A 56,368-nucleotide genomic window follows, 5' to 3' on the forward strand; every position below is an offset into this window, starting at 1 on the left:
CATGAACCTGTCGACCAGCGATCTGACGGTCGCCTGGACGACTCCGCTGGTCGGCCTGCTGCTGGGTGTGGTCGTCACCGTCCTCGCCGCCTGGCTGCCGGCCCGCCGCGCGGGCAAGGTCTCGCCGATGGCCGCCCTGCGTGACGCCGGCGCCCCCGCGGACGCCAAGGCGGGGCGCGTACGGGCCCTGGTGGGCACGCTCCTGACCGGTGGCGGCGCTTACGCGCTCTACCTCGCCGCCGCGGCCGACAAGGCCAAGGAGGGCTCCCTGTGGCTCGCCCTCGGTGTGGTGCTCTCCCTGATCGGCTTCGTCGTGATCGGCCCGCTCCTCGCGGGTGGCGTGGTGCGCGTCCTGGGTGCGGTCGTCCTCAGGGTGTTCGGCCCCGTCGGCCGCATGGCCGAGCGCAACGCCCTGCGCAACCCGCGCCGTACGGGAGCCACGGGCGCCGCGCTGATGATCGGCCTCGCGCTGGTCGCCTGCCTGTCGGTCGTCGGCTCCTCCATGGTCGCCTCGGCCACGGACGAGCTCGACAAGACGGTCGGCACGGACTTCATCGTCCAGTCCGACAGCGGCCAGATGGTCACGCCGGCGGCCGTGAAGGCCATCCGGGACACGCCCGGCCTCGAGCAGGTCACCGAGTACAAGAGCACGGAGGCCGACTACACGACCCCCGACGGCAGGACGCTCAAGGACACCGACATCACGGCGGCCGACCCGACGTACGCGACCGTCCTGCGCACCAAGACGGTCGCCGGGAAACTCGCCGACGCCTACCGGCCCGACTCGATGTCCGTGCACGACAAGTTCGCCAAGGCGCACGCCATCCACCTCGGGTCGAAGATCAAGGTCGCCTTCAAGGACGGCGCGACCGCGAACCTGACGGTGCGGGCCATCACGAGCAGCGAGGGACTCATCGACGCGGGCTCGAAGTACATCTCCACCGCCACCCTCGCGACATACGTGCCGGCCGACAAGATGCCGCTCGACCAGCTGGTCTTCGCCAACGCCAAGGACGGGCAGCAGGACACCGCGTACAAGTCGCTGAAGTCGGCGCTGCACGACTATCCGCAGTACACCGTGCGCGACCAGACCGACTACAAGGAAGCCTTCAAGGACCAGATCGGGCAGCTCCTGAACATGATCTACGGCCTGCTGGCCCTCGCGATCATCGTCGCGATCCTCGGTGTCGTGAACACCCTGGCGCTCTCGGTGGTCGAGCGGACCCGGGAGATCGGCCTCATGCGGGCGATCGGCCTCTCGCGGCGCCAGCTGCGGCGGATGATCCGCATGGAGTCGGTGGTGATCGCGCTCTTCGGCGCACTGCTGGGCCTGGGGCTGGGCATGGGCTGGGGCGCGACCGCCCAGAAGCTCCTCGCCCTGCAGGGTCTGAAGGTCCTGGACATTCCCTGGCCGACGATCATCGCGGTCTTCGTCGGATCGGCCTTCGTGGGCCTGTTCGCCGCCCTGATCCCGGCGTTCCGGGCGGGCCGGATGAACGTCCTGAAGGCGATCGCGACCGAGTAGCCGCCCTGAGAACGGGGGGACCGGGGGAACGCCCGGCGCCGAGAAGTCACGGGGGACTTCTCGGCGCCGGGTTTTTCGGTGTCCTTCTTCGGTGTCCCTTTTTGGTGTCCCTTTTTGGTGTCCACGGGCCCCCGCGGGTGTTTCGCCGTCCACAGGGCACCCGCGGGTGAGGCGGGGTTGTCCACAGGCTCCGGCGGCCGGGCCGACGCCGTCGTAGGCTGGAGAGCCCCCGGCCCTTCGTTGTGTCGGGCCCTTCGCGTTGCCCACCCCCCAGAAACCCCCCGGACGAAAGCCGCCCAGAATGAGCCTGCACGGTCTGCTCGACGCCGTCGTCAAGGACCCCGCCCTCGCGGAAGCGATCACGGCGGCCCAGGACGGCAACCGCATGCACGTCGACCTGGTCGGCCCCCCGGCGGCCCGCCCCTTCGCGATCGCCGCCCTCGCACGCGAGGCCGGCCGTCCCGTCCTCGCGGTGACGGCCACGGGCCGTGAGGCGGAAGACCTGGCCGCGGCCCTGCGCTCCCTGCTCCCCTCGGAGGGGGTCGTGGAGTACCCGTCCTGGGAGACCCTCCCGCACGAGCGCCTCAGCCCCCGCTCCGACACCGTCGGCCGCCGTCTGGCCGTCCTGCGGCGCCTGTCCCACCCCCGCCCCGACGACCCCGAGACCGGCCCGGTCTCCGTGGTCGTCGCACCCGTACGGTCCGTGCTCCAGCCGCAGGTCAAGGGCCTCGGCGACCTGGAACCGGTGGCCCTGCGGACCGGACAGACCGCCGACCTGAACGCGATCGTGGAGGCCCTGGCCGCCGCCGCGTACGCGCGCGTGGAGCTCGTCGAGAAGCGGGGCGAGTTCGCCGTCCGAGGAGGCATCCTCGACGTCTTCCCGCCCACCGAGGAACACCCCCTGCGCGTCGAGTTCTGGGGCGACGACGTCGAGGAGATCCGCTACTTCAAGGTCGCCGACCAGCGCTCCCTGGAGGTCGCCGAGCACGGCCTGTGGGCCCCGCCCTGCCGCGAACTGCTCCTGACGGACGACGTACGCGCACGTGCGCGTGCCCTCGCCGAAGAGCACCCGGAGCTCGGTGAACTGCTCGGCAGGATCGCCGAGGGGATCGCCGTGGAGGGCATGGAGTCCCTGGCTCCCGTCCTCGTCGACGACATGGAGCTCCTGCTCGACGTCCTGCCCAAGGGCTCCATGGCCGTGGTGTGCGATCCGGAGCGGGTCCGCACGCGTGCGTCCGACCTCGTGGCCACCTCGCAGGAGTTCCTCCAGGCATCCTGGGCGGCCACCGCGGGCGGCGGCGAGGCGCCCATCGACGTCGGCGCGGCCTCCCTGTGGTCCATCGCCGACGTCCGCGACCGCGCGCGCGAGCTGGACATGATGTGGTGGTCGGTGTCGCCGTTCGCGGCCGATCTCGAGCTTGAGGCGGACACCCTCAAGCTCGGCATGCACGCCCCCGAGACCTACCGCGGCGACACCGCCAAGGCGCTCGCCGACACCAAGGGCTGGCTCGCCGACGGCTGGCGCGCGGTCTTCGTGACCGAGGCGCACGGCCCCGCGGCCCGTACCGTCGAGGTGCTGGGCGGCGAGGGCATCGCGGCCCGCCTCGACGCGGAGCTCGCGTCCCTGAGCCCGTCCGTCGTGCACGTGGCGTGCGGCTCCATCGAGTACGGCTTCGTCGACCCGGCGCTGAGACTCGCCGTCCTGACCGAGACCGACCTGACCGGGCAGAAGGCGGCCGGCAAGGACGGCGCCCGGATGCCCGCGCGGCGCCGCAAGACGATCGACCCGCTCACCCTGGAGGCGGGCGACTACATCGTCCACGAACAGCACGGTGTGGGCCGCTACATCGAGATGGTCCAGCGGACCGTGCAGGGCGCCACGCGCGAGTACCTCGTCGTCGAGTACGCCCCCGCCAAGCGCGGCCAGCCCGGCGACCGGCTCTACATCCCCACCGACCAGCTGGAGCAGATCACCAAGTACGTCGGCGGCGAGGCGCCTACGCTGCACCGGCTCGGCGGCGCCGACTGGACCAAGACCAAGGCGCGCGCGAAGAAGGCCGTCAAGGAGATCGCCGCCGACCTGATCAAGCTGTACAGCGCGCGGATGGCGGCCCCCGGGCACACCTTCGGGCCGGACACCCCGTGGCAGCGTGAGCTGGAGGACGCCTTCCCGTACGCGGAGACGCCCGACCAGCTCACCACCATCGCCGAGGTCAAGGAGGACATGGAGAAGTCGATCCCCATGGACCGCCTGGTCTGCGGCGACGTCGGCTACGGCAAGACCGAGATCGCGGTCAGGGCCGCCTTCAAGGCCGTACAGGACGGCAAGCAGGTGGCCGTCCTCGTGCCGACGACCCTGCTGGTGCAGCAGCACTTCGGGACGTTCTCCGAGCGGTACTCCCAGTTCCCGGTGGTCGTGAAGGCGCTGAGCCGCTTCCAGACCGACACCGAGGCGAAGGCCGTCCTGGAGGGGCTGCGCGAGGGCTCGGTGGACGTCGTCATCGGCACCCACCGGCTGTTCTCCTCGGAGACCAAGTTCAAGGACCTCGGTCTGGTCATCGTCGACGAGGAGCAGCGCTTCGGCGTCGAGCACAAGGAGCAGCTGAAGAAGCTGCGCGCCAACGTCGACGTGCTGACCATGTCCGCGACCCCGATCCCGCGCACCCTGGAGATGGCGGTCACCGGCATCCGTGAGATGTCGACGATCACCACGCCCCCCGAGGAGCGCCACCCGGTGCTCACCTTCGTCGGGCCGTACGAGGAGAGGCAGATCGGCGCGGCCATCCGCCGTGAACTGCTGCGCGAGGGCCAGGTCTTCTACATCCACAACCGGGTCGAGTCGATCGACCGGGCGGCTTCGCGCCTGCGCGAGATCGTCCCCGAGGCGCGCATCGCGACCGCGCACGGCCAGATGTCGGAGCAGGCCCTGGAACAGGTCGTCGTCGACTTCTGGGAGAAGAAGTTCGATGTGCTCGTGTCGACCACGATCGTCGAGTCGGGCATCGACATCTCCAACGCGAACACGCTGATCGTGGAGCGCGGCGACAACTTCGGCCTGTCCCAGCTGCACCAGCTGCGCGGCCGGGTGGGCCGTGGCCGCGAGCGGGGCTACGCGTACTTCCTGTACCCGCCGGAGAAGCCGCTGACGGAGACGGCGCACGAGCGCCTGGCGACGATCGCCCAGCACACGGAGATGGGCGCGGGCATGTACGTCGCGATGAAGGACCTGGAGATCCGCGGCGCGGGCAACCTCCTCGGCGGCGAGCAGTCCGGGCACATCGCGGGCGTCGGCTTCGACCTGTACGTCCGCATGGTCGGCGAGGCCGTCGCGGACTACCGGGCCTCCCTGGAGGGCGGGGTCGAGGAGGAGCCGCCGCTGGAGGTCAAGATCGAGCTCCCGGTCGACGCCCACGTCCCGCACGACTACGCGCCGGGCGAGCGGCTGCGGCTGCAGGCCTACCGCGCGATCGCCTCGGTGAACACCGAGGAGGACGTCAAGGCCGTACGCGAGGAACTCGTCGACCGCTACGGCAAGTTGCCCGAGCCGGTGGAGAACCTGCTGCTGGTGGCGGGCCTTCGGATGCTCGCCCGCGCGTGTGGCGTCGGCGAGATCGTCCTTCAGGGCACCAACATCCGCTTCGCACCGGTGGAGTTGCGGGAGTCGCAGGAGCTGCGGCTCAAGCGGCTCTACCCGGGCACCGTCATCAAGCCGGCCGCGCACCAGGTGCTGGTGCCACGCCCGAAGACGGCGAAGGTGGGCGGAAAGCCGCTGGTCGGGCGGGAGTTGCTCGGCTGGGTGGGGGAGTTCCTGACGTCGATCCTGGGGTCGTGACGGCAGCACATCGCGACCGAGTGGCCTCGATGGTGTGATCCGCCGCCAGGCCACCGTTCACGCGCGCGCCCGCCGGTGAGTAGTGCCAAGTCCCGTCTGCTCAGGGGCCTGTCTGCTCAGGAGCCCGTTTCAGGAGCCCGTGAGTTCAGGGCGTGCGGAACAACGTGGTCGCGAGGGTACGGAACACCTCCTCGGGGTCCTGGTCGCCGACCGGGCCGTCCAGGTTGTGGCTGAGGAGCAGCGTGGCGAAGCCGTGGGCGAGGGACCAGGCGGCTACTCCCGCGAGGCGGCTGTCGATGCCGTAGTCGTCGGCGCGTACTGCTGAGACCGAGGTGCGCAGGGCGTCGGTGGCCAGGGCGCGGGCCGTGGTGAGTTCCAGGTCGTCGGCGCGCAGCAGTTCGGGCGCGAACATCACCTGGAAGTGGGCCGCGTGCTCGCGAGCGAAGCGTACGTAGCGCACGCCCGCGTCCTTGAGGTCCGGGGCGTCGTTGACGGCGGCGGCGAGCAGCGCGAAGCCTTCGGCGGCGATCGCCGTGAGCAGCCCGGTGCGGTCCCGGAAGTGGTGGGCCGGGGCGGCGTGCGAGACCCCGGCCCGGCGGGCCAGGTCGCGCAGGCTCAGCCCGGCGGGGCCGTCGGCGGCGATGACGTCGAGGGCGGCGGTGAGGATCGCGCGGCGCAGGTCGCCGTGGTGGTAGGGGCGGTTCGGCTGGTCTGTCTCCGCGGGTGCCATGGTCAGAGGATACGCCCAATCTAGGCATTGACAAGTTCGGGCTGCCGGGGCAATCTAGTCAGTGTCAAGTTGTGGGGTGGGTGCGTAGTCCGGGGGACTTCGCTGACGACGGGGGTGTGGCATGTCGAAGCACGACGGCAGGACCGCGGTCGAGACCGGCGGGGCGGGTGACGCAGTGGAGCTGACCCGCGTGCGCCAGCTCTGGCATCTGCTGGAACCCCTGCACGCGGTGCTCTACTACGCGCCGGAGGTCTCCGAGGAGGTGGCGGCGCTCGGGTACGGCACGAAGGAGCGCTGGCCGAGCTACTTCCCGTTGCGTGCCGCGCCGATGGGGCGGGTGGGCGCCGAGCGGGTGACGTCCGCGTTCTACAGCTTCAGTCCCCGCATGGTCGCCGAGCACATCGACTCCGCCTGGGCGACCGCCGAGCCCGGTGCGGTTCTGGCGGCGAGGCTGCGGGGGATCGACCGGGTCTACCGCGCGATGTTCGGTGACCGCGTCGACAGCCCCCAGCTGGTGGAGGCCGCCGCTCTCGCCCGGCGCGCCGCCGAGGCGGTGAACACGGCGGGCCGCCCGCTCGCCGCGGCCAATGCCGAGCTGGAGTGGCCCGAGGCTCCGCACCTCCAGCTGTGGCAGGCGGCGACAGTCCTGCGTGAGCACCGCGGTGACGGCCACATAGCGGCTCTGCTCGTGGCCGGCCTCGACCCGGTCGAGTCGCTGGTCTCCTTCGCCGCGATCGGCGCCGCGTCCGTGGAGCGCTTCGAGAGCCGAGGCTGGAGTGCCGGGGAATGGGAGTCCGCGCGCGAGCGCCTGACGGCCCGTGGGCTGGTCGACGAGAAGGGCGAGGCCACGGACGCCGGCCGCGACCTCCGCCACCAAGTGGAACACCACACCGACCAACTCGCGGCCGGACCGTGGCAGTTGCTCGGTGCGGCCGACGTGACCCGGCTCGCGGACCTGCTCGGCGACTTCTGGGTCGCGGTGCTGTCCTCCGGGCTGCTCCCGTCGGAGACGACCCTGGGCATCGGCAAGGCCTGACCGTGATAGTCAGGACGGATGCTCGGACGACTTCCCCTCACGGAGCAACTGGACGCGTTCCGTTCCACGCTCGGCCGCAACGAGATCCTGACCGAGGTGATGGCCAGGACGGCGAAGCTTGACCTGCCGGGCTGGTACGTGACGGGGGGCTGCCTGTTCCAGACCGTGTGGAACGTGGTCACCGGCAGACCCCCGGCCCAGGGCATCAGGGACTACGACGTCTTCTACTTCGACGACACCGATCTCTCCTGGGAGGCCGAGGACGCCGTGATCAGGGCGGGCCGGGAGGTGTTCGACGGCCTGCGGGCCGAGGTGGAGATCCGCAACGAGGCCCGGGTGCACCTCTGGTACGAGCGGAAGTTCAAGGTGCCCTGCCCGCCGCACGACTCCACCGAGTCCGCCATCGACCGCTTCGCCGCGACCACGTGCTGTCTGGGCGTGCGGCTGGAACCCGACGGGCGGTGGCGCGTCTACGCTCCCCGTGGGCTGTCCGACGTGTTCAACCTCGTGGTCCGGCCCAATCCGGTGCTCGCTCCGAGAGAGGTCTACGAGGCCAAGACCGTGCGCTGGAAGGAGGAATGGCCAGAGCTCACGGTGCTGCCGTGGCCGGCAGGCCCACCGGCGTGACCTTTACGGAACGCGAAGCCGCCCGCGCGGGGCGGAGCCGCGCGAACGGCCTCTCGTTCAGCGTGTGGTGGGGGAGCCCGCTCGGACCGCGCCCGGCGGGCCTGTGTCCTCCGTGCGGGTTTCGGCCCTACGGCTGGTCGGGCCTGTCGCGATCCATGCCGAGCGACCCCTCGATCTTCTGCTGCGCGTCGTCGACCTGGCCCTCGTACTTGTTGCCGGTCCTGTCGTTGACCTTGCGTTCCGCCATGTCGGACATGTCCTTGCCCTTGTCCTGCATCTGGCGGTTGCTCTTGAACCTGTCGAAGATGCCCATCCAGAGCTCCTTCCGGAGGTGACTCAGCAACGACGATACGGCGTATATGTCTGCAATGCCCACTTGGGAGGGCTGCGGTCTGGACCTCCTGAATGCCGCGGTGCGCCCGCTCGCTACGGTGTGCGCGACGTCGTACGAGGGAAGGCGCTCCCTGCGGGGGCGGACCGGGTTGCAAGGGGAGGGGCGCACGTGATGCGTCTGAGGGGCGGGGCCGCGGCCGCCGTCGTGCTGGTGTTCGCCGTGGCCGGGTGCAAGGCCGAGACGACCACAGGGGCCGGTGGGCCTGAGGAGACCGGAGGTGCCGCCGGTTCGGGGGCGGCCCTCACCGCCGCCGAGTCGCTCACCGTGAAGGGGCGGGCGCCCAAGACGGGTTACGAGCGGGACAGGTTCGGCACCGCGTGGGCGGACACCGACTCGAACGACTGCGACACCCGCGACGACATACTCAAACGCGACCTGGAGGACGTGAAGTTCACCGGCGGGGACTGCAAGGTGTCCTACGGCGTGCTCGAGTCGGACCCGTACTCGGGCAAGGAGGTGACCTATCGGCGAGGTCGCAGCCAGGTCGACATAGACCACGTGGTCGCGCTCTCCGACGCCTGGCAGAAGGGGGCCAAGTACTGGAACGCGAGCAAGCGGATAGCGCTCGCCAACGATCCCCTCAACCTCCTGGCCGTCGACGCGAGCACCAACCGTTCCAAGGGGGACGGTGACACGGCGACCTGGCTGCCACCGAACAAGGCGTACCGGTGCACGTATGTGTCCGCCCAGGTAGCCGTGAAGAAGAAGTACGACCTGTGGGTCACGGCCGCCGAGAAGTCCGCGATGGAGAAGGTCCTCTCGGGCTGCCCCGGCCAGAAACTCCCGGGGGGCGGCAACCCGACGGCGGCGCCGCCGCGGTTCCACGCGGACTGAGGAGCCTCGGGACGCGCGGTCGTGGGCTGTCGGCGGGCGGGAAACACGCTTTCCGGTGGGCGGTTCCGCGCCTACGGTGAGCGTATGGAGCTGAAGGTGTCCAGTCTCGCCGAGCGTCCCGAGATGCGGGAGCGTCTCCTCGACATGGCCGACAGCTGGCCGGAGTTCGTGACCGAGGACCTTGTGGGCAACGCCCACTACGGACGGATCTCCGGCGAACTCCCCGAGTACGTGCTGTTCGCCGAGGACGAGCGGGGCGAGGTCGTCGCGCACGCCCACAGCGTCCCCTTCGCCCTCCACACCGAGGACCGCGGTGAACTGCCCGCCCGGGGCTGGGACGAGGTACTGGTGTGGGCCTTCAGCGACCTGCGGCGTGGCGCACAGCCCGACACGGTCAGCGCGATCTCGGTCGTCGTCGATCCGCGCCTCCAGGGCCACGGCCTGTCCGCCCGGATGCTCTCGGCGATGCGAGACCAAGCCCGCGCCCACGGCTTCAGCGAGGTCGTCGCCCCCGTCCGCCCCAGCGCCAAGCACCTGGAACCGCACACCCCGATCGAGGAGTACGCCTACCGTGTACGCCCCGACGGCCTGCCGCACGACCCCTGGCTGCGCGTGCACGTCCGGGCCGGTGCCGAGGTGCACGCCGTGGCACCGGCCTCCATGACGGTGTCCGGCTCGCTGGAGCAGTGGCGCCGCTGGACCGGACTGCCCTTCGACACCCAGGGCGACATCGAGGTGCCCGGGGCGCTGGTGCCGGTGCGGTGCGAACCGGAGCGGGGGTACGCGGTGTACGTCGAGCCCAACGTGTGGATGCGGCACGCCCTTTGAGCGTGCCGCGTCCGTGCCGGTGGTTCAGCCACCCAGGGCGTCGAGGTCCAGAATGTCGCCGGCCGGCTTCTGCGTCGGGACCGGTTCGTCGAAGTCGCTGAAGGTGACGGACCCCTGGTCCGCGCCGGCCGTGCTGTCGATCCGCAGCAGATACGGCTTGCCCTCGGTGGCGACGTACAGCGTGTAGCGCTCCTTGCCGTCCTTCTCGTGCAGGGTGATCGCAGGCGCCCCGTCGACGGTGGCCGTCTTGCCGCGGCTCGCGTCGGAGTTGGTGTCCTCCGCGCCGTCGAGCACCGAGCCGAGGTCGCAGAAGCCCTCGAACTCCTTGGCGTCCGCACCCGTCGCCTTCGACTTGGTCCACTTTCCGGCCAGCATGGCCACGGCCGCGTCGGTGTCCGCCTTCGACTCGCCGTCGCTCTGCTCGCGGAGGAACGCCTCGTCGAACTTCATGTACACGATGTCTCCGGTCTTGATCAGGTCGGCCTTGCCCTTGCCGCCCATGCCGATGCTGCCGGCGCACTCGCCCTTCTTGTTCAGGAGGACGTCGAGGCTGATGGTGGCGCCGCTCTCGTCGTCGGGGATGTCGCCCTTCATCCGCAGCGAGGAGGCGCCGGTCGTGGCCTTCGTGGCCCGGTCGGCTATTTCGCCGCCGGTCAGCCCGGCGAAGGGTTCCTTCTTTGCGGCCGGCTTGCCCGAAGCGGCGGATGCGCTGGACGCGCTCGAGCTGCTGTCCGCCTTGTCCTGGCCCGACTGGCAGCCGGTGAGTCCTGCGGTGGCCGCGGCGGCGATGCAGAGCGCGGCGAGTGCGGTACGACGCATGGTGATTCCTTGGTGGGGATGCGGTGAGGTGATGAGGTGCGGGCGCGCTGTGTGTGGGGCGCGCCCCAGTGGTGAGCGAAAGGAGACCGAAGGGCGCGGGCCGCTTCAGCCGGTCTTCTTCCAGTCCTTGCAGCCGGTCGTCTTGAAGTAGGCGTCCGTAGCGCTGATCTTGACGACGGCCGTGCCGTTGACGTTGTCGTTCGCGAGGATCGAGTCGATGCCCTGCTCGGCGTCCTTGGTGCGCTCCCAGTAGCAGGAGTCGTCGGCGTTGCCGGTGGACTTGTAGGTGCCGGGGGCGATGTCCGCGCCGACTCCGAACATGCCGCCGTCGCCGGACATCCGGGAGGCGGGGGAGCCCTTCGGCTTCTCGTCGACGGCCTCCCAGTCGTTGCAGTCGCTCGACTTGAAGAGCTTGTCGGTGGCCTTGACGGTGACGTAACTGGTGCCGGTGACATTGTCGTTGGCCAGCAGCGAATCCGTCTCGCCCGAGGCGTCCTTGGCCCGCTCCCAGTAGCACATGCCGTCGCTGTTGCCGGTGGTGCGATACGTGCCGGGCTTGATGTCCGAACCGACCTGGAAGTCGCCGTCCCCCGAGACTGCGGCCTTCTTCTCGGCGACCCCGGCCTCGCGCTTCGCGGATGCCGAAGAGCCCTTGCCGGTGCCGCCGGAGGTGCCGCCGTCCCCCTGGTTCCCGGCGTTCGCCGACACGACTCCGATGACGAGGACTCCCACGACGGCGCCCAGCGCGACCTTGCCCTTCATGCCCATGGCTGTGTCCCCCCTACCGACGCGGCGACCCCTGCCACTCGGCGGTCGCTCGTTCGCTGGGTCAATAAGAGCAGAGACTGTGAACCGAGTCAACATGGTTCACGTGACTCATGGTGTACACGGCCGTGAAGGGGTGGATCTTGCTTTGCTCGGTATGCTCGGCGTCACATGCGGGCCGAGGGCTGGTTCCGTACGACGAGGGGAGCAGGCGGGTGCAGGACAACGCGACTGAGGTGACCGCCGCCGGTATCGCACGGCTGGCCGGTGTGGGCCGCGCGGCCGTCAGCAACTGGCGCCGTCGGCACGCCGACTTCCCGAAGCCTGTCGGCGGCACCGAGACCAGCCCGTCCTTCGCGCTCGCCGAGGTCGAGTCCTGGCTGCGCAAGCAGGGGAAACTCGCCGAGGTTCCCCTGCGGGAACGCGTCTGGCAGCAGCTCTCCGGACATCCCGACGGCCCGGTCACCGCCCTCACCCACGCGGGCTGCGTCCTGCTGCTGATCCACGACCGCCCGCCGGTCTGGCTGGAGGTGAGCGCCGGTTCCGACGAGCGCCTCGCGGAGATGCTGCCGGGGGCGCTGCGGGAGGTGTTCACACCACGGTTCGGGCCGGAGTCGGCGACGAGCGCTCAGTCGGCGATGAGTGCCCAGGCGACGAACAGCCGGACGGCCGAGAGCACCCCGTCCGCTGTGAACACCCCGGGGCCGGTTCACACACCCACCGCCGACCAGTCCTTTGCTGTGAACGCCGCGAACACTCCCGCGCCCCCCACGCCCCCCACAGCCCCCATGAACCCCCCGCCCCCCGTCGCACCCCACCCCGCCGTTCACACCCCCACCGCGCCGGAACTCCGCCCCTCCGCCCCCCTCCTGCGCGGCGTCGCCGAGCTCGCCGCCGAGCTGGGCGCCCGCCAGACCTTCGAGTTCCTGCTCGGCCGGCACCTCGACGCCAACCCGCGCCAATACACGCTCACACCCGCCGACCTGGCCGTTCTCATGGCCGACCTCGCGGGCCCCGCCCGTACCGTCCTCGACCCGGCCTGCGGCACCGGCGCCCTCCTGCGGGCCGCAGCCACCCGCCCCGACCAGAGGCTCTACGCGCAGGACAGCGCCCCCGAACTCGCCACGCTCACCACGCTGCGGCTCGCCCTGCACACCTGGTCCACCGTGCGCGGCGCCACCGGCGACACCCTGCGCGCCGACGCCCACCCGCAGCTGCACGCCGACGCGGTCCTGTGCCACCCGCCCTTCAACGAGCGCAACTGGGGCCACGACGAACTCGCCTACGACCCCCGCTGGGAATACGGCTTCCCGGCCCGCGCCGAGTCCGAGCTCGCCTGGGTCCAGCACGCCCTCGCCCGTCTCAAGGACGGCGGCGCCGGCGTCCTGCTCATGCCGCCCGCGGCAGCGTCCCGCCGCTCCGGCCGCCGTATCCGCGCCGACCTGTTGCGCCGCGGTGCCCTGCGCGCCGTGATCGCCCTGCCGGTCGGGGCGGCACCGCCGTACAACATCCCGCTGCACCTGTGGGTGCTGCGCCGCCCGGAAAGGGCGCCCGCGCAGCCGGAGGTGCTCCTCGTCGACGTGGGGCAGTTCCACGGCGAGGGGCGCGGCGGGCCGGACTGGCGGCCCGTACGCGAAGCCGTCCTCGACGCCTGGCACGCCTTCGGACGACCCGGCCGATTCACCGAACGGCCCGGTCTGGCCCGCGCGCTGCCCGTCATCGAACTCCTCGACGACGACGTGGACCTCGCCCCAGCCCGCCACCTGCCGCCCCCCGCGGCCGCCGACGGGGCCGAACAGCTCACGGCCGTGCGCGAGTTGCTGGGGGAGACCCTGCGCCTGACCGCGGACCTCCCCCCGCCGCGTACCGACACCGGACACGCCGCGCGGTGGCCGCTCACCACCATCGGCGAACTCGCGCGCGGGGGTGCCCTGATGCTGCGCACGGGGGGAAACGGCGGACACGCGCGTGTGCCCGTGCTCACCGACCACGACGTCCTCTCCGGGGCCGCCCCCTCCGGGACGCTTCCCGAGAGCGACGAGGAGGCCGTGCTGACCGAGCCGGGCGACGTCGTCGTGCCGGTGCTCGGCGGCGGCTCGGTGGCGCGCGTGATCGACGCGGCGACCGGGGGTGCCGCACTGGGACGCAACCTGGTGCTGCTGCGCCCCGATCCGGCGGCGCTCGACCCCTGGTTCCTCGCCGGTTTCCTGCGCGGCACCGCCAACAACCGCCAGGCCAGCAGCTACGCCTCCACCGCGACCCGGCTGGACGTGCGCAGGCTCCAGTTGCCCCGGCTCCCGCTCGACGAACAACGACGCTACGGCGAACGCTTCCGTGTGCTCGACGAGTTCGAGCGGGCGCTCAGACACGCCGGCCGGCTCGGCGACCAGCTTGTGCGCGGGATGTACGACGGGCTCACCGACGGAACGGTCGCCCCCGACTGACCCTCGCGCCCCACCGACGGCCTCCCCGACCGATCAGGTCGACAACGGTTCGGTACAACCCGTGACCTGTTGTCGGTGTCGACCTATACGCTCGAACCCCACATCGAATCCCGGTTCAGGAGCGTTATGTACGGCCACGGCGCGGTGCCGCCCGCCCGCAGCTCGGGCACCGTCATCGCCATGCGCGTGCTGTTCGCCGCCGCCGGCTTCCTCTCGTGCGGCCTGCTCGCCTGCGCTCCGCTGTTCCGGATCGCCTTTGTGCGCGGACGGTCGGTGGACTGGGTGCTGGCCTGGGCGAGCCTGCCGCTGTCCATCGCGTGCTTCGCGGTGGTCGGCGCGCTGCCGGAGACCGACCCCAGGACCGACGTCGCCATGTCGGTGGTCCTGCTCTTCGGCTTCTTCAGCAGCGTGTACTTCCTGGTGCTGGACATCCGGGCGCACCAGCAGCGGCAGTTCGCCGGTTACCCGCCGCCCCACGGCCCGACCGTCCACACCGGCTACGGCTATCCGCAGCCCACGCCGCAGCCCACGCCGCAGCCGACGCCGCCGTACGCCTCCACGCTCCTGCCGCAACCGCAACCGCAGCCCTCAACTCCTCCGGTCCCCGCCCCCGGTGTCGTCCCGCCCCCGCCGCCGCAGCGCCCCGCGCCCGCCCGCATCGACCAGGTGCGCGCCGAACTCGACGAGCTCAGCGACTACCTGCGCAAGCACGACGGCACCGCCGAGGGCGGCAGGTGACCGTGGCGACAGGACGTGTCGTCGCCGGCCGCTACGAACTGTCCACGCTCATCGGGCAGGGCGGCATGGGCCAGGTGTGGACGGCCTACGACCGGCGGCTCGACCGGCGCGTGGCGGTGAAGCTGCTGCGCCCCGACAAGGTGGCCGGACAGGAGGCGGACGAGCTGCGCCGCCGGTTCGTGCGCGAGTGCCGGGTAACCGCGCAGGTCGATCACCCCGGGCTCGTCACCGTGCACGACGCGGGCAGCGAGGGCGAGGAGCTGTTCCTCGTCATGCAGTACGTCGACGGCGCCGACCTCTCCGACCATCTCGCCGAGCACGACCCTTACCCCTGGCAGTGGGCCGTCGCGGTCGCCGCGCAACTGTGCGCCGTCCTGAGCGCCGTGCACGCCGTGCCGATCGTCCACCGCGACCTCAAGCCGCGCAACGTGATGGTGAAGCAGGACGGCACCGTCACCGTCCTCGACCTCGGTGTCGCCTCCGTCATGGACACCGACACCACCCGCCTCACCCACACCGGTTCGCCGATCGGCTCGCCCGCCTATATGGCGCCCGAGCAGGCCATGGGCGGCGCGGTCGGCCCGTACACCGACCTGTACGCACTGGGCGTACTGCTGCACGAACTGCTCAGCGGGGACGTCCCGTTCGCCGGCTCCACGGCACTCGGCGTGCTGCACCGGCACCTGTACGAGCCCCCGCTGCCCGTGCGCCGCACCCGCCCCGAGGTCCCCGAGGCGCTCGAGGCGCTGGTCCTGCGGCTGCTCGCCAAGGACCCGCAGCACCGCCCGGCCTCCGCGCAGGACGTCTACGAGGACCTGGCGCTGCTCCTGCCCGCGCGCGGGATGCCCACCGGAGCGCCCCTCGATCCCACCCGCCCCTTCCTGCGCCCGCACGCCCCCTGGCCGGACCGCGCGCGCACGCCCGCGCCCCAGCCCGCCCCGGTCACGCCGGCCCCCGAGAAGGCCGAGAAGCCGGACGTCGCGCACGCGGTCGACGAGGTCAAACGACTCCTCGGCGAGGGCCGCATCACCCAGGCCGTCGACATCCTGGGCGCCATCCTGCCCGCGGCCGCCGAACAGCACGGCGCGAACTCCCCGGTCGTACGCACCCTGCGCAAGCAGTACGCCGCCACCCTCATGGACGACGGCCAGTACCGGCGCGCCCTGCCCGAGCTGCGCCGCCTCGCCGACGAACGGGCGACCGAGGCCGGCCACGCCGATCCGCAGTCCCTGCGCTTCCGCTACGACGCGGCCCAGTGCCTGGAACAACTCGGCGAACCCGCGGCGGCACTGGCCGAGTACCGCGCGCTGCTGCCGTACTACGAGAACCAGTACGTGGCCGGTGACCCCCAACTCGCCCACGACGTCCGCCGCCGCATCGGCCACCTCCTGCTGGCCCTCGGCGACCGTGCCGCCGCCCACGACACCCTCGTGCGACTGCTGCACGACGTGGAGCGGCTCCACGGCCCGGGTCACCCGCTCGCGGTGGAGGTCCGCCGGACGCTCGAGTGGCTGGGACAGGTGCGCGGTTAGAAGGCACCACCCGCTTGGCCTTACGCTTCGTTCCAGTCAAGCAAGCCATGTACAGCACAACCAACAGCACAACCAGGGGTGGGGTCGTCCGTGTCGTCCAGGTCCAGTCATCGTCAGTCGAAGAAGCGCAGATACATCACCTGGGGCGTCGCCGGGGCCGCCGTGGTCGCCGGCGCGGGCCTCGCCGCGCAGAGCTCGATGGCCGCCACCACCTGGCCCGCGCAGAAGACGTACACCGGCCGCGCCTTCGACACCTGCGCCGCCCCCTCCCTGTCCGCGATGAAGGCCTGGCACGGCGGCCTCTACGGCGCCGCCGCCGTCTACGTCGGCGGCAAGAACCGCGGCTGCTCCCAGCCCAACCTCACCGCCTCCTGGGTCAAGTCGGTCAGCGCGGCCGGCTGGAAGCTCATCCCGCTCTATGTCGGCGCCCAGCCGCCCTGTCAGAGCGGTTCCAACCCCGAGAAGCTCACCGCCTCCACCGCCGCCTCCCTGGGCGCGACCGACGGCGCCGACGCGGTCGCCAAGTCCGCCGCGCTCGGCATGAAGGCCGGCAGTCCGATCTACCTGGACATGGAGGCGTACGACATCACGAACAAGGCGTGCAACGACGCCGTGCTCACCTATGTGCGCGCCTTCGACAAGACCCTGCGCGCGAAGACGTACCGCGCGGGCTTCTACGGCTTCACCAGCTCCAGCGCCAAGGCGATCGCCAACGCGACGAACAAGACCGACCTGCCGGGCAACCTCTGGTACGCGCTGTGGGACAAGCAGAACACCACGACGACGGACTGGCCGTTCGGCAAGACCCAGTACACCGATCACAGCCGCGGCCACCAGTACCTGGTCAACAGCAAGGAGACGCGGAACGGCTACACGATCACCGTGGACCGCGACGCCTGGGACGGCCCGGTGGCCATCACCGGCTGACCCCGGCACCCGCGCGTGCGTGCGGTGAGAGCGCGGCGGTGCCCGAAGTCGCGGTGAATCGTTGGTCGAATGGGTTGGCCAGAGCCGGTCCCCTGCCTACCATCGATCACCGCAAGACCTTGTGCACCGTCGCACAATCTCCTCGGGAGGCCTCCTTGCACCGCCGTCGTCGCACCGCGCTCGTCCTCTCCGCCGCCCTCGCCGCCGCGGCACCCCTGCTCACCGCCTGCGGGAGCGACGCGCATCCCGGCGCGGCGGCCGTCGTCGGCGGGCAGCGGATCACCGTCTCCCAACTGGAGAACCGGGTGACCGAGGTGCGTGACGCGCAGCGGGCGGCTGTCACGGACGAGACGCAGTACAAGCAGGCCATCGCCAAGACCGGCACCCTCACCCGCGACGTCCTGCACGGCATGGTCCTCGACCGGGTACTGCACCGGGCGGCCGCCGACGCGGGCGTGTCCGTGACCCGCAAGCAGGTCCAGGAGCTACGGTCGGGCCTGGAGGAGCAGGCGGGCGGGGCCAAGGGCCTGGAGACGACCTGGCTCCAGCAGTACGGCATCGCGCCCGAACGCCTCGACGAGAACCTCCGCCTCCAGCTGGAGGCCCAGAAGCTCGCCGGGAAGCTCGGCACCGACACCAGTGACCCCGCCTTCTGGAACGCCCTGAGCAAGGCGTCCAGGCAACTCGACGTCGACCTCAACCCGCGCTACGGCACCTGGGACGTCGCGAAGAGCACCCGCGTCGACGCGAAGACCCCGTGGGTACGCGAGGTCACGTCGACGGGGAGCGAGCAGAGCGCGTAGCGGGACGGAGCAGAGCGCGTAGCAGGGACGGAAACGCGCGGGGCGGATGATCGTACGATCACTCCGCCACCTCTGGCCTGTGGACAACCTGATCGCCCCGTCGGCACGGTGCGTTAGCTTCGAACTGTGAACGCAACCGGCTTCGAGCCCGCCCCCGACCAGGACCCCGACACGGCGTCCGCCCCCGGCCGCATCGTCCTGCTCACCACCAGCCACCGCGTCGCCCCCGGCCTGCTGTCCTGGCCCGCCTGGCAGGCGCTGCACGCCGCCGACCGTGTTCTGTGCGCGGACGGCGCCCGCCCCCAGCTGCCGTATCTGCGGGAGGCGGGAACAGCGGTCGACGAGACGTCCCCGACCGCGGAGGAACTGGTCGCGGCGTGCGCGGGCGGGCGCACGGTGGTCGTCGTGGCCACGGGCGAGGGCGAGCCGGCCCTCACGGACGGTCTGGCCCGCCTCGCCGGATCAGGACGCCTGCAGATGCCCGACCTGGAGCTGCTGCCCGCCTCCTACGACCTGCCCGGCGCCCGGCTCCTCGACCTCGTCCAGGTCATGGACCGCATCCGCGCCGAGTGCCCGTGGTCCTCCCAGCAGACCCACAAGGGCCTCGCGAAGTACGGCATCGAGGAGGCGTACGAACTCGTCGAAGCCATCGAGGAGGGCGACCGCGACGAACTCCGTGAGGAACTCGGGGACGTCCTGCTCCAGGTGATCTTCCACTCGCGGATCGCCGAGGAGGACCCGGACACCCCCTTCTCCATCGACGACGTCGCCGGCGGCATCGTCGCCAAGCTCATCCACCGCCACCCCCACGTGTTCGGCGACGAGACGGCCACCACCCCCGAGGAGGTCAAGGCCCACTGGCTGCGCACCAAGGCGATAGAGAAACAGCGCACCTCGGTCACCGAAGGCATCCCCCTCGGCCAGCCCGGCCTCGCCCTCGCCGCCAAGCTGGCGTCACGGGTGCGGACGGCGGGCCTGGAAGTACCCCTGCCCCAGAGCGAGGGCATTGGCTACGAACTGCTGGCCCTGGCCGCACGCGCCGAGGCGGAGGGCGTCGACCCGGAGACGGCCCTGAGAGCGGCGGCGCGGGCTTACCGGGATGCGATCCGGGAGATCGAGGGCTGAGGCACGCCGGTCGGGTGGGGGAGGGGCCCGGGATGGTGGGGGGAGGGAGGGCCCCCGGCACGTCCCGGAGACATGGTGCCGAAAGGCAAGCCCCACCCCTCCGGATACCGTCAAGGAGTGACCGACCAGCCCCCCGCCACCCCCGCCACCGAACTCTCCGCCACCGAGCCCCCCACGCCCCCCGCTCCCGACCTCTTCACCTGGGAGTTCGCCACCGACCCCTACCCCGCCTACGCCTGGCTCCGCGAGCACGCCCCCGTGCACAGGACCCGGTTGCCCAGTGGGGTGGAGGCCTGGCTGGTCACCCGCTACGTCGACGCCAAGCAGGCCCTGGCCGACCAGCGGCTGAGCAAGAACCCCGCGCACCACGACGAGCCCGCGCACGCCAAGGGCAAGACCGGTATCCCGGGGGAGCGCAAGGCGGAGCTGATGACGCATCTGCTGAACATCGACCCGCCGGACCACACCAGGCTCCGACGGCTCGTCAGCAAGGCGTTCACGCCGAGGAGGGTCGCCGAGTTCGCGCCCCGTGTGCAGGAGTTGACCGACCGTCTCATCGACGGGTTCGCGGCCACCGGCACCGCCGACCTCATCCACGAGTTCGCCTTCCCGCTCCCCATCTACGCGATCTGCGACCTGCTCGGCGTCCCCCGGGAGGACCAGGACGACTTCCGGGACTGGGCGGGCATGATGATCCGACACGGCGGGGGGCCGCGGGGCGGGGTCGCGCGGTCCGTGAAGAAGATGCGCGGCTATCTCGCCGAACTCATCCACCGCAAGCGGGAAGCGCTGTCCGATGAGCCCGCCCCCGGCGAGGACCTCATCTCCGGGCTCATCCGCGCCTCCGACCACGGTGAGCACCTCACCGAGAACGAGGCCGCGGCCATGGCCTTCATCCTGCTGTTCGCGGGTTTCGAGACCACCGTCAATCTGATCGGAAACGGTACGTACGCCCTCCTCACGCACCCCGAGCAGCGGAACCGGCTCCAGGAGTCCCTGGCCCGGCAGGAAAAGGGTCTCCTGGAGACCGGCGTGGAGGAACTCCTGCGCTTCGACGGCCCGGTGGAACTGGCCACCTGGCGGTTCGCCACCGAAGCCCTGCGGATCGGCGGGCAGGACATCGCGGCCGGGGACCCGGTGCTGGTCGTCCTCGCCGCCGCGGACCGGGATCCGGAGCGGTTCGCCGACCCCGATGTGCTCGACCTGTCCCGCCGTGACAATCAGCACCTCGGATACGGCCACGGCATCCACTACTGCCTCGGTGCCCCGCTCGCCCGCCTGGAGGGCCAGACCGCGCTCGCCACTCTCCTCACCCGCCTGCCGGACCTCCAACTCGCGGGGGATTCGGTCGATTTGCGCTGGCGTGGGGGGCTCATCATGCGTGGACTGCGCACTTTGCCCGTGGAGTTCACGCCCGTCCGGTAATCGACCGAGGGGTCCGGCCTATCCCCGTGCGAGGCCGGATAAACATGACGCGCCCTCAAGTATGTGATCTTCACGTGATCTACGCGGCATTAACTTGTGACAAGTGATCGAACCCCTATACGTTCACGGACCAGCGCGGTGCCCCGTACCACCCGCCGCGCTGGTACTTGCTGTCTCGCGAAAGGCCCCTCCATGCTCTCCGGGAACGGTCGTCACCGTCGCCCCCGTCAGGCTCCGGCTCTCCTTGTGGCAGCCGGTGTGACGGGATCCGCCATCGCGATCCCACTGCTCGGAGCGACCGGAGCGAGCGCCGCCACCGGCACCACCTGGGACCACGTCGCGGAGTGCGAGAGCGGCGGCTCCTGGAGCGCGAACGACGGCAACGGCTACTACGGCGGCCTCCAGATGTCCCAGGAGAACTGGGAGAAGTACGGCGGACTCGAGTACGCCGAGACCGCGGACCTGGCCAGCCGCAACCAGCAGATAGCCGTGGCCGAGAAGCTCCTCGCGGACCAGGGCATCGCCGCGTGGCCGACCTGCGGTCTGCTCAGCGGTCTCAGCAAGGACTCGAGCTCGGCCGACGTCGACACGGGCCTGGGGAGCGGTACACCCTCCGCTTCGGCGTCCGGCTCGTCGGAATCGTCTGGTTCGTCCGGTTCCTCCAATTCGTCGGGCTCCGAGGAGTCTTCCGGTCTGCTCGACGCGCTGGACGGTTCGTCCGCGACGCCCTCGCCGTCGGCCACCCCCTCCGGCAAGGGTGCCGGTTCCGCCAAGCCGGACAAAAAGAACTCTTCGGAATCCAGCGACTCCGCCACGAAGGACGCGCAAGCCTCCGACAGCTCGCCCGTGGTGAGCCCGGAAGGGGACGAAGTGGACAAGTCGTGGCAGGAGGGCAGCTCTTCGGCCCTCGTGGACGTCGGCGCCCTCGGTTCCGGCAAGCACCGCGGCGACAGCGCCGAGGAGGTTGCGACGAAGAGCACAGCCTCCTCCGCGGGCGGCCGGCACGCCGCCGCCACCTACGTCGTCCAGGAGGGCGACTCCCTCGCCTCCATCGCCGACTCCCTTGGCCTCGACGGCGGATGGCGTGCCCTCTATGCCGAGAACAAGGACCGCATCGGGGTCGACCCCAGCAACATCACCGCCGGTCAGACGCTCGACACAGGGGCTGAATAGGGCTGAAAAGCCCAGAAAAACAGCGGGAGTTCACGTCACACTTCGCACCGAATGTCCACTTTGGTGAAAGTGTGGGATGAGTCTCAGAAGCCCTGATCGTCTTTGAAATTCCGCCGAGCGCATGTCTACGGTCGTGACCGCTCGGCAACCCGAGCCCCGTCTGTCGCAACGCCGAATCCTGCCAGCGGCCGTACGGGAACAGTCGTCGCGTCAAGCGCCGTAGGCAGGAGCGGGGGACCCAAGGTAAGTGCCGGGCCCAGCAGTTCACGCTGGACCGGCTTGGGGTTAAGCCGCGCACCGCAGGGTGCGCGACCGGGCAACTCAACCGGCCCGAACCCGACAGCTCACCTCGCAGGCGTCGGTGAGGGGATCCACCATGCTGTTTTCCGGCAAGGGCAAGCACCGCCGTCCGTCCAAGGCCACCCGCGCCGCCGCGCTCGCCGGCGTCACCGGTGTCGCCATCGCCGCCCCGCTGATGGCGGCCGGCAACGCCTCCGCCGCGACCGCCTCCGAGTGGGACACCGTCGCCCAGTGCGAGTCCGGCGGCAACTGGTCCATCAACACCGGTAACGGCTACTACGGCGGCCTGCAGTTCTCGGCCTCCACCTGGGCCGCGTACGGCGGCACGCAGTACGCCGCGCAGGCCAACCAGGCCAGCAAGTCGCAGCAGATCGCCGTCGCCGAGAAGGTCCTCGCCTCCCAGGGCAAGGGTGCCTGGCCGGTCTGCGGCACGGGCCTGTCCAGCGCCGGCTACAACGGCGGCAGCTCGTCCTCCTCCAGCTCGAACTCCAGCTCCTCGAACTCGGGCACCAGCAGCCGCTCGACCGACGAGCAGAGCGCCTCGCGTTCCACCGACCGTCCGGCGGCCAAGAAGACCGTCACCACCCCGACCGGCAAGAAGGTCAAGAAGGGTGACGGCGAGTACAAGGTCGTCAAGGGTGACACCCTCAGCTCGATCGCCGAGAAGCACAAGGTCAAGGGCGGCTGGCAGAAGCTGTTCAAGCTGAACAAGGACATCATCGACGACGCCGACTTCATCTTCCCGGGCCAGCAGCTGCACCTGAAGTAACCCCCAGCTGAACCACAGGGCCCTCACAGCCGTGTCCTTCAGGATGAAGGCCACGTGAGGGTCACCCCCCGTCCCCACGGGCTCCCCGCTCCGGTGCGTGTTCCCCCGTACGCACCAGGGCGGGGTTTTTCATGCGCCGGTGCGGGGACGTCTTTGTTCAGTTCAGAAACAATTTACTCTCGGTTCTGTCCATGGGTCGGTACATACGGTGGCCGATCCCCCGGAGCCGGTTAGGCTCGGTCTCGCAGAACCCACCGCGGTCCCGGCGGACCGTGTCACACCCCAAGAAGGAGATGCTCGTGCCGTCCATCGACGTCGTCGTAGCCCGGGAAATCCTGGACTCCCGAGGCAACCCCACGGTCGAGGTCGAGGTCGGCCTCGACGACGGCAGCACGGGTCGTGCCGCCGTCCCCTCCGGCGCCTCCACGGGCGCCTTCGAGGCCATCGAGCTCCGCGACGGTGACCCGAACCGCTACCAGGGCAAGGGTGTCGAGAAGGCCGTTCTGGCCGTCATCGAGCAGATCGGCCCGGAGCTGGTCGGCTACGACGCCACCGAGCAGCGCCTGATCGACCAGGCGATGTTCGACCTGGACGCCACCGACAACAAGGGCTCGCTCGGCGCCAACGCCATCCTCGGCGTCTCCCTCGCCGTCGCCCACGCCGCCTCCGAGGCCAGCGACCTCCCGCTCTTCCGCTACCTGGGCGGCCCGAACGCGCACCTGCTGCCGGTGCCGATGATGAACATCCTGAACGGCGGCTCGCACGCCGACTCCAACGTGGACATCCAGGAGTTCATGATCGCCCCGATCGGCGCGGAGTCCTTCTCCGAGGCGCTGCGCTGGGGCACCGAGGTCTACCACACCCTCAAGAAGGTCCTGAAGAGCAAGGGCCTGTCCACCGGCCTCGGCGACGAGGGCGGCTTCGCGCCGAACCTCGAGTCCAACCGCGCCGCCCTGGACCTCATCCTCGAGGCGATCAAGGAAGCCGGTTACATCCCCGGCGAGCAGGTCGCCCTGGCGCTCGACGTCGCCGCCTCCGAGTTCTACAAGGACGGCAAGTACCAGTTCGAGGGCAAGGACCGCTCGGCCGCCGAGATGACGGAGTACTACGAGGAGCTCGTGGCGGCCTACCCGCTCGTCTCCATCGAGGACCCGCTGTTCGAGGACGACTGGGCCGGCTGGAAGGTCCTCACCGACAAGCTGGGCGACAAGGTCCAGATCGTCGGCGACGACCTGTTCGTCACCAACCCGGAGCGTCTGGCCCGCGGTATCGAGGAGGGCGCCGCCAACGCGCTGCTCGTCAAGGTGAACCAGATCGGCTCGCTCACCGAGACTCTCGACGCCGTCGAGCTCGCCCAGCGCAGCGGCTTCAAGTGCATGATGTCCCACCGCTCCGGCGAGACCGAGGACGTCACCATCGCCGACCTGGCCGTCGCCACCAACTGCGGCCAGATCAAGACCGGCGCCCCGGCCCGCTCCGAGCGCGTCGCCAAGTACAACCAGCTCCTGCGCATCGAGGAGATCCTCGACGACGCCGCGGTGTACGCCGGCCGCAGCGCGTTCCCGCGCTTCAAGGGCTGAGCAGCGACAAGGGCTGACCCCACCAGGGTCAATCCTGAGCCAGTCGTACGTACGTCCCCGTACCGGTCCCGTACCGTGTGCGGGGACGTACGCACGTAGAAGGGGAGGCGGCGAGCCGATGGCCGTGAAGGACCGGGACCGTTTCTCCACCACGACCAGGATCAGGCTGCTCGGTGAGCAGACCGCGGCCCGGGTCTACCGCTCCCAGACCAAACGGCAGGCCCGCCGCTCCCGGCTGACCGGCCGGGCCGCACTGCTCGCCCTCGTGCTGTGCACGCTGGTGGTGGCGCTGGCGTACCCGATAAGGCAGTACGTCTCCCAGCGCGCCGAGATCGCCGATCTCCAGCGGGAGAAGGCGCGGGCCGCCGAGCGGGTCGAGAAGCTGCGCGACCTCAAGGCGCGTTGGCAGGACGACGCGTACGCGGAGCAGCAGATCCGGCAGCGGCTGCACTACGTGATGCCGGGCGAGACGGGCTTCATCGTCGTCGACCCCGACGCGGCGAGGAAGTCCCGCCTCGACCTGCGCGCGGCCGACCGCCCCTGGTACGCGAACGTCTGGGACGGGGTCGACAAGTCCGACGCCTCCGACCAGTGAACCGACCTCAAGACCTCAAGACCCAGAGAAAGACAGGCATGGAAACGCCTCCGCCCTCCACCCCGCGCACCGAGCCCACCGACGCGGACGTCGAGGCCTTCAAGCAGCAGCTCGGGCGGCCGCCGCGCGGGCTGCGGGCGATCGCGCACCGGTGCCCGTGCGGGCAGCCGGACGTCGTGGAGACCGCGCCCCGGCTGCCGGACGGCACGCCCTTCCCGACGACGTACTACCTGACGTGCCCGCGCGCCGCCTCCGCGATCGGCACGCTGGAGGCGAACGGCGTCATGAAGGAGATGACGGAGCGGCTGCAGACCGACCCGGAGCTCGCGGCCGCGTACCGGGCCGCGCACGAGGACTACCTCGCGCGCCGGGACGCCATCGAGGTCCTGGAGGGCTTCCCGAGCGCGGGCGGCATGCCGGACCGGGTGAAGTGCCTGCACGTCCTGGTCGGCCACTCGCTGGCCGCCGGACCGGGCGTCAACCCGCTGGGCGACGAGGCGATCGCGATGCTGCCGGAGTGGTGGCGCAAGGGCGCGTGCGTGACCCTTCCCGAGCAGAAGGAGGGTGACCGGTGACCCGCGTCGCCGCCGTCGACTGCGGTACGAACTCCATCCGGCTCCTCGTCGCGGACTGTGACCCGCAGACCGGTGAGCTGGTCGAGCTGGACCGGCGTATGACTATCGTGCGGCTCGGGCAGGGGGTCGACCGGACCGGGCGGCTCGCGCCCGAGGCGCTGGAGCGGACCTTCGCGGCGTGCCGGGAGTACGCGGCGGTCGTCAAGGAGCACGGGGCCGAGCGGCTGCGGTTCGTCGCCACCTCCGCCTCCCGGGACGCGGAGAACCGGGACGAGTTCGTGCGGGGGGTCCTGGACATCCTCGGGGTCGAGCCCGAGGTCATCTCCGGGGACCAGGAGGCCGAGTTCTCCTTCACCGGGGCGACCAGGGAACTCACCGGCAGCGACCACCTCGCCAAGCCCTACCTCGTGGTAGACATCGGCGGCGGTTCGACGGAGTTCGTCGTGGGCGAGGACCATGTGCGCGCCGCACGCTCCGTGGACGTGGGCTGTGTGCGGATGACCGAACGGCACCTGGTGCGGGACGGGGTCGTCAGCGACCCGCCGACCGACGCCCAGATCGCCGCGATGAGGGCGGACATCGAGGCCGCTCTCGACCTCGCCGAAGAGACCGTGCCGCTGCGCGAGGCGCGCACGCTGGTGGGGCTCGCCGGGTCCGTCACCACCGTGTCGGCGATCGCGCAGGAGCTGCCGGAGTACGACTCCGAGGCCATCCACCACTCCCGGGTATCCCGCGAGCAGGTCCGCGAGATCACCGGCCGGCTGCTGCGCTCCACCCACGCCGAGCGCGCGGCCGTGCCCTCCATGCATCCGGGGCGCGTGGACGTCATCGGCGCCGGGGCCCTGGTTCTTCTCACGATCATGGAGCGGATCGATGCCGAGGAGGTCGTCGTGAGCGAGCACGACATCCTCGACGGCATCGCGTGGTCTCTTGCATAGGCCCTGCCGGGCACCTCTGCTGAGCAGGCAGAACAACGTATGAGCGCGTCCGGGGGGCCCTTCGGGGCCCCTCTTTGACGTGTCGCCGAGAAAGTTCGTGAAGTTCTTCACAAGGAATTTGGTCCTACCGGACGACGAATGTGGTCCGGTTGACCCTTCCGGGGGCTCAACACCCCTGTGAACACGTTCAAAACGCTGAGTTGCGGACCTCGGGCGAGGGGTGGGGAAGATCCCCGCGAGGGCCCCTCACGGGGCACCTTTCGGCGCAGAGAGGCAGCTCACGCGGCATTGACAACGGGTCGCCGTACACCGTGGTTCCCGTTCCGCGCCATGACTTGGATCACGCGAGTCGCGGAGGATAGCACACCCTCCGAGGAAGCTTGTGAAGGGGCGCACGAGCGACCCCCCTGGGGCAGGTGGATACTCGATGCCATGAGCACCACGGAGCGTCCCAGGATCCTCGTAGTAGGCGGTGGGTACGTAGGCCTGTACGCAGCTCGGCGCATTCTCAAGAAGATGCGCTACGGCGAGGCGACTGTCACGGTCGTCGACCCCCGGTCGTACATGACCTACCAGCCCTTCCTCCCCGAAACCGCCGCCGGCAACATCTCCCCGCGCCACGTCGTCGTCCCGCTGCGACGCGTGCTGCCGAAGGCGGAGGTGCTCACCGGCCGGGTCACCACCATCGACCAGGACCGCAAGGTCGCCACGATCGCCCCGCTGGTCGGCGAGGCGTACGAGCTGCCCTTCGACTACCTGGTGATCGCGCTCGGCGCGGTCTCCCGCACCTTCCCGATCCCCGGCCTCGCCGAGCAGGGCATCGGTATGAAGGGCATCGAGGAGGCCATCGGCCTGCGCAACCACGTGCTGGAGCAGCTCGACAAGGCCGACTCCACGACCGACGAGGAGATCCGCCGCAAGGCGCTCACCTTCGTCTTCATCGGCGGTGGCTTCGCAGGCGCGGAGACCATCGGCGAGGTCGAGGACATGGCCCGCGACGCGGCCAAGTACTACACCAACGTCTCGCGCGAGGACATGCGGTTCATCCTCGTCGACGCCGCCGACAAGATCCTTCCCGAGGTCGGCCCCAAGCTGGGCACCTACGGCAAGGAGCACCTGGAGAGCCGGGGCGTGGAGATCTACCTCTCCACCTCGATGGACTCCTGCGTCGACGGCCACGTGGTCCTCAAGAACGGCCTCGAGGTCGACTCCAGCACGATCGTGTGGACCGCCGGCGTCAAGCCCAACCCGGTCCTCGCCCGCTACGGCCTCCCGCTGGGCCCGCGCGGTCACGTGGACACCGCCCCGACCCTCCAGGTCCAGGGCACCGACTACATCTGGGCCGCCGGCGACAACGCCCAGGTCCCGGACGTCGCCGCCCGCAAGGCAGGCGTCGAGAACGCCTGGTGCCCGCCGAACGCCCAGCACGCGCTGCGGCAGGCGCGGGTCCTCGGCGACAACGTGATCTCCGGGATGCGGGGCTTCCCGCAGAAGGAGTACAGCCACTCCAACAAGGGTGCTGTCGCGGGTCTCGGCCTGCACAAGGGCGTCGCGATGATCGTCATGGGCAAGATGAAGATCAAGCTCAAGGGCCGTCTCGCCTGGTACATGCACCGCGGCTACCACGGTCTGGCCATGCCGACCTGGAACCGCAAGATCCGTGTCTTCGCCGACTGGACCCTCGGCATGTTCCTCAAGCGCGAGGTCGTCTCCCTCGGCGCCATGGAGAACCCCCGCGAGGAGTTCTACGAGGCCGCGCGCCCCGTGCCGGCCGCCGAGCCGAAGAAGACCGAGGCCAAGGCCTCCTGACCCGCTCCGGTCATCTGACCCGCTGCGGTCATCTGACCGGTTCCGGTCGCTGATCCACCCGAAGGACCTCCCGCCATCCGTGGTGCGGGAGGTCCTTCGGCGTTCCCGCACCCGGCGGGTGTACATGGTTGCTACATGTGTTTTGCCCGTACATGACCCGCCAAAGGGAGTGCTCCCCGGCATGCCGCTGTTTACCAAGGTGGACAATTCCGGGATCCTCGTCACGGAGGTGTGCGTCATGGCAGATGCCGCGCTGCGGCTCAGGGACCTCTTCGCACAGGTGCTGGGAGTGCCGCTACCGGTGCGGATCCGCGCCTGGGACGGCTCGGAGGCCGGGCCGCCGGACGCGCCCGCGCTGGTCGTGCGCAACCGGCGTGCCGTGCGCCGGCTGCTGTTCAAGCCGGGCGAACTGGGCCTGGCCCGCGCCTGGGTCGCGGGAGACCTGGACATCGACGGCGACCTCTACACCGCCCTCGACCTGATCGCGGGGTTCGTCTGGGAGCGCGGGGAGGACGACAGGACCCTGTTCCAGGCCCTGCGCGAACCCGAGGTGCGCTCCGCCGTACGCCGGCTCGTCGCCCTCGCCGGGCCGCCGCTGCCGCCCGCGCCGCCGCCCGAGGAGATCCGCCGGGTCCGCGGCCATCTGCACACCAGGCGCAGCGACAAGCGGGCCATCAGCCACCACTACGACGTCGGCAACGGCTTCTACGAGATCGTCCTCGGTCCGTCGATGGTGTACTCGTGCGCCTACTGGGAGGCGCCCGAACCCGAGGGCACCCTGGAGAACGCCCAGCGCGACAAGCTCGACCTCGTCTGCCGCAAGCTCGGCCTGGGAGCCGGGCAGCGACTCCTCGACGTCGGCTGCGGCTGGGGCTCGATGGCCATCCACGCCGCCCGCGAGTACGGCGTGAGCGTCGTCGGCATCACCCTCTCCCAGGAACAGGCGGCCTACGCCCGCAAGCGCGTCGCCGACGAGGGGCTCACCGACCGTGTGGAGATCCGGGTGCAGGACTACCGGGACGTCACCGACGGGCCGTACGACGCCGTCTCCTCCATCGGCATGGCCGAACACGTCGGCGCCGAAAGGTACTTGGAGTACGCCGAGAACCTGTTCAGGCTCCTGAGGCCCGGCGCGCGGCTGCTCAACCACCAGATCGCCCGGCGCCCGCAGCACGACGAGTCGTCGTACAGCCTCGACGGGTTCATCGACGCCTACGTCTTCCCCGACGGCGAACTCGCCCCCCTCGGCACCACCGTGACCATGCTGGAGCGGGCGGGTTTCGAGGTGCGGGATGTCGAGTCGATCCGCGAGCACTACGCCCTCACCCTGCGCCGCTGGGTCACCAACCTGGAGGCGCGGTGGCAGCGCGCGGCGCGGATCGCCGGCCCCGGGCGGGCTCGCGTGTGGCTGCTGTACATGGCCGCCTGCGCCCTCGCCTTCGAACGCAACCGCATCGGCGTCAACCAGGTCCTCGCGGTAAGGCCCCCCGAGTCCGGAGCCTCCGGACTGCCGCTGCGCAGCCGCACCTGGAACTGAGTCCCCGGGCAGCCGCCGGAGGGCGCCGTCCAGCTGGTAGCGATGCCGGAGCGGCGTCCCCGGCCGCCTGTTCCGGCTGCGCTGTCGGCAGTTTCCGGGGGAGCCGCCGGAAGGCGCCGTCCCCGCCGGTGGGGGTGGCGGAGCGGCGGCCGGCCCCGGTCGGCCGAACCGCTGCTCAGGCCGCCGGGTCGGTTCACCGAGTCGTCCCGGGGAACAGGTCCTCGTCGTCGGGGCAACCGTGTCCGGCACCTCCGGAACGCCGTCGAGATCCCGCACCTGGAACTGAGCCCCGGCCGGCCCGCCGTGTCGTTCGGGGTCCGGTCCGGGCGTAGGGGCGGCGGGTGTGGGGGTGGGGCCCGCCGTCCCTCCAACGCCGTGGCGGGCCCCACCTCGCTTACGGTTACTCGGCCTTGATGGCGGTCAGCATGTTCATGCGGGCCGCCCGGCGGGCCGGCCACAGTGCGGCGAGGATGCCGACCGTCGCCGCGAGCAGCAGGAACACCGCCATCCGGGCCCAGGGCAGGACGAGTTCGTACGTCGCCATCTTCGTGCCGAGGAGCTCACCGGCGGCCCAGCCGAAGAAGACGCCCAGCGAGATGCCGAGGACTCCGCCGAACAGGGAGATGACCAGGGACTCCAGACGGACCATCCGCTTGATGCCCTTGCGGTCCAGGCCGATCGCGCGGAGCATGCCGATCTCCTGGGAGCGCTCGAAGACCGACATGGCCAGGGTGTTGATGACCCCCAGCACCGCGACGATCACCGCCATGGCCAGGAGGCCGTAGAGCATGTTCAGCATCAGCGTGAACATCTGCGCGATGGAGTCGGACAGGTCCTTCTTGTCCTGGACCTTGATGGCCGGGTTGGTGCCGAGGGCCTTCTCCAGCTCGGCCTTGGCCGCGTCGGAGGCGCCGTCGGACGTCTTCAGCATGACCTGCATGTCGGACCGGTCGCTCAGGTGCGGATCAAGGGTCGCGGTGTCGAGCATGATGCCGTTGAGCAGGTCGTTGCCCTCGTAGACCCCGGCGACCGTGAGCCGCTGCGCCTTGCCGTCCTCGAAGTGCGCGGTAAAGGCCGAACCGGCCTTCCAGCCATGCGACTTGGCGGTGTCCTGGTCCACGACGACCCGCGTGCCGCCGACCTCGAAGGTGCCGCTGTCGACCTTCAGGTCCGTCAGCTTCCCGATCGCCGGGCCGTTGACCCCGGTCAGGTACTCGGTCTCGCCGCCGATGCGGGAGAGCGCGTTGCGCAGCGGGCTGACGGCGGTGACGTCGTCGACCTTCGCCAGTTTCTTCTCGACGTCCGGCGAGAGCTCGTTGCCGTTCGCCATGGAGACGACGTAGTCCGCCTTGATGGCCGCCGACGCCATCTTGTCGATCGACTTCTGGAGGCTGCCCGCCATCACCGTCATGCCGGTGATCAGGGTGAGGCCGATCATCAGCGCGGACGCCGTGGCGGCCGTACGGCGCGGGTTGCGCACCGAGTTCTGGCGGGCCAGCTTCCCCGAGATGCCGAAGACGCGCAGGACCGGCGCCGCCGCCGCGATCAGCGGGCGGGACAGGAGGGGGGTGAGGATGAAGACACCGAGGATCAGCAGGACCGCGCCCATACCCATGGGGGCCTGGCCGTCCGAGCCGTCCATGGTCGTGGCCGCCAGGACGACGGCGACACCCGCCCCGCTGAACAGCGCGCCCAGCGTGTTGCGCAGCACCAGCGACTTGGTCGTCGCCTTCGCGTGCACGCTGCTCATCGCCGCGACCGGCGGGATCTTCGCCGCCCTGCGGCCCGGCAGCCAGGCCGCCAGCATGGTGATCAGGACACCGACCGCGAGGGCCACGCCGACCGTGCCCGGCGTGATGATCAGCGGTCCGGCCGGGACGGTCGCGCCGAGGGTGCCCATGAGGGACCTGAGCCCGGCACCGATGCCGATCCCGGCCACGAGACCCGTCACGGCGGCGACAAGACCGACCACGAACGCCTCGGCCAGCACCGACCGCGTGACCTGCCTGCGGGACGCGCCGACCGCCCGCAGCAGCGCCAGCTCCTTGGTGCGCTGGGCGACCAGCATGGTGAACGTGTTGGCGATGATGAAGGTGCCGACGAACAGCGCGATGCCGGCGAAGACCAGCAGGCCCTGCTTGAGACCGCTCATCGAGGAGGAGATCAGCCTGGCCTGGGAGTCGGCGAGTTCCTTGCCGGTCGTGGTCTCCACCCGGTCTGCTGGAAGCGCCTTGTCGAGAGCCGCCCGCAGCGCGGTCTGGGAGGTGCCGGCGGCCGCCTTCACGTCGATCTCGTCGTACGTTCCCGGCTTGCCGAACAGCTTCTGGGCGGTGGCCGTGTCGAAGAGGGCGAGGCTGCCGCCGGCGGCGACGTTGCCGTCGTCGGTGGTGAAGATGCCGGTGACGACGGGCTTCAGGACCGGTCCGTCGACCGAGAGGCGCACGGTGTCGCCGACCTTGTAGCCGGCCCGCTTCGCGGTCTCGGAGTCGATGGCGACCTGCTGCGCGCCGTGCGGCGCGGCGCCCTGGGCGAGCGGGTACCGGGGGTCCTTGTCGCCGTAGTAGTTGCCGCCCTGCGACTGGAAGCCGCCCCCGATGAGCTTGCCGTCCTTGTCGGCGATGGCGGTGAAGCCGTTGACGACGCCGATGGCGTTCGCGGCGCCCGGGACCTTGGCGCTCTGCTCGAGGAGGGCCTGGGTCAGCTCGTGGCTCTTGCCGATCGTGTTGCCCTTGTCCTCCTCGGACTCGGCGGTGACGGCTACGTCGACCTGGCCGAAGCCCTTGGCCGAACTCTTCTGGTAGGCCTCGGAGATGGTGTTGGTGAAGACCAGCGTGCCGGACACGAAGGCCACGCCGAGCATCACGGCGAGCACGGTCATGAGCAGTCTGGCCTTGTGCGCGAGTACGTTGCGCAGGGCGGTGCGGAACATCAGGAGGTGCGGCCCTTCGCGTCGAACTGCTTCATGAAGTCGAGGACGTTCTCGGCGGTGGGCTTGTACATCTCGTCCATGATCCGGCCGTCCGCGAGGAACACCACCCGGTCCGCGTACGCCGCGGCCACCGGGTCGTGGGTCACCATGACGACGGTCTGCCCCAGCTCCCGTACGGAGTTGCGCAGGAAGCCGAGGACCTCGGCGCCGGAGCGCGAGTCGAGGTTTCCGGTCGGCTCGTCACCGAAGATGATGTCGGGCCTGGACGCCAGCGCCCGGGCCACGGCGACGCGCTGCTGCTGGCCGCCGGAGAGCTGGGCGGGGCGGTGGCTGAGCCGGTCCCGCAGCCCGACCATCCGGATGACCGAGTCCAGCCACTCCTTGTCCGGCTTGCGGCCCGCGATGTCCATCGGGAGCGTCATGTTCTCCAGGGCCGTCAGGGTCGGCAGCAGGTTGAACGCCTGGAAGATGAAGCCGATCTTGTCCCGGCGCAGCTTGGTCAGCTGCTTGTCCTTGAGGGAGCCCAGCTCGGTCTCGCCGATGCGCACCGAGCCCGAGGAGAAGGTGTCGAGGCCGGCCACGCAGTGCATCAGCGTGGACTTGCCGGAGCCGGAGGGGCCCATGATCGCGGTGAACTCGGCCTGTTGGAACTCGACGGTGACCCGGTCCAGGGCGACCACCTGGGTCTCGCCCTGTCCGTAGATCTTCGACAGATCCGTGGCGCGTGCGGCCACGGTGGTGGCCCGGCCGGCGACGGGTGTGGTGGTGGTCACGGGATGGAACTCCTAGCGGGACGACGTCGTTGAGGGACGTCTTCCATCGTGGTGGCCGGAGCCCGTCGTGTAGTCAGCCGCAGTTCTGGTTCCGAAGGCAGACTTCGGAGGGACCGTGCCGCTCGGTGTCATACCTGGGGATGACGGCGGCCCCTGATCCGGGGGGTGCGCGGAGAACAGGTGGAGCGTCCTCGTTCGGACGGTGAAATTCCGTCATTCCGCATGCGTGGTCGAGGCTCGCACGTAACGCTATTGGCAAGTGCGGATGGCGTGTTCCGCGGTCTGATGCACCCTCAGACGTCAATAAAATAAGACAACATCGGTCCGCCCGCCCGCTGTTCGGGGGATGCATCCCGATAGGCTCGGGACCTCGACGCGGAGCCCATGGCCTGCCCGGATGGTGGAATGCAGACACGGCGAGCTTAAACCTCGCTGCCCCTTCGCGGGCGTGCCGGTTCAAGTCCGGCTCCGGGCACTTTTCCGCCCACGCGATGATTTCTCACGCGTGGGCCGGCGTTCCGTCGTCATCCCTCGTAGACGGTCAGTACGGCGCCGTCGATCTCGATCCGGCGGCCGGCGCGCATGCCGTCGCGGCGCAGTGTTCTCAGACAGGTGTGGAACAGGGGCAGCTCGTCCGCGTCCAGGACGGCGGCGGCCAGTTCCACGAGTTCGGTCACTGACTGATCGGTCAGTACCTCGGGCAGCTCGCCGGAGAGCAGAACGACTGATTCTCCGGCGGGCCCGCGGACCACGGCCGTGGCCGGCCCGCCATGCACGAACAACACATTCCCCCCTGGGAGCCCGGGGTCGTGCGGCTCTCGCTCCTCGGGCAGGACGAGAGACTAGCGGGGGAGTCCGGTGCTGTCGGGCACAGTCGAATTCTTTTTCCGGACTCCACGGAAGAGTGAACATCCGCGATCGCAGACCGGCGGGACCGGCTTCCGGACGGTCACTTCTTCGGGTGGCGCGGGGTCGGGGCGGAGGGGGAGAGCCTCGGGGACGGCCGGTCGGGGGTGGCGGCTGCTCGCGTGGTGCGAGATCGGGTTCCGCGCTGTGGCCGCCGCTGTGATGCAGGGTGGGACCGCCGCGAGGAGTGCGTCCTCGGGGTGGACCGGTGCTGGGGCGATCGCCTGCACGGCACGGGCTTGACGGCGGAAGGGGCATCACCGGGGCGGACCGGTCTCTGGGCTGCTGCTTGTGTGGTGTGGGGTTCGGGGTCGGACGGCTGCACGCGCCACGCGGGGGTGGGTCCTTCAGGGGCGCTCGTGCGCTGTGGGTTCGGCCCCGGAAGGGCGCATCCTCGGGGTCGGCCGCCCCCGGAGGACGCTTCGTGGAACGGGTGGGGTGCGGGGTGGCCGTGGGTGCCGCGCGGAGGCGGGGCGCGTGCGGGTGCTTGCCTGGTGCGGGTTCGGTCTGGCGGGCGGCCTCTGGGTGGTCGCTTGCCTCACGGGGCGGGTCTCGTCACGTGGGGGCGCTCGCCCGGCGCGGGGTCGGTCTGGCGGGGGGACCTCGGGGTGGTGGCTTGCCTCACGGGGCGGGTCTCGTCACGTGCGGGTGCTTGCCTGGTGCGGGGTCGGTCTGGCGGGGGGACCTCGGGGTGGTGGCTTGCCTCACGGGGCGGGTCTCGTCACGTGGGGGCGCTCGCCCGTCGCGGGGTCGGTCTGGCGGGGGGACCTGGGGGGCGCTTGCCCCGTGGGGCGGGTGTCATCACGTGCGGTAGGGGGATCACGCGTCCGGGTGCTCCGGTTCGAGGGCCACGGCGCTCTCCGTGGAGGCGGCAGCCTGCCAGGCGTCCTTGCTGAGGAGGGCCGGACACCGACACCTACCCAGTCGTGGCCACGGCTCCGAGTCGCTGGCTCCTGCGCGTGGCCACGGCCCCCCAGCCGCTGGTTCCGGCGCCTTGGCTGCCTGTGCCGCCAGGCGGGACGCCATCGGGCCGGCTCGTGCGGCGCGGTAGGCCGCGGTCCCCGGCAAGTCGGCCCGGACCGGTCGGTCGCGGCGCGGTAAGGCGCGGTCGGTCGTGTGGCGGGGGTTACTTCTTCGGGGTGCGGTCCAGCAGGGACTCCACGAGGGCGGCCACGTGGCGGCGGTCGTCGGCCGAGAGTTTCTGGAGGCTGGCGATGAGGAGGTCCACCTCGGGGTCGGCCGGGCGGGCGGTGCCCTCGGGGTCCTGGCCGGCCGGTGAGCCGTACACGTGGATGCCGCAGGCCTCGGCGGCGGCGCGGCGGACGGTGTCCAACGGGAGTTCCAGGCCCTTGGACAGTCCCTCCAGCGTCGTCGACTGGGGCATCCGGACGACACGGTCGGTGGTCGCCAGGTGGTGGACGGTGGAGCGCGGGACGCCGCCGCGGCGCGCCACCTCGCCGTAGGACCAGCCCTTGAGGTCCAGGCGCTCACGGATCAACTGCTGGAGTGCGTTGGCCACGGGTGGGTCACTTCCTGCTCGCCGCTCGGCGGAACCGTCCATGTCGGGGCCGATTCTACGGGCGGCCCTACCCGCCGCCGGAAGGGTGATTCCCCGAACGGGTTGCGCGGTGGCCCCGCGAGGCCCTAGTGTCCAATCTCGTTGGACAGAACGTCCGACCAGGTTGGACAGAGTGTGGGGGGAACCTGACTCGGTCCGACCGGAAATGCCCATCCCTGAGGGGGACTTGATCATGATGGACGCTCACGAGCTCGAGGCCGAGTCCGCGGAACTGCTGCCGGGCCGGGAGGCCCTCGGCCGTCTGAAGTTCAGCTTCAACAAGACGACCAACGTCACCAAGCACATCGCCAACGTCGAGGCCCACAACTCGTCCCTGGCCGTCAACGACCACTCCTTCGCGTCGGCCGCCGCTTCCAGCGCCGGTCAGAACATCACGGTCACCCAGTAACGCCCGCGCACCACCTCGAACCCGTTCCACACCACCTGAAAGGACGTCCGTCATGAGCATGGACATGCACGAGCTGGAGACCGAGTCCGCCGAGCTGCTGCCGGGCCGGGAGGCCCTCGGCCGTCTGAAGTTCAGCTTCAACAAGACGACCAACGTCACCAAGCACATCGCCAACATCCAGGCCGACAACCAGTCGGCGGCGCTCAACGACCACTCCTCCTACTCGGTCGCCGAGTCGCAGGCGTCGCAGTCGATCGTCGTCAAGCAGTAGCACCGGCGTGAGAACGGCCGTCGGGGTGGGCCGCCCGCACCAGCGGTGCGGTCCACCCCGACGGCCGTGCAGGGGGGAACGGGGAGGACGTGGGGGGAGACCACATATGACAGTGCTCGGAGACGGGCCCCCGACGCTGTACGACTCCGGGCCGGTTCCGGGGCCGGGTGGCTGGCCGGTGACGTACGAGCAGGTGGCGACGGGCAGCCTGCCGGTCGTCGACCAGCGGCTCGTACCACGGCTGAGCGCGGGACTGCGGCTGCACGGCGAGTACCAGGGGTCGGGCTTCACCGAGCCCAAGTACATCGCCCGTCGGGGGGACGGGCAGGTCGTACAGCTGTCGCGGCTGCTCTACCTCGTGGCGTCGTCCGTCGACGGCGTACGCGACAGCGAGTCGATCGCCCACCGGGTGAGCGCGAGATTCGGCCGCGAGGTCAGCGGGGACAACATCCGCTTCCTGGTGGAGAAGAAGCTCGAACCCCTCGGGGTGACGGTCCCCGAGGGGCAGGAGGGCGACGAGGTCGACGCACCGCGCTCCGACCTGCTGCTCGCCCTCAAGGGCCACCGGATCATCTTCGACGAGCGGCGCACGGCACGGATCGCGCGGATGTTCGCGTGGCTGCACCGGCCGGTCGTCGTCGCGGCCGTGCTGCTGGCGACCGTGGCCATGGACGTATGGCTGTTCGGCTTCTTCGGGGCGATCGAGCCGGTCCTGGAGGTCCTCGACCAGCCGGTGCTGATCCTGATCGTCTTCGCCCTGACCGTGGCCTCGCTCGTCTTCCACGAGTTCGGCCACGCCTCCGCGTGCAGATACGGCGGCGCCCGGCCCGGGTGCATCGGCTGCGGGATCTTCCTGATCTGGCCGTCGATGTACACCGACGTCACCGACGTGTACCGGATCGGACGCGGCGGGCGCATCAGGACCGACCTGGGCGGGGTCTACTTCAACGTGGTGTTCATGCTCGGCATGGCCGGGCTGTACTTCGCCACGGGGGAGCAGTTCTTCCTGGCCGCGGTGTATCTCGGGCACTTCGAGATCCTCGAACAGTTGATGCCCGCGGTGCGGCTCGACGGCTACTACATCCTGGGCGACCTCGCCGGCGTCCCTGACCTCTACGGCAAGATCAAGCCGATCCTGCTCGGTCTGGTGCCGGGGAGGAGGGGACGGGCCGCGCGCAAAGAGGTCGCCGGGCTGAAGAAGTCGGCGCGGACCATCGTGGCCGCGTGGGTGCTCACCATGGTGCCGCTGATCATCGGTGAGATGGGATACGGGCTGTGGAACCTGCCCCGGATCATCGCCACGATGGCCCGGTCCATGGTCGAGCAGTTCTCCGGCACCGGGGCGGCCTTCGCGGACGGCGAGGTCGTCGAGGGGCTCGTCGGGGTGCTGGGCTGTCTGATGCTGCTGATCCCGATGGGCGGTGTCGTCTATCTGACCGTGAAACTCGGCGGGCGGATCTGGCGGGCCGCGAAGCGGGCCACGGCGGGGCGGCCGACGTTGCGGGTCGCGCTGTGTGCGGTGGTCCTCGCCGGGCTGGCGGGCCTCAGCTACGCCTGGACGTCCGGACTGACGCCCCAGCCGCTCCCGAAGAAACCCCCGATCGCGCCGATCCTCCAGCCCGGGGTGTCGACGGAGGAACCACAGCCCCGGCAGGCCACGACTCCGGACGGCGATGCGTCGACCTCGGACGACGGCCCGGCGGGCGACCCGTCAGGCACCGGTCCCGGCGCGGTCCCACCGTCGGCGGCGGGCGGGTCCTCGGGCTCTGGCGCCCCGTCCGCGGGCACCTCCGCGGCCTCGGCGTCCGCCTCCCCGGCATCGCCGGCGGCATCGCAGGGCGCGGCGAGCGGGGGTTCCTCCCGGGGACCGGCGTCCCCGGCCCAGGACACCTCGGCGGGTCCGGAACCGTCCTCTCCGGGCACGGGTGAGGGCCCGTCGAGCCCACCCCCGTCCCCGATCCCGTCGGAGAGCATCCCGCCGTCCCCGGCAGACACCCCTTCCCCACCACCGGCCAGCGGATCACCTGGGGCGTCCTGAGGGGGTGGGGCGGCGACCGTACGGACCGGACCGGCGGCTGTTCCGAGTTGTTCTCCCCCCGTCACCCCCACACCCGTATCCATCCATCCACCCAAGGAGATCCCTTGACCAGCCACCGAAAACCCCGTACCTCGACCCCCTTCACCCGGCGCGCCGTTCGTGTCGGGCTGTTCGCCGCCGGGGTCGCCGGTGTGGCGTCCGCCGTGCCGGCGCAGGCCGCCACCGGCGGGGCCACCAAGGTCGCCGTCGCGTCGGACCATGTCTTCAGCCACGCCGACCGCCTCGATCACACGGAGGAGAAGGACTCGTTCACCATCCGGCAGTTCGGAAAGGTGACCGCCGCCTCCGTGCGCAACCAGGCCAACGCGGTCTCGTCGGGGTGCACCGCCGACGACGACTGCCGTTCGGTCGCGCTGTCGTTCCAGATCGTCACCGTCGCGGGCGAACACACCCGCCTGAACGCCGTGAACCTCAGCGACGCCACCAACAAGAGCTGCACCGGTTGCCAGACCCTGGCCGGCGCCTACCAGTTCGTGGTCTCCACGCCCGCCCCGCTCACCCTCGACTCCGCACATCGTCGCCAACTCACCGACATCCACCGCCGGCTGGACGCCCTGACCCGCTCCGACGTCCCCGCCACCGACCTGCGCACCCGGGCCGACGCCCTCGCCGCCGAGGTCAACACCGTCCTCCAGGACGCCGTGGCCGACGCACCGAAGGGGGACGCGCAGGAGGACGTCACCATGCACCGCCACCTGGACGGCTGGCCCAGCCGCTGACCCGGCCGGCCGTCCGGCCCGCGGCAGCCACCCGCGGGCCGGACGGCCGCGCAGACCGTTGACATCGGCAGACCCTGGGCGCAGACTCGGCTCACTCAAGTGAAATAAACTTCACCAGGCGAACACGAGCTATTGCGCGCACCAGCCACAAGGTCTCCGAAGGGAACGCCCGATGCGCACCACCGTCGGCATCATCGGAGCCGGCCCCGCCGGTCTCCTCCTCGCCCGGCTCCTCCACAACGCCGGCATCGACTCGGTCGTCCTGGAGAGCCGCGACCGCGCCTACGTCGAGCACCGCCAGCGCGCCGGGATCCTGGAGCAGGGCACCGTCGACGTACTGCGCGCGGCCGGCGCCGGCGAGCGCATGGACCGCGAGGGGCTCCCGCACGACGGCATCGAACTGCGCTACGACAGGAAGCGCCACCGCGTCGACTTCCCCGCCCTCACCGGCGGCCGGTCCGTGATGGTCTACGCCCAGACCGAGGTCTGCAAGGACCTCATCGCCCTCCAGCTCAAGGACGGCGGCCCGCTGCTGTTCGAGGCGGAGGCCCTGGCCGTCGAGGGCGCCGACACCGACACCCCGCGCGTCCGCTTCCGGCACGAAGGCCGCGAGGACGTCCTGGAGTGCGCGTACGTCGTCGGCTGCGACGGCTTCTGGGGTGTGGCGAGGAAGGCGATCCCCGCCGAACTGACCAAGGTGTTCGAGCGGACGTACCCCTTCGCGTGGCTCGGCATCCTCGCCGACGTCCCGCCCTCCCACGACGAACTCGTCTACGCCCGCCACGACCGCGGCTTCGCCCTGCTGTCCATGCGCTCCCCGTCCGTCTCCCGCCTCTACCTCCAGGTCCCCGAGGGCACGGACGCCGAGAGCTGGGGCGACGAGGAGATCTGGGACGAGCTGGAGCGGCGCTTCGAGACGGACGACGACTGGAGGCTCGACAGGGGACCGATCACCCAGAAGTCCGTCACCCCCATGCGCTCCTACGTCCACGAGCCCATGCGCCACGGCCGTCTCTTCCTGGCCGGCGACGCGGCACACATCGTCCCGCCCACCGGGGCCAAGGGCCTGAACCTGGCCGTCGGGGACGTCGTCACCTTCGCGCGGGCGCTGACGTACCAGAAGGAGACCGGCTCGGCGGAACGCCTCGACGCCTACTCCGAGACCTGTCTGCGCCGGGTGTGGCAGGCCGAACGGTTCTCGTACGACATGACGGGCCTCCTGCACCGGTCGCCCGACGCCACTGACTTCGAGGACCGGATGCAGCTGGCCCGGCTGGAGCGGATCGCCGGATCGCGGGCCGCCGAGACCGACCTCGCCGAGGGGTACACCGGCTTCCCCTTCGAATGAGGCCCCTCCAGTGCCGGGAATCACGCGTGCGCGTAGCGTGTTGGCCGACACGACGAGGGAAGATCCTCCTCAAGCACTAGGGTCATTCCTTTGCCTACCCATTACTCTTGAGGGCAAGGTCCACACACGGTGGCCATGGAGGAGTGAAATGAGGAGCAGCAACCCGGTCTTCTCGCGACGGGGGTTCAGCCGCGACAACGGCTACGCGGGCTTCAACACCGCGCCGCAGGCCGGGGGCGCAGCCGTAGGCACGCAGGGCAGCCCCTACGCGCAGCCGCAGGGCAACCCGTACGCGACCAACCCCTATGCCCAGGACCTGCAGCAGGGCGCGCCGCCACAGGCGCCGGTGAGCACCGGCCGGATGACGATGGACGACGTCGTCATGCGCACCGGCACCACGCTCGGCATCCTGATCGTCACGGCCGCACTCGCCTGGGCACTGCTGCCCGTCGACGACGCCAACATCGGCCGCTCCTACGGCATCGGCATCGGCGCCGCGGTCATCGGCATGGTCCTGGCGCTCGTGCAGTCCTTCAAGCGCACGGCCTCGCCCGCGCTGATCCTGTCGTACGCCGCGTTCGAGGGCGTGTTCCTCGGCGTCGTCTCCAGCGTGGTCGACAACCGCATCGCGAGCGGCGCGGCCATGCAGGCCGTGATCGGCACCCTGGCCGTCTTCGCCGCCGTGCTCGTGGCGTACAAGGCCGGCTGGATCCGCGTCAACCGGCGGTTCTACGGCTTCGTCATGGCGGCCGCGCTCGGCTTCATGCTGCTGATGGTGGTGAACCTGCTGTTCGCCGTCTTCGGCGGCGGTGACGGCCTCGGCTTCCGCAGCGGCGGCCTCGGCATCCTGTTCGGCATCATCGGCGTCCTGCTCGGCGCGTGCTTCCTCGCCCTCGACTTCAAGCAGGTCGAGGACGGCATCGCCTACGGCGCCCCGCGCGAGGAGGCGTGGCTGGCCGCGTTCGGTCTCACGCTGACGCTGGTGTGGATCTACATGGAGTTCCTGCGACTCGTCGCGATCCTCAACAGCAGCGACTAGCCCCGACGGTCGTACGGCGAAGGGCCCCGGGCTTCCTGCCCGGGGCCCTTCGGCATGTGCGCAGCTCAGAAGTACCTGCGCGCGGCCCTCCTCAGGTCGTACTCGTGGATGATCGCCTTGGCGTGGCCGTACGCGAGGTTGTGTTCGTGGCGGAGCCAGCTGACCTTTTCCTCGAAGCGGAAGAGCGCCGGGCCTTCGTCGACGGTGCGGAGCCAGTCGGACACTTCACGACCGGTGCAGTGGGGGATGCGGGCGAGCATGTTGCGGTGGGTCTCCTCGGAGAGGACGTGGGACATCGGCGCCTCCGGACGCAAAGGGGATGTAAGCCGGTCCTTCAGGTCACCGTGCCTGAGCGTTCGCCCGTTGGCAACAGTCCCGGGGGGACGCGTACGGTTGCCCGGTGGCTGATACTTCGCGTCTGACCCGGGCTGTGGACCACTTCGCCGACCGTCTGCGGGCCGCGCCGCAGAGCCGTTTGCAACGGGGCGCAGCCGCCGAAGCACTGGGGCTGGCCCGGGAGTTCGCCCGTCGGACGCAGGTGCTGGAGGAGCCGGGGACCGAGCTCCGCGAGATGCCGGACGCGGGGATGTTCGCCGCCGCCGACCAGATCACCGTGGCCGTACACGACCTGGCCCTCGTCCTGACGGACGAGGGCCAGGTGGAAGAAGCGATGGAACTGGTGGCACAGGCCCAGCAGCGCGCCGGAGTGTGACTCCTACAGCGACGCTATGACCCGGTCCGCCAGGATGTAGACGTTCTCCTCGCCGCACGCGAACGTCAGCGTGTACGCGCCCGAGACACCCGAGCCGCCCAGCAGGACCGGGGTCTCGCCCGCGCGCAGGGCCGCCGCGAGGCGCTCGGCCGTCTCACGGTGGCCCGGGGTCATGCACAGGGTGGTGCCGTCGGCGAAGACGTAGACGTCGAGGGTGCCGAGGGGACCGGGACGGACGTCGGCCAGTCCGGTGCCGGAGGCGGCCAGGTCCTCCAGGGTCGCCACCGTGCGTTCGTGGTCGCCCACGAGCGGTGAGCCGACCGGCACGAAGTCCGGGTGGGACGGGTGGCGGCGGCGGGCCGCGGCCAGTTCGGGGCTGTCGCCGGCGAACTCGTCCGCTTCGGCCGAGGACTCCGAGACCGGCTCCAGCGGCTCCAGACCCACGAAATCGGCCTGCCGGGGCAGGAACAGCTCGCTGTCGGGCAGGCCGAGCAGCGAGGGCGCGTCGGAGGCGTCACGGGCCTCCTGGGCGGCCCAGAAGGCCCGCGCCTCGGCGAGCTCGCGCTCACGCTCCTCGGCGAGGGCCTCGGCCACGGCGGTGCGTATCTCGTCGACGTCAGCGGCGGGACGCGCTGCCGGTACGAGACCCCGGACGGACGCGGTGTTGTTCCTGGCGAGCTCGGCGTGCAGGGCGGCGACCTGCCGGCGCAGCACCATGAGGGTGCGCAGGACGGCGACGCCCACGGCGCCCGTGGCGGCCGTGGTGACCAACAAGGCGATCGGCATGGCGCTCACTGACGTACTCCCGGTTCAAAGTCGACCCCCGACTTCCTACATCAGCTTGAAGGGCGGACTATCCAGCTGTCAGTGCGTAACGTCACGAATCGGACAGGAACTTGGGCCCGGTGTTTCGTGGTGAAACGGCTCTGAGCTGCGCAAATCCCTTGGCGAAGGGAGATAGGTCACATCCTGAGGGAGATTGGATCACAAATCGGCCCAGAACCTTGGAGTTTCCACGGTTCTGGGTCGAAGAGTGACACTCAGTCTCCGTAGGGACACGGAGAGTTGAGTGATCAGCTGAGGCGCTCGATGACCATCGCCATGCCCTGGCCGCCGCCCACGCACATGGTCTCCAGACCGAACTGCTTGTCGTGGAACTGGAGGGAGTTGATGAGCGTGCCGGTGATGCGGGCGCCGGTCATGCCGAAGGGGTGGCCGACGGCGATCGCGCCGCCGTTGACGTTCAGCTTCTCCAGCGGGATGTTCAGGTCGCGGTAGGAGGGGATCACCTGGGCCGCGAACGCCTCGTTGATCTCGACCAGGTCGATGTCGTCGATCGTGAGACCGGCGCGGCGCAGCGCCTGGTTGCTCGCGTCCACCGGGCCCAGGCCCATGATCTCGGGGGACAGGCCGGAGACACCGGTCGACACGATGCGGGCGAGCGGGGTGAGACCGAGCTCGCGGGCCTTGGTGTCGCTCATGATGACGACCGCGGCGGCACCGTCGTTGAGCGGGCAGCAGTTGCCGGCCGTGACCATGCCGTCGGGGCGGAAGACCGGCTTCAGGCCCTGGACGCCGTCGAGCGTGACGCCGGCGCGGGGGCCGTCGTCCTTGGCGACGACCGTGCCGTCGGGGAGCGTGACCGGGGTGATCTCGCGCTCCCAGAAGCCGTTCTTGATGGCTTCCTCGGCGAGGTTCTGCGAGCGGACGCCGAACTCGTCCATGTCCTGGCGGGTGACGCCCTTGACGCGCGCCAGGTTCTCCGCGGTCTGGCCCATCGCGATGTACGGGTCGGGGAGCAGGCCGTCCTCGCGCGGGTCGTGCCAGGAGGTGCCCTCCTGGGCGGCCGTGGCGGCCGTGCGGGCCTGCGCCTCGTCGAAGATCGGGTTCGTGGTGTCCGGGAGGCCGTCCGAGCTGCCCTTGGCGTAGCGGGAGACCATCTCGACACCGGCCGAGATGAAGACGTCGCCCTCGCCGGCCTTGATGGCGTGCAGGGCCATGCGGCTCGTCTGCAGCGAGGAGGAACAGTAACGGGTGATCGTGCAGCCCGGCAGGTGGTCCATGCCCATCTGCACGGCGACGATACGGCCCAGGTTGTAGCCCTGCTCACCGCCGGGCAGGCCGCAGCCGAGCATCAGGTCGTCGATGTCGCGCGGGTCCAGCTCGGGGACCTTGGCGAGGGCGGCCTGGATGATCGTGGCGGTCAGGTCGTCGGGGCGCAGGTCCTTGAGCGAGCCCTTGACGGCGCGGCCGATGGGGGAGCGGGCGGTCGAGACGATCACGGCTTCGGGCATCACGGCTCCATTGGCATGCGGGGGTGTTCTTCCGGACGGGGCTCTCTGGGAAGTTACCCGTACGTATGGCCTGGGTCACGGGGGTGGCGGTGTGACCTATGTCTAAGCGCTTGCTTGGGTCGCTGGTGGTGGGGTCCACGCGGTCGCGCGAGTGCCCCGGCCGGCACCGTTCACCGGACGCTCGTGGTGCTGGAGGGTGACGGCTCCGTCGCCCGCACCCGCCGCCTCCGCCTGCGCTTGAGCAGTGCCCAGGGCCCCGTCGGGCCGGTCGGCATCGCGGCCGCGACCTCCGTACCCGCCTCCGACGCCGCCTCCGCAGCCGCCCGCGCCACCGGCAGGAAGCCCTCGCGGCGGGAGACGTCCGGGCGGTCCTCGTCGGCCGGCCACAGGCTCAGGGCCGCGCAGACCGTCGGCAGCACCGCCATCGCCGCCGTCGCGTACCCCTCCGCCGAGGGGTGGTAGTGGTCGGGACCGAACAGCTCACGCGGGTTCGCCTCGAACTCCGGACCCAGCAGGTCGCCCAGCGACACCGTGCGGCCGCCCTGCTCCACCGCGCCGATCGTCTGGGCCGCCGCCAGCTGACGCGAGGCCCGCCGGGCCAGCCACCGCAGCGGCTGCTGGACCGGCTCGATCGTGCCCAGGTCGGGACAGGTGCCGACCACGACCTCGGCACCGGCCGTGCGCAGCCGCCGTACGGCGGACGACAGATGCCGCACGGAACGGGTCGCCGGCATCCGGTGCGTGACGTCGTTCGCGCCGATCATGATCACGCAGACGTCCGGGACCAGTTCGGGATCCGCCAGCGTCAGCGCCACCTGACGGTCCAGATCGTCCGAGGTGGCGCCGGGAAGGGCGACGTTACGGAACTCCACCGGGCGCTCCGCCACCGCCGCGAGCCCGGACGCCAGCAGCGCGCCCGGTGTCTGGCCCGCCCGGTGCACCCCCTGCCCCGCGGCCGTGGAGTCGCCCAGCATCGTCAGGCGCAGGGGCGGAACCCCCGCGGCGGCATAGACGTGGCCGTACCGGCCCGCGGCCTGCGGGACGTGCGGCGCCGTGCCGTTGCCCACCTGCCGCCTGGCCAGCCGCACCTCCGCCAGCAACAGCCCCATGGCCGCCGCGCCGACCAGACCGATCCCGCCGCCGCCGTATGCGGCGCCGGCCGCGATCCGCCGGGCCACCCTCGCCCTCGACATGCTCGTCATACGTCGCCGCCACCTCCGTCGTACCCGCTACACCCACTCCTTGCCCCGCACGGACCGTGGCCCAATCCCAACGGGGAGTGAACGACCTTCATGGCGCCCGATCAGGCCATAGGCTGGCTGGACCACTAGGACCACTTCTTTTGCAAGCATCCGGAGACAACGGTGCAATTCCACGACTCGATGATCAGCCTCGTCGGCAACACCCCGCTGGTGAGGCTCAACAGCGTGACCAAGGGCATCAAGGCGACCGTCCTGGCCAAGGTCGAGTACTTCAACCCCGGCGGCTCCGTGAAGGACCGCATCGCCCTGCGCATGATCGAGGCGGCGGAGGAGAGCGGCGCGCTGAAGCCAGGGGGCACCATCGTCGAGCCGACCAGCGGAAACACCGGGGTCGGACTCGCCATCGTGGCGCAGCAGAAGGGGTACAAGTGCATCTTCGTGTGCCCCGACAAGGTGTCGACGGACAAGATCAACGTCCTGCGCGCCTACGGCGCCGAGGTCGTCGTCTGCCCGACCGCCGTGGACCCCGGGCACCCGGACTCGTACTACAACGTCTCCGACCGGCTGGTGCGCGAGACGCCCGGCGCGTGGAAGCCCGACCAGTACTCCAACCCCAACAACCCGCTCTCGCACTATCACTCCACCGGCCCCGAGCTGTGGGAGCAGACGGAGGGGAAGATCACCCACTTCGTGGCGGGCGTCGGCACCGGAGGCACTATCTCCGGCACCGGCCGCTACCTGAAGGACGCCAGTGACGGCACGGTCCAGGTGGTCGGAGCCGACCCCGAGGGCTCGGTGTACTCCGGCGGCTCCGGACGGCCGTACCTCGTCGAGGGCGTCGGTGAGGACTTCTGGCCGACCGCCTACGACCGGACCGTCGCCGACGAGATCGTCGCCGTCTCCGACAAGGACTCCTTCCAGATGACCCGCCGCCTCGCCAAGGAGGAGGGCCTCCTGGTCGGCGGCTCCTGCGGGATGGCCGTCGTCGCGGCCCTGCGGGTCGCCGAGCGCCTGGACGAGAACGGCGTCGTGGTCGTCCTGCTCCCGGACAGCGGGCGTGGGTACCTCTCGAAGATCTTCAACGACGAGTGGATGGCCGACTACGGCTTCCTGGAGGACGAGGGCCCCAGCGCCCGCGTCGCCGACGTCCTCAACGACAAGGTGCACGGCGCCATCCCCTCCCTCGTCCACATGCACCCGGACGAGACGGTCGGCGAGGCCATCGAGGTGCTCAGGGAGTACGGCGTCTCGCAGATGCCGATCGTCAAGCCGGGCGCCGGTCACCCGGACGTGATGGCCGCGGAGGTCGTCGGCTCGGTCGTCGAACGCGAGCTGCTCGACGCCCTGTTCGCCCAGCGGGCATCGCTGGAGGACCCGCTGGAGAAGCACATGTCGGCCCCGCTGCCCCAAGTCGGCTCCGGCGAACCGGTCGGCGACCTGATGTCGGTCCTCGGCCGGGCGGACGCGGCCATCGTCCTCGTGGAGGGCAAGCCCACCGGCGTCATCAGCCGCCAGGACCTGCTGGCCTTCCTCGCCAAGGGCGGGAAGTAGCGGTAGACGTCCGGTGAACCCCGGGTGCCGGAGGCGAACTTGCGGTTTCCCACCGAAAAGGTGGACTTCGCGGAACTGGTACGAGCGCGTCACGTCCGCGCAGCACACGCTTAACACGGGTCCGGCACATTGGTGGATGTCGGCAGGGCGGGAGCGGCTCCCCGCCCGAGCCGGCACCGAAACGTCCAAGGACCTCCGGAGCGGCTCCCGGACCTCCATGGACGCCGGACGTGAGACCTGGCCTGACCCGGTCGACGTCCTTCGCGGGGACCGCCGTCGTCCCGCCCCCCGGTAACGGGGGTGCGGCGGTCCCCGCGCATCACCTTTTCTCAGCGCGCTTTCTCAGCGCGCGGGGCTCGATGCCCAGCTCCCCAGCAGCGCCAGCCTCTCCGCCGTCTCCGATCCCGGTTCCGGTGTGTACACGAGCAGGGTCTGGTCGCCGTCTCCCGGGATCGTGAGGGTCTCGTACGGGAACACGAGCAGGCCCGCCACCGGGTGCTGGAGGCGCTTCACGCCGTAGGCGCACTCCTTGACCTGGTGGTCGGCCCACAGGCGGCGGAAGTCCTCGCTCTTGAGGGAGAGTTCGCCGACGAGCGAGGTCAGTTCGCGGTCGTCCTGGTGGTGGCCCGCCAGGACCCGCAGGTGGGCCACGCTCTGGGCGGCCACTGCCTGCCAGTCCGGGTAGAAGTCACGGGCGGCGGGGTCGAGGAAGACGTGCCGCGGGATGCTGCGGGCCCTGGCCGTCGTACCGCTGTAGCCGAACACCGCGTCGGCCAGGGGGTTCCAGGCCAGGACGGTCATGCGGCGGTCCAGGACGAAGGCCGGGGTCCGGTCCATGGCGTCGATCATGAGCTGGACGGCCGGGCGGACGCGGGGGCGCGTCGGGCGGTCGGCCTGTCTGCGCGGGCGGGCCACGGCGTGGAGGTAGGCGCGCTCGGTCTCGTCCAGGCGCAGGACGCGCGCGACGGCGTCCAGCACCGCGTCGGACACTCCCCCGGACTTCGTCCGGGAGGGGCCCCCAGGGCCCCTGCCCTGCTCCAGCCGGATGTAGTAGTCGACGCTCACTCCGGCCAGCTGTGCCACCTCCTCCCGGCGCAGGCCGGGCACGCGGCGCCGCCCGTGCGAGGGCAGCCCCACCTCCTCGGGCCGGATGCGGGCGCGGCGTGAGCGCAAGAAGTCTCCGAGGTCCCCGTCCATGGGTTCGATCGTAGGGGAGGTCCGGCTGGTGAACCTGGTACTGGCAGACCCAGGAAAAGCGCATCCCTGGGTAAGGCGGCCCGGGCGCCGCAGGGTGGTGGGCGAGGCCGGGGAGTCACCCCGGCGGACATCCCACCGAGGAGCACTTCCATGTCGTACGAGAATCTGGCCGGACGTACCGCTGTCGTCACCGGGGCCGCGAGCGGGATCGGTGAGGCGGTCGCCGTGCTGCTGGCCGAGCGGGGGGCGCGGGTCGCGCTGCTCGCGCGGTGTGGTGAGCGGCTCGAGGCGGCCGTGGGGAAGATCCGGGCCGGCGGCGGTCAGGCCCTGGCCGTGGTCGCGGACGTCACCGACGACGCGTCCGTGGCGGCCGCCGTGGAGAGCGTCCACGCGGTCTACGGGACCGTCGACCTGGTGGTGAACAACGCGGGCGTGATGCTGCCGAACCCGATCGTCGACGCCCGCATCGACGAGTGGCAGCGGATGATCGACACCAATGTGACCGGTGTCCTGCGCGTCATCGGCGCCTTCGCCCAGGACCTGAACGAGGCGGCCGCGCAGGGGCGCAGCGCGGACCTGGTGAACGTCTCGTCCATCGGCGCCCACGTCACGGGCTTCACGAACTACGCCGTGTACGGGGCGACGAAGGCCGCGGTCACGCATCTCTCGGCGCTGCTGAGGAGCGAGTTCGGGCCGCGGGGCGTGCGGGTCACCAACATCGAGCCGGGGCTGACGGAGAGCGAGCTGGCCACGCACATCGACAACGACGGGCTGCGGGAGCAGATCGGTGGGATGGTCGAGGCGATGGGCACGCTGGCGGCCGCCGAGCTCGCCGACGTCGTCGCCTACGTCACCAGCCGGCCCCGCCACGTCAACCTGCGCCAGGTCATGGTGCTGCCCACCGCGCAGGTGTGAGCGCCGGGTCAGCCCTCCCAGTCGCTGGTCCCGGAGGACGCCTTCGCGCGCCGGCCCCGGAAGAGGTCCGGGTTGACGCGCAGCGCCTGGAAGGCGTTGACGCCGACGATGCCGACCCAGGAGACCAGCAGGCCGGGCAGGTGGGCGACGCCGCCGCCGATCGCGGAGAGCGGGATCGCCAGCACCAGGGAGACGATGCCGAAGCCGAAGCGTTCGCCGAAGGAGTCGGTGGGCTTGGGCGAGCGGGCGCCCCGGGCTGTCACCATCTGCTGCTCGGCGAGCTGCCGGCGCAGCCGGCGGTCCACGGCGCCGTCGATCCGCTGGTCGACCTTCTCCAGGAACGAGTCGACCAGCGCGGACTCGTACTCCTCGCCCAGTTCCCTGCGGGCCTGCAGGGTGGCGTCGAGTTCCTTCTTGAGTTCGGGGTCCCGCGCATCAATTCCGGTCATGAGGTCCACGGTAGGCAGCGGAAACGCCCCCTGCACTGGGGTTAGCCCCCCTGTTGCGGCGGGGGCCCTTCCTAGGCAAGCCCGTGCTGCTTCGCGTACGCGTTCGCGACGTCCTCCGGGTCCTTCTTGTCGTTGTCGACCTGGCTGTTGAGCTGGGTGAGCTGGGCGGTGGTGAGGGTGTTGCCCAGGCGGGCGAGGGCCTTGCGGACGGTGTCGTCGGCCTTGCGGTCGGCTATGAGGGGGACGATGTGCTGGCTGGGGATGAGGTTCTTGGGGTCGGTCAGGACGACCCAGTCGTGGGCGGCGATGTCGGTGTCGGTGGTGAAGAGGTTCGCCACGTCGACGTCTCCCTTCTTCAGGGCGCCCTTGACCAGCGGGCCGTCGGAGTCGAGTGACTTGAACTCCTTGAACTCGACGCCGTAGACGTCCTTCAGACCGACCGCGCCCACCCGGCGCTTCTTCACCTCGGGGGCGGCGCCGATGACCAGCTCGCCGTTCTGCTCGGCGAGGTCGGCGAGGGTGACGAGGCCGTACTTCTTCGCGGTGGCCCGGGTGACGACGAAGCAGTCGGAGTCGGCGGCCTGGCCGTACGGGAGGACCTGGAGGCCGCCGGGCATCGCCAGGGTGAGCGCGTTCTGCATGGTGCCCGGTTCCGCGGAGGCGTCCTTGGGGGCGAGGTAGTTCAGGAGGGCGCCCTGGTATTCGGGGAGCAGGTCGATGTCGCCCGCCTTGAGGGCCGGGATCACGATCTCGCGGGTGCCGAGGTTGGGGCGGACCTTCACCTTCACGCCGGCCTGTCGCAGCACCGCCGCGTACAGGTAGCCGAGGACCTGGTTCTCGGTGAAGTTGGCGGTGCCGATGGTGACTCCGCCCTTGCTGGAGCCGCTGCCGCCGGAGGCCGTGCCGCCGCCGTCGAGGGAGGTGATGCCGCTGGAGCAGGCGGAGAGGGCCGGGACGGAGGCCGCCGCGAGGAGGCCGCCGAGGAGGGTGCGTCGGTTCATCTCAGGGGTCCTTACGCGGTGCGGTGGCGGAAGAGGAAGCGCTGGAGGCCGGAGAGCAGCAGGTCGAGGGCTACGGCGATCACGGCGACCAGCACCGCCCCGCCGAGCACCTGCACGAGGTCGCGCTGGGCGAGGCCGTCGAAGACGTAGCGGCCCAGGCCCCCGAAGGAGACGTACGCCGCGATGGTCGCGGTGGCGACGACCTGGATCAGTGCCAGGCGCAGGCCGGTCATGATCAGGGGGAGCGCGAGAGGCAACTCGACCTGGAACAGCACCTGGTGGCCGCGCATGCCCTGGCCGCGGGCGGCGTCCTTCACGTCCGGGTCGACGGCCGTCATGCCGGCGTAGGTGTTGGTGACGATCGCGGGGACCGCGAGGGCGACGAGGGCCACGTAGACCGGGAGCATGGACAGGCCGCCGGCCAGGAAGACCAGGACGACCAGGCCGACGGTGGGCAGGGCGCGGCCGAAGGACGCGAGGTTGATCGCGACGAAGGCGCCCTTGCCGGTGTGGCCGATCAGCAGGCCGAGGGGGAGGCCGATCGCGGCCGCGACAAGGGTCGCGAGGAGCGAGTACTGCAGGTGCTCGGCGAGGCGGTGGGCGATGCCGTCCGTGCCGGCCCACTGGGAGCCGCTGGTCAGCCACGCGCCGAGGTTCTTGAGGAGTTCGTACATGTCAGGCTCGCCTCCGCCGCCAGGGGGTCAGGACGTACTGGAGGGCCACCAGCAGGGCGTCCGCGACCACCGCGAGCAGGAGCGTGAGGACCACGCCCACGATCACCGGGGTCGGGAAGTCGCGCTGGAAGCCGTCGGTGAAGAGCTGGCCGAGGCCGCCGTCGCCGATGTAGGTGGCGACCGACACGAGGGAGATCGACATGACGGTCGCGATCCGCACCCCCGCCATGATCACCGGGAGGGCGAGGGGAAGTTCGACGGTGAGGAGGGTGCGCAGCGGGCGGGTGCCCATCGCCTTCGCGGCCTCCTTGGTCTTCGCGGGGACCGAGTCGAGGCCCTCGACGGTGTTCCGCAGCAGGACGACCAGGGTGTAGACGGTCAGGCCGATCACGGTGGTGGTGCGGGTCAGGCCGCTGATCGGCAGCAGGAGCACGAAGATCGCGATCGACGGGATCGTGAACAGGACGTTCGAGAGGCCGAGCAGGAATCCGCGCAGGGGGCGGATGCGGTGGGCGACCACGGCGAGGGGGAGGCTGATCAGCAGGCCGAGGAAGACGGCGCTCAGGGCTGCCTGGAGGTGCGAGACCGTGAGGGTGGTCAGGTCGTCGGTGTGGCCGGATATCCACGACCAGTCGATGGTCATGCGGCCACCCGGGCTTCCGAGTGCGCCCGGCCGGCGTGCCGGTGGACGTCGTCGCGGGAGGTGACACCGGTGAGGACGCCGTCGTCGTCGACGCGGGCGACCAGGCCGGTGGGGGAGGCGAGGGACTCGTCCAGGGCGGCGAGCAGGGAGTCGCCGTCCCGGAGCGGCCGTACGGGGAGCTCGGTCTCCCGTGAGGCCCAGTGCACGGGCCTGCCCGCCTCGTCGCATACGAGGGTCCAGGCGTCGCCCTCCGGTGCCGGGCCCTGCGGGACCTCGGCCAGGGTCTTCAGCGAGAGCAGCTTCAGACCGCGTTCGGCGCCCAGGAAGTCGGCCACGAAGTCGTCGGCGGGCCGGGCGAGGAGTTCGGCGGGCGGGGCGCACTGGACGAGGTGGCCGCCGGTGCGGAAGATCGCGATGCGGTCGCCGAGGCGGACGGCCTCGTCGATGTCGTGCGTGACGAAGACGATGGTCTTGCTCAACTCCTTCTGGAGCCTGAGCAGTTCGTCCTGGAGCTGGGTGCGCACGACCGGGTCGACCGCGCCGAACGGCTCGTCCATGAGCAGGACCGGCGGGTCGGCGGCGAGGGCGCGGGCGACGCCGACGCGCTGCTGCTGGCCGCCGGAGAGCTGGTGCGGGTACCGCTTGCCGGCCTCGGCGGTCAGGCCGACGGTCTCCAGGAGTTCCGCCGCCCGGGCGCGGGCCTTCCTGCGGCCGTGGCCGAGCAGGAGCGGGACGGTGGCGATGTTGTCCAGCACCGTGCGGTGCGGGAAGAGGCCGGACTGCTGGATGACGTAGCCGATGGAGCGGCGCAGCTCCGCCGCGTCCTGGTGGGTGACGTCCTTGCCGCCGACCCTGATGGTGCCGGAGGTCGGTTCGACCATCCGGTTGATCATCCTGAGGGTGGTCGTCTTGCCGCAACCGGAGGATCCGACGAGGACGGTCACGCCGCCTTCCGGCATGTCGAGGGTGAGATCGTGCACTGCTGTCGTGCCGTTGGGGAAGCGCTTGTGGACCGCGTCGAACTGGATCATGAGATGTCCCTTGCCCGGCTGTATAACGTCATGCAGAGTTCTCGGTAGCTGAATAGTTTGTCAACGGTTCGGTGTTAATCCGAGGTAACGGATGACCGCCAGGCAAGATCAGGTGTCCGCGTTGAGGGGAGTTTGGGCTATATGTCGTCTCGGATCGTGGACTCTCCTGATCCCATCGCGGTCGGGCACACCGGCCTGGTGATCCTCGACGGGATCGCGCTCGGCGTCGCCGACGTCGTCCGCCTCGCCGACGGGAGCGCGCGGCCGGTGCCCGGAACCGACGCGATGAAGCGGGTCACCGAGTCCTGGGACGCCGCCCGCCAGATCGCCGCGACGGGACGCGTCTACGGCCGCTCGACCGGCGTCGGCGCCAACCGGAACGAGAACGTGCCCACCGAGGCGGCCGCCGAACACGGGCTGCGGCTGCTGCGCAGCCACGCCGGCGCCATCGGCGAGGAACTCCCCGCCCGGCAGGTCCGCGCGATGCTCGCGGTCCGCGCCAACCAGCTGCTCGCAGGCGGCGCGGGACTGCGGCCGACCGTCGTCACGGCCCTGTGCGAGGCGCTGGAGAGCGGCGCGTACCCGGTCGTCAACGAGTTCGGCTCGGTGGGAACGGGCGACATCGCGGCCCTGGCCCAGGCGGGGCTGGCGCTGGCGGGGGAGCACCCCTGGCGGGGGGCCGGCTTCGGCGGGGCGGGCGCGGGTGGGTCCGGCCTGGGGGGAGCGGGGGGCGAAGCGGGGCTCGGCGCGGCCTCGGTGCTGTCCGGCGGTCGGGGGGCCGGTGACTCGGGTGGAGCGGGCCCGGGTGGAGCCGGTCCGTGGGGAGCCGGGGGTGAGGTGGGGCCCGGTGCGGGTGGGCGCGTCGAGTCGGGCGGGGGTGTATCGGCCGCTGCGGGCCCGGTGCTGTCCGGTGGGCCGTACAGCGTGGTCGGTGCACCCGAGCCGCAGCTCCTCGACAACAACGACGCCCTCGCCTTCATCAGCAGCAACGCCCTCACGCTCGGACAAGCCGCCCTCGCGTTGCACGAGTTGCGCGGGCTGATCGAGGCCACGCAGGTCGTCGGGGCGCTCTCGCTGCTGGCCGTGGACGGGTCGCACGAGGCGTACGCCGCCCCCGTGCACGCGGCCCGGCCGCACCGCGGGTCCGCCGAAGTGGCCCGGCGGATGCGGGAGTTGATCGGGGCCGAGGACCGGCCCACCCCTCCGCTCGGGCGCATCCAGGACCCGTACGGCTTCCGGTGCCTGCCCCAGATCCACGGGCCCGCCCACGACGCCGCCGACGCTCTGGAGGAGGTCCTCGCGATCGAGATCAACGCGGCCGCCGAGAATCCGCTGATCGACGCCCAGGACATGGCCGCCTATCACCACGGCGGCTTCTACCAGGCCCAACTCGCCCTCGCCCTGGACCACTTCAGGCTGGCCCTCACCCAGGTCGCCCGGCTGTCCACGTCCCGGCTCTCCACGCTCAACGAGCCCGCCTTCACCCGCCTCAGGCCCTTCCTCGCCGACCCGGAGCCCGCCTCCTCCGGCGTGATGATCCTGGAGTACGCCGCCGGGGCCGCCCTCGGCGACCTGCGGGCGTTCTCGGCGCCCGCCTCCCTCAGCCACGCTGTACTCTCCCGAGGCGTCGAGGAACAGGCCAGCTTCGCCTCGCTCGCCGCGCGTCAGACACTGCGGGTGTGCGGCGCGTACCGTCTCGTCGTCGGCTGCGAACTCGTCGCCGCCGTACGGGCGCTGCGCCAGCGCGGCCTCCGGCCCGACCCGGACCTCCCGGTGGGCCGCGCGCTGGAACTCGCCGAGACGGTGCTGGCGGAGGACCCGGCCGACCGGCCGCTCACGGGTGACGTGACGGCGGCGGCCGCACTGCTCGACCGGTTCACGGAGATCTGGAGGGGGATCGAGGCATGAGCGACATGGGAGGGGCGGGCGTGGCGGACACTCCCGCGGGACGGCTTCAGACACTGTTCGAGGGGCACCGGCTCACGCCGACCCAGCGGCGCATCGCGCACAGCATGGTGCGGCGGGCCGCCGACGTGCCCTTCCTCTCCAGTGTGGAGCTGGCCGAACTGGCCGGGGTCAGCCAGCCCTCCGTCACCCGCTTCGCCGTGGCCCTCGGCTTCGACGGCTACCCCGCCCTGCGCCGGCACCTGCGGGAGGTCGCGCCCGCCGAACAGGCGGCGGCCTCGGCGTCGTACAACGAGTACCAGCAGGCCGTCGAGGCCGAGATCGAGAACCTCAGGCACCTGGCGGAGGTCCTGGCCGACCCGCGCCCGGTGCAGAAGGCCGGCCGGCTGCTCGCCGCCTCCCGCCCGCTGCCGGTGCTCGGGCTGCGGGCCGCCGCGTCCCAGGCGTACGGCTTCGCGTACTTCGCCGCCAAGGTCCACCCGGACGTACGGCTGCTCAACGAGGGCGGCACGATGATCCACGACCGCATCGACGCCGCCGTCCGCGCGGGCGCCTCGACTTTGCTGTGCTTCGCGCTGCCCCGGCATCCGCGCGAGGTCGTCGACACCCTTGCCTACGCCAAGGAGGCGGGCCTGACCGTCGTCACGGTCGCCGACTCCGCCTTCGCCCCGGTCGCCAAGGTCTCCGACGTGCTGCTGCCCGCCGCCGTCGGTACCGGCCTCGCCTTCGACACCGCGTGCGCGCCGATGCTGCTCGGCCGGGTGCTGCTGGAGGCCATGTGCGACGACCTCCCGGACGCACAGGCCCGCCTCGAGGAGTTCGACGCGCGGGCGGCGACGCGCGGACTCTTCGTGGAGTAGACGGCGCGTTTTTTCAGACTCGTCTCAGGTTCGCTCGCTACCCTCCCCGACCGGCAGGACTGTGCCAGGACGACGAGGAGGCGGGACGTGGCACGCGCAGATCGCAAGGCTCAGGGGCTGGCTCGGGTGGCCGTCGTCGTGCGCGCCGGGGCCGCACCCCTGTGGTGGCTCGGAGTGTTCGCGGCGGGCGTCGGGCTGCTGGTACCGGGGCTCACCGGGCGCCG

General features: G+C 70.8%; 51 protein-coding genes, 1 tRNA gene and 1 riboswitch (2 of these 53 cut by a window edge). Of the genes, 34 read left to right on the forward strand and 18 right to left on the reverse strand.

Annotated features, from left to right (window positions below):
* Together ABZT06_RS28805 and mfd are read left to right on the forward strand one after the other, a co-directional pair.
* Window positions 1–1,525: the 3' portion of an FtsX-like permease family protein gene (locus ABZT06_RS28805; protein ID WP_355746999.1), read on the forward strand. The gene continues 1,055 nt to the left of window position 1, outside the view; the window shows 1,525 of its 2,580 coding nt (coding positions 1,056–2,580); its start codon lies off the left edge, out of view; its stop codon occupies window positions 1,523–1,525.
* 301 nt (window positions 1,526–1,826) lie between these two features.
* Window positions 1,827–5,357 carry a transcription-repair coupling factor gene (mfd, locus tag ABZT06_RS28810; RefSeq protein WP_355747002.1) on the forward strand — a complete coding sequence of 1,177 codons (3,531 nt, stop codon included), beginning with the start codon at window positions 1,827–1,829 and terminating at the stop codon, window positions 5,355–5,357.
* Between the two features lie 145 nt (window positions 5,358–5,502).
* On the opposite strand, the gene ABZT06_RS28815 is transcribed toward mfd, so the two are convergent.
* On the reverse strand, window positions 5,503–6,087 hold the full coding sequence (locus ABZT06_RS28815; RefSeq protein ID WP_355747005.1) for a TetR/AcrR family transcriptional regulator: 585 nt from the start codon (window positions 6,085–6,087) through the stop codon (window positions 5,503–5,505).
* Window positions 6,088–6,208: 121 nt separating this feature from the next.
* Here ABZT06_RS28815 and ABZT06_RS28820 point away from each other — a divergent pair, with 121 nt between their 5' ends.
* Entirely contained in the window at window positions 6,209–7,123 is a 915-nt protein-coding gene (locus tag ABZT06_RS28820; protein ID WP_355747008.1) for a hypothetical protein, read from the forward strand.
* An 18-nt stretch (window positions 7,124–7,141) separates the two neighbouring features.
* Window positions 7,142–7,750 carry a nucleotidyltransferase family protein gene (locus ABZT06_RS28825; RefSeq protein WP_355747011.1) on the forward strand — a complete coding sequence of 203 codons (609 nt, stop codon included), beginning with the start codon at window positions 7,142–7,144 and terminating at the stop codon, window positions 7,748–7,750.
* A gap of 127 nt (window positions 7,751–7,877) precedes the next feature.
* On the opposite strand, the gene ABZT06_RS28830 is transcribed toward ABZT06_RS28825, so the two are convergent.
* Window positions 7,878–8,063 carry an Rv0909 family putative TA system antitoxin gene (locus ABZT06_RS28830; protein ID WP_355747014.1) on the reverse strand — a complete coding sequence of 62 codons (186 nt, stop codon included), beginning with the start codon at window positions 8,061–8,063 and terminating at the stop codon, window positions 7,878–7,880.
* A gap of 192 nt (window positions 8,064–8,255) precedes the next feature.
* Here ABZT06_RS28830 and ABZT06_RS28835 point away from each other — a divergent pair, with 192 nt between their 5' ends.
* On the forward strand, window positions 8,256–8,978 hold the full coding sequence (locus ABZT06_RS28835) for an HNH endonuclease family protein (RefSeq protein WP_355747326.1): 723 nt from the start codon (window positions 8,256–8,258) through the stop codon (window positions 8,976–8,978).
* Between the two features lie 84 nt (window positions 8,979–9,062).
* Complete coding sequence (locus ABZT06_RS28840; RefSeq protein ID WP_355747017.1) at window positions 9,063–9,806, forward strand: GNAT family N-acetyltransferase; 744 nt, start codon at window positions 9,063–9,065, stop codon at window positions 9,804–9,806.
* A gap of 24 nt (window positions 9,807–9,830) precedes the next feature.
* Here ABZT06_RS28840 and ABZT06_RS28845 read toward each other — a convergent pair whose 3' ends face one another.
* Together ABZT06_RS28845 and ABZT06_RS28850 are read right to left on the reverse strand one after the other, a co-directional pair.
* Window positions 9,831–10,625, reverse strand: a complete 795-nt coding sequence (locus ABZT06_RS28845; protein ID WP_355747020.1) for a hypothetical protein — start codon at window positions 10,623–10,625, stop codon at window positions 9,831–9,833.
* A 105-nt stretch (window positions 10,626–10,730) separates the two neighbouring features.
* Window positions 10,731–11,393 (reverse strand): hypothetical protein, encoded by a 663-nt coding sequence (locus tag ABZT06_RS28850; protein ID WP_355747024.1) that lies wholly within the window; start codon window positions 11,391–11,393, stop codon window positions 10,731–10,733.
* 212 nt (window positions 11,394–11,605) lie between these two features.
* Between ABZT06_RS28850 and ABZT06_RS28855 the strand changes: the two genes are divergently transcribed.
* The 15 genes from ABZT06_RS28855 (at window position 11,606) to ABZT06_RS28925 (ending at window position 29,660) form a co-directional block, all read left to right on the forward strand.
* Complete coding sequence (locus ABZT06_RS28855; RefSeq protein WP_355747027.1) at window positions 11,606–13,834, forward strand: N-6 DNA methylase; 2,229 nt, start codon at window positions 11,606–11,608, stop codon at window positions 13,832–13,834.
* A 126-nt stretch (window positions 13,835–13,960) separates the two neighbouring features.
* Window positions 13,961–14,572 (forward strand): hypothetical protein, encoded by a 612-nt coding sequence (locus tag ABZT06_RS28860; protein WP_355747031.1) that lies wholly within the window; start codon window positions 13,961–13,963, stop codon window positions 14,570–14,572.
* Between the two features lie 38 nt (window positions 14,573–14,610).
* Complete coding sequence (locus ABZT06_RS28865) at window positions 14,611–16,104, forward strand: serine/threonine-protein kinase (protein ID WP_355747329.1); 1,494 nt, start codon at window positions 14,611–14,613, stop codon at window positions 16,102–16,104.
* A gap of 90 nt (window positions 16,105–16,194) precedes the next feature.
* A complete protein-coding gene (locus tag ABZT06_RS28870; RefSeq protein ID WP_355747034.1) occupies window positions 16,195–17,031 on the forward strand; it encodes a glycoside hydrolase domain-containing protein in 837 nt (278 codons plus the stop codon).
* A 155-nt stretch (window positions 17,032–17,186) separates the two neighbouring features.
* A complete protein-coding gene (locus ABZT06_RS28875; RefSeq protein ID WP_355747037.1) occupies window positions 17,187–17,834 on the forward strand; it encodes a SurA N-terminal domain-containing protein in 648 nt (215 codons plus the stop codon).
* Window positions 17,835–17,960: 126 nt separating this feature from the next.
* On the forward strand, window positions 17,961–18,959 hold the full coding sequence (locus ABZT06_RS28880; protein WP_355747040.1) for a nucleoside triphosphate pyrophosphohydrolase: 999 nt from the start codon (window positions 17,961–17,963) through the stop codon (window positions 18,957–18,959).
* Between the two features lie 117 nt (window positions 18,960–19,076).
* Window positions 19,077–20,384, forward strand: a complete 1,308-nt coding sequence (locus ABZT06_RS28885) for a cytochrome P450 (protein ID WP_355747043.1) — start codon at window positions 19,077–19,079, stop codon at window positions 20,382–20,384.
* A 192-nt stretch (window positions 20,385–20,576) separates the two neighbouring features.
* The gene (locus tag ABZT06_RS28890) at window positions 20,577–21,557 is read left to right on the forward strand and encodes a transglycosylase family protein (RefSeq protein ID WP_355747045.1); all 981 of its coding nucleotides are present in this window, start codon (window positions 20,577–20,579) and stop codon (window positions 21,555–21,557) included.
* A 205-nt stretch (window positions 21,558–21,762) separates the two neighbouring features.
* Window positions 21,763–21,930, forward strand: a riboswitch (cyclic di-AMP (ydaO/yuaA leader).
* A 3-nt stretch (window positions 21,931–21,933) separates the two neighbouring features.
* Window positions 21,934–22,626 carry a transglycosylase family protein gene (locus tag ABZT06_RS28895; protein WP_355747047.1) on the forward strand — a complete coding sequence of 231 codons (693 nt, stop codon included), beginning with the start codon at window positions 21,934–21,936 and terminating at the stop codon, window positions 22,624–22,626.
* Window positions 22,627–22,919: 293 nt separating this feature from the next.
* A complete protein-coding gene (eno, locus tag ABZT06_RS28900; protein WP_306986654.1) occupies window positions 22,920–24,206 on the forward strand; it encodes a phosphopyruvate hydratase in 1,287 nt (428 codons plus the stop codon).
* Between the two features lie 118 nt (window positions 24,207–24,324).
* A complete protein-coding gene (locus tag ABZT06_RS28905) occupies window positions 24,325–24,801 on the forward strand; it encodes a septum formation initiator family protein (protein ID WP_355747050.1) in 477 nt (158 codons plus the stop codon).
* 38 nt (window positions 24,802–24,839) lie between these two features.
* Window positions 24,840–25,376: a DUF501 domain-containing protein gene (locus ABZT06_RS28910; protein WP_355747053.1), complete on the forward strand. Its 537-nt coding sequence runs from the start codon at window positions 24,840–24,842 to the stop codon at window positions 25,374–25,376.
* Window positions 25,373–26,314: a Ppx/GppA phosphatase family protein gene (locus tag ABZT06_RS28915; RefSeq protein ID WP_355747056.1), complete on the forward strand. Its 942-nt coding sequence runs from the start codon at window positions 25,373–25,375 to the stop codon at window positions 26,312–26,314. Before ABZT06_RS28910 ends, ABZT06_RS28915 begins: the two co-directional genes overlap by 4 nt.
* 432 nt (window positions 26,315–26,746) lie before the next feature.
* On the forward strand, window positions 26,747–28,123 hold the full coding sequence (locus ABZT06_RS28920) for an NAD(P)/FAD-dependent oxidoreductase (RefSeq protein ID WP_355747059.1): 1,377 nt from the start codon (window positions 26,747–26,749) through the stop codon (window positions 28,121–28,123).
* Between the two features lie 238 nt (window positions 28,124–28,361).
* Window positions 28,362–29,660, forward strand: coding sequence for a class I SAM-dependent methyltransferase (locus ABZT06_RS28925; protein WP_355747333.1), 1,299 nt, complete (start codon window positions 28,362–28,364; stop codon window positions 29,658–29,660).
* Between the two features lie 400 nt (window positions 29,661–30,060).
* Here ABZT06_RS28925 and ABZT06_RS28930 read toward each other — a convergent pair whose 3' ends face one another.
* Window positions 30,061–32,589: an FtsX-like permease family protein gene (locus ABZT06_RS28930; RefSeq protein WP_355747062.1), complete on the reverse strand. Its 2,529-nt coding sequence runs from the start codon at window positions 32,587–32,589 to the stop codon at window positions 30,061–30,063.
* Complete coding sequence (locus tag ABZT06_RS28935; RefSeq protein WP_355747065.1) at window positions 32,589–33,362, reverse strand: ABC transporter ATP-binding protein; 774 nt, start codon at window positions 33,360–33,362, stop codon at window positions 32,589–32,591. Before ABZT06_RS28935 ends, ABZT06_RS28930 begins: the two co-directional genes overlap by 1 nt.
* A gap of 391 nt (window positions 33,363–33,753) precedes the next feature.
* Between ABZT06_RS28935 and ABZT06_RS28940 the strand changes: the two genes are divergently transcribed.
* Window positions 33,754–33,837, forward strand: a tRNA-Leu gene (locus ABZT06_RS28940).
* A gap of 49 nt (window positions 33,838–33,886) precedes the next feature.
* On the opposite strand, the gene ABZT06_RS28945 is transcribed toward ABZT06_RS28940, so the two are convergent.
* Window positions 33,887–34,147 (reverse strand): hypothetical protein, encoded by a 261-nt coding sequence (locus ABZT06_RS28945; RefSeq protein WP_280851067.1) that lies wholly within the window; start codon window positions 34,145–34,147, stop codon window positions 33,887–33,889.
* A 1,247-nt stretch (window positions 34,148–35,394) separates the two neighbouring features.
* The gene (locus ABZT06_RS28950; protein WP_355747069.1) at window positions 35,395–35,787 is read right to left on the reverse strand and encodes a helix-turn-helix transcriptional regulator; all 393 of its coding nucleotides are present in this window, start codon (window positions 35,785–35,787) and stop codon (window positions 35,395–35,397) included.
* 232 nt (window positions 35,788–36,019) lie between these two features.
* Here ABZT06_RS28950 and ABZT06_RS28955 point away from each other — a divergent pair, with 232 nt between their 5' ends.
* From ABZT06_RS28955 to ABZT06_RS28980, 6 genes are all read left to right on the forward strand, one after another.
* Complete coding sequence (locus ABZT06_RS28955) at window positions 36,020–36,235, forward strand: hypothetical protein (protein WP_355747072.1); 216 nt, start codon at window positions 36,020–36,022, stop codon at window positions 36,233–36,235.
* 52 nt (window positions 36,236–36,287) lie between these two features.
* On the forward strand, window positions 36,288–36,506 hold the full coding sequence (locus tag ABZT06_RS28960; RefSeq protein WP_007382551.1) for a hypothetical protein: 219 nt from the start codon (window positions 36,288–36,290) through the stop codon (window positions 36,504–36,506).
* 106 nt (window positions 36,507–36,612) lie between these two features.
* Entirely contained in the window at window positions 36,613–38,544 is a 1,932-nt protein-coding gene (locus tag ABZT06_RS28965; protein ID WP_355747075.1) for a hypothetical protein, read from the forward strand.
* A gap of 104 nt (window positions 38,545–38,648) precedes the next feature.
* Entirely contained in the window at window positions 38,649–39,323 is a 675-nt protein-coding gene (locus tag ABZT06_RS28970; protein WP_355747078.1) for a hypothetical protein, read from the forward strand.
* A 172-nt stretch (window positions 39,324–39,495) separates the two neighbouring features.
* A complete protein-coding gene (locus tag ABZT06_RS28975; protein ID WP_355747080.1) occupies window positions 39,496–40,671 on the forward strand; it encodes a 4-hydroxybenzoate 3-monooxygenase in 1,176 nt (391 codons plus the stop codon).
* 148 nt (window positions 40,672–40,819) lie between these two features.
* Window positions 40,820–41,710: a Bax inhibitor-1/YccA family protein gene (locus ABZT06_RS28980; protein ID WP_355747083.1), complete on the forward strand. Its 891-nt coding sequence runs from the start codon at window positions 40,820–40,822 to the stop codon at window positions 41,708–41,710.
* Window positions 41,711–41,775: 65 nt separating this feature from the next.
* Here ABZT06_RS28980 and ABZT06_RS28985 read toward each other — a convergent pair whose 3' ends face one another.
* Window positions 41,776–42,006, reverse strand: coding sequence for a DUF4287 domain-containing protein (locus ABZT06_RS28985; protein WP_020120819.1), 231 nt, complete (start codon window positions 42,004–42,006; stop codon window positions 41,776–41,778).
* Window positions 42,007–42,110: 104 nt separating this feature from the next.
* Here ABZT06_RS28985 and ABZT06_RS28990 point away from each other — a divergent pair, with 104 nt between their 5' ends.
* Window positions 42,111–42,422, forward strand: coding sequence for a hypothetical protein (locus ABZT06_RS28990; RefSeq protein ID WP_355747087.1), 312 nt, complete (start codon window positions 42,111–42,113; stop codon window positions 42,420–42,422).
* A 3-nt stretch (window positions 42,423–42,425) separates the two neighbouring features.
* Here ABZT06_RS28990 and ABZT06_RS28995 read toward each other — a convergent pair whose 3' ends face one another.
* The 3 genes from ABZT06_RS28995 to ABZT06_RS29005 all read right to left on the reverse strand — a co-directional run bounded on the left by ABZT06_RS28995 (window position 42,426) and on the right by ABZT06_RS29005 (window position 45,918).
* A complete protein-coding gene (locus tag ABZT06_RS28995) occupies window positions 42,426–43,208 on the reverse strand; it encodes a hypothetical protein (protein WP_355747336.1) in 783 nt (260 codons plus the stop codon).
* 287 nt (window positions 43,209–43,495) lie between these two features.
* Entirely contained in the window at window positions 43,496–44,716 is a 1,221-nt protein-coding gene (locus tag ABZT06_RS29000) for an acetyl-CoA C-acetyltransferase (RefSeq protein WP_355747090.1), read from the reverse strand.
* A gap of 170 nt (window positions 44,717–44,886) precedes the next feature.
* Window positions 44,887–45,918, reverse strand: coding sequence for an SGNH/GDSL hydrolase family protein (locus tag ABZT06_RS29005; RefSeq protein WP_355747093.1), 1,032 nt, complete (start codon window positions 45,916–45,918; stop codon window positions 44,887–44,889).
* A 162-nt stretch (window positions 45,919–46,080) separates the two neighbouring features.
* Here ABZT06_RS29005 and ABZT06_RS29010 point away from each other — a divergent pair, with 162 nt between their 5' ends.
* The gene (locus ABZT06_RS29010) at window positions 46,081–47,469 is read left to right on the forward strand and encodes a cystathionine beta-synthase (protein WP_355747096.1); all 1,389 of its coding nucleotides are present in this window, start codon (window positions 46,081–46,083) and stop codon (window positions 47,467–47,469) included.
* Window positions 47,470–47,811: 342 nt separating this feature from the next.
* Here the strand turns inward: ABZT06_RS29010 and ABZT06_RS29015 are convergent, their stop codons facing one another.
* Entirely contained in the window at window positions 47,812–48,666 is an 855-nt protein-coding gene (locus ABZT06_RS29015) for a helix-turn-helix transcriptional regulator (RefSeq protein ID WP_355747099.1), read from the reverse strand.
* 150 nt (window positions 48,667–48,816) lie between these two features.
* Here ABZT06_RS29015 and ABZT06_RS29020 point away from each other — a divergent pair, with 150 nt between their 5' ends.
* Window positions 48,817–49,581 carry an SDR family oxidoreductase gene (locus ABZT06_RS29020; RefSeq protein WP_355747102.1) on the forward strand — a complete coding sequence of 255 codons (765 nt, stop codon included), beginning with the start codon at window positions 48,817–48,819 and terminating at the stop codon, window positions 49,579–49,581.
* Between the two features lie 8 nt (window positions 49,582–49,589).
* Here the strand turns inward: ABZT06_RS29020 and ABZT06_RS29025 are convergent, their stop codons facing one another.
* The 5 genes from ABZT06_RS29025 to ABZT06_RS29045 all read right to left on the reverse strand — a co-directional run bounded on the left by ABZT06_RS29025 (window position 49,590) and on the right by ABZT06_RS29045 (window position 53,379).
* Window positions 49,590–50,030, reverse strand: a complete 441-nt coding sequence (locus ABZT06_RS29025) for a hypothetical protein (RefSeq protein WP_355747105.1) — start codon at window positions 50,028–50,030, stop codon at window positions 49,590–49,592.
* 71 nt (window positions 50,031–50,101) lie between these two features.
* The gene (locus tag ABZT06_RS29030; RefSeq protein WP_355747108.1) at window positions 50,102–51,031 is read right to left on the reverse strand and encodes an ABC transporter substrate-binding protein; all 930 of its coding nucleotides are present in this window, start codon (window positions 51,029–51,031) and stop codon (window positions 50,102–50,104) included.
* An 11-nt stretch (window positions 51,032–51,042) separates the two neighbouring features.
* Complete coding sequence (locus ABZT06_RS29035; protein ID WP_355747111.1) at window positions 51,043–51,705, reverse strand: ABC transporter permease; 663 nt, start codon at window positions 51,703–51,705, stop codon at window positions 51,043–51,045.
* Window position 51,706: 1 nt separating this feature from the next.
* Entirely contained in the window at window positions 51,707–52,348 is a 642-nt protein-coding gene (locus ABZT06_RS29040; RefSeq protein ID WP_355747114.1) for an ABC transporter permease, read from the reverse strand.
* A complete protein-coding gene (locus tag ABZT06_RS29045; protein WP_355747117.1) occupies window positions 52,345–53,379 on the reverse strand; it encodes an ABC transporter ATP-binding protein in 1,035 nt (344 codons plus the stop codon). The genes ABZT06_RS29040 and ABZT06_RS29045 overlap by 4 nt, the downstream gene beginning before the upstream one ends.
* A 141-nt stretch (window positions 53,380–53,520) precedes the next feature.
* On the opposite strand from ABZT06_RS29045, the gene ABZT06_RS29050 reads away from it, so the two are divergent.
* From ABZT06_RS29050 to ABZT06_RS29060, 3 genes are all read left to right on the forward strand, one after another.
* Entirely contained in the window at window positions 53,521–55,287 is a 1,767-nt protein-coding gene (locus ABZT06_RS29050) for an aromatic amino acid ammonia-lyase (protein WP_355747120.1), read from the forward strand.
* Window positions 55,288–55,292: 5 nt separating this feature from the next.
* Window positions 55,293–56,144 carry a MurR/RpiR family transcriptional regulator gene (locus tag ABZT06_RS29055; RefSeq protein WP_355747339.1) on the forward strand — a complete coding sequence of 284 codons (852 nt, stop codon included), beginning with the start codon at window positions 55,293–55,295 and terminating at the stop codon, window positions 56,142–56,144.
* A gap of 87 nt (window positions 56,145–56,231) precedes the next feature.
* Window positions 56,232–56,368, forward strand: partial view of a hypothetical protein gene (locus ABZT06_RS29060; protein WP_355747124.1) — the start only. 457 nt of this gene lie beyond the right edge of the window; only the first 137 of its 594 coding nucleotides appear in the window; its start codon is at window positions 56,232–56,234; its stop codon lies off the right edge, out of view.

This window comes from Streptomyces sp. NPDC005483 (genome assembly GCF_040606035.1).
Taxonomy (GTDB): Bacteria; Actinomycetota; Actinomycetes; order Streptomycetales; family Streptomycetaceae; genus Streptomyces.

Bases quoted from the DNA above. Each gene is read 5' to 3' on its own strand.
- ABZT06_RS28955 (WP_355747072.1), top strand. From the start codon at position 36,020: ATGATGGACGCTCACGAGCTCGAGGCCGAGTCCGCGGAACTGCTGCCG.
- ABZT06_RS28980 (WP_355747083.1), top strand. From the start codon at position 40,820: ATGAGGAGCAGCAACCCGGTCTTCTCGCGACGGGGGTTCAGCCGCGAC.
- ABZT06_RS29000 (WP_355747090.1), bottom strand. From the start codon at position 44,716: ATGCCCGAAGCCGTGATCGTCTCGACCGCCCGCTCCCCCATCGGCCGC.
- ABZT06_RS29055 (WP_355747339.1), top strand. From the start codon at position 55,293: ATGGGAGGGGCGGGCGTGGCGGACACTCCCGCGGGACGGCTTCAGACA.
- ABZT06_RS28960 (WP_007382551.1), top strand. From the start codon at position 36,288: ATGAGCATGGACATGCACGAGCTGGAGACCGAGTCCGCCGAGCTGCTG.
- ABZT06_RS28985 (WP_020120819.1), bottom strand. From the start codon at position 42,006: ATGTCCCACGTCCTCTCCGAGGAGACCCACCGCAACATGCTCGCCCGC.
- ABZT06_RS28845 (WP_355747020.1), bottom strand. From the start codon at position 10,625: ATGCGTCGTACCGCACTCGCCGCGCTCTGCATCGCCGCCGCGGCCACC.
- ABZT06_RS28815 (WP_355747005.1), bottom strand. From the start codon at position 6,087: ATGGCACCCGCGGAGACAGACCAGCCGAACCGCCCCTACCACCACGGC.
- ABZT06_RS28850 (WP_355747024.1), bottom strand. From the start codon at position 11,393: ATGGGCATGAAGGGCAAGGTCGCGCTGGGCGCCGTCGTGGGAGTCCTC.
- mfd (WP_355747002.1), top strand. From the start codon at position 1,827: ATGAGCCTGCACGGTCTGCTCGACGCCGTCGTCAAGGACCCCGCCCTC.
- ABZT06_RS28995 (WP_355747336.1), bottom strand. From the start codon at position 43,208: ATGCCGATCGCCTTGTTGGTCACCACGGCCGCCACGGGCGCCGTGGGC.
- ABZT06_RS29050 (WP_355747120.1), top strand. From the start codon at position 53,521: ATGTCGTCTCGGATCGTGGACTCTCCTGATCCCATCGCGGTCGGGCAC.
- ABZT06_RS28830 (WP_355747014.1), bottom strand. From the start codon at position 8,063: ATGGGCATCTTCGACAGGTTCAAGAGCAACCGCCAGATGCAGGACAAG.
- ABZT06_RS29025 (WP_355747105.1), bottom strand. From the start codon at position 50,030: ATGACCGGAATTGATGCGCGGGACCCCGAACTCAAGAAGGAACTCGAC.
- ABZT06_RS29005 (WP_355747093.1), bottom strand. From the start codon at position 45,918: ATGACGAGCATGTCGAGGGCGAGGGTGGCCCGGCGGATCGCGGCCGGC.
- ABZT06_RS28890 (WP_355747045.1), top strand. From the start codon at position 20,577: ATGCTCTCCGGGAACGGTCGTCACCGTCGCCCCCGTCAGGCTCCGGCT.
- ABZT06_RS28975 (WP_355747080.1), top strand. From the start codon at position 39,496: ATGCGCACCACCGTCGGCATCATCGGAGCCGGCCCCGCCGGTCTCCTC.
- eno (WP_306986654.1), top strand. From the start codon at position 22,920: ATGCTCGTGCCGTCCATCGACGTCGTCGTAGCCCGGGAAATCCTGGAC.
- ABZT06_RS29035 (WP_355747111.1), bottom strand. From the start codon at position 51,705: ATGTACGAACTCCTCAAGAACCTCGGCGCGTGGCTGACCAGCGGCTCC.
- ABZT06_RS28910 (WP_355747053.1), top strand. From the start codon at position 24,840: ATGGAAACGCCTCCGCCCTCCACCCCGCGCACCGAGCCCACCGACGCG.
- ABZT06_RS29030 (WP_355747108.1), bottom strand. From the start codon at position 51,031: ATGAACCGACGCACCCTCCTCGGCGGCCTCCTCGCGGCGGCCTCCGTC.
- ABZT06_RS28905 (WP_355747050.1), top strand. From the start codon at position 24,325: ATGGCCGTGAAGGACCGGGACCGTTTCTCCACCACGACCAGGATCAGG.
- ABZT06_RS28895 (WP_355747047.1), top strand. From the start codon at position 21,934: ATGCTGTTTTCCGGCAAGGGCAAGCACCGCCGTCCGTCCAAGGCCACC.
- ABZT06_RS29020 (WP_355747102.1), top strand. From the start codon at position 48,817: ATGTCGTACGAGAATCTGGCCGGACGTACCGCTGTCGTCACCGGGGCC.
- ABZT06_RS28930 (WP_355747062.1), bottom strand. From the start codon at position 32,589: ATGTTCCGCACCGCCCTGCGCAACGTACTCGCGCACAAGGCCAGACTG.
- ABZT06_RS28925 (WP_355747333.1), top strand. From the start codon at position 28,362: ATGGCAGATGCCGCGCTGCGGCTCAGGGACCTCTTCGCACAGGTGCTG.
- ABZT06_RS28965 (WP_355747075.1), top strand. From the start codon at position 36,613: ATGACAGTGCTCGGAGACGGGCCCCCGACGCTGTACGACTCCGGGCCG.
- ABZT06_RS29040 (WP_355747114.1), bottom strand. From the start codon at position 52,348: ATGACCATCGACTGGTCGTGGATATCCGGCCACACCGACGACCTGACC.
- ABZT06_RS29015 (WP_355747099.1), bottom strand. From the start codon at position 48,666: ATGGACGGGGACCTCGGAGACTTCTTGCGCTCACGCCGCGCCCGCATC.
- ABZT06_RS28820 (WP_355747008.1), top strand. From the start codon at position 6,209: ATGTCGAAGCACGACGGCAGGACCGCGGTCGAGACCGGCGGGGCGGGT.
- ABZT06_RS28840 (WP_355747017.1), top strand. From the start codon at position 9,063: ATGGAGCTGAAGGTGTCCAGTCTCGCCGAGCGTCCCGAGATGCGGGAG.
- ABZT06_RS28825 (WP_355747011.1), top strand. From the start codon at position 7,142: ATGCTCGGACGACTTCCCCTCACGGAGCAACTGGACGCGTTCCGTTCC.
- ABZT06_RS28920 (WP_355747059.1), top strand. From the start codon at position 26,747: ATGAGCACCACGGAGCGTCCCAGGATCCTCGTAGTAGGCGGTGGGTAC.
- ABZT06_RS28860 (WP_355747031.1), top strand. From the start codon at position 13,961: ATGTACGGCCACGGCGCGGTGCCGCCCGCCCGCAGCTCGGGCACCGTC.
- ABZT06_RS29045 (WP_355747117.1), bottom strand. From the start codon at position 53,379: ATGATCCAGTTCGACGCGGTCCACAAGCGCTTCCCCAACGGCACGACA.
- ABZT06_RS28835 (WP_355747326.1), top strand. From the start codon at position 8,256: ATGCGTCTGAGGGGCGGGGCCGCGGCCGCCGTCGTGCTGGTGTTCGCC.